Source organism: Actinospica acidithermotolerans (genome assembly GCF_018139625.1).
GTDB lineage: Bacteria > Actinomycetota > Actinomycetes > Streptomycetales > Catenulisporaceae > Actinospica > Actinospica acidithermotolerans.
Window position 1 is genome coordinate 1 of the sequence record NZ_JAGSOH010000066.1, and the last position, 42,517, is coordinate 42,517.

Below are 42,517 nucleotides of genomic sequence, written 5' to 3' on the forward strand. Positions count from 1 at the left end.
ACCCCCGCCGACGCGGCCCCCTCCGCGAACGCCGAGGCGAGCCCGCCCCTGCCGTCGTTCTTGGAAGCCGCACCACTCGTCGTCGCCCGTGGACGCTCCGCCACTGTGAACCTCTTCCCATGCGAGATCTCGCCTCAAGCCCGCCGAGGCTACCGGCGCCGTCCCGAGCGCCACGAATCAGCGCGCGAACAGCGTGTGAAGCAGTAGTAAAGGTTACTAATCTGTACAGCCCCCGTCGACGGCGCAGACGATCCGAACCGCCGCGGAAGACGTCGCGGGCCGATTTCCGAGGACGTATGTCGGGGTCAGAGGATGCGCCAGAGATGGTCGGCGGTGCCGCTGTCGGCGTACTGCACGATCTGCGCCGAGTCGGCCGTGGACATGTTCGCGACGCCGAGCACCAGCCCGCTGTTGCGGTTCTGGATGCGGAGCCACGGGCCGCCGCCTGGCAGCAGGCGCCACAGGTGGTCGGCGGTGCCGTTGTCGTCGAACTGGACGACGGCCGCCGAGTCGAGCGTGGACATGCCCGACACGCCCATGACCTTGCCCGAGTTGAGGTTCCGGACCTTCCACCAGCCGCTTGGATCGCTCTCGAAGGTCCACAGGTGGTCGGCGGTACCGTTGTCGTCGAACTGGACGACGTCGGCCGAGTCGAGCGTGGACATGTTCGCCACGCCGAGCACCAGGCCGCTGTTCCGGTTCATGATGCGGACCGGGCCGTCCGGTATCAGCGTCCAGAGGTGGTCGGCGGTGCCGTTGTCGTCGAACTGGACGACGAGTGCCGAATCAGAGGTCGACATGTTCGCCACGCCGAGGACCTTGGCGCTGTTGGCGTTGCGGATGCGCATCGAGCCGTCGCCGTTGTCGATCAGGGTCCAGACGTGATCGAGTGTGCCGCTGTCGGCGAACTGGACCACGTCGGCCGAGTCCGCCGTGGACATGGCCGATACCCCGAGTACGAGGCCGCTGTTCGCGTTGCGGATGCGGACGTTGCCATCGCCGTTGTCGATGAACTGCCAGAGGTGGTCGGCGGTGCCGTTGTCGTCGAACTGGACCACCTGCGCGCTGTCGTCCCAGGACATGCCGGACACGCCCATGACCAGTCCGCTGTTGACGTTGCGCAGCCGGAACCAGCCCCCTGGGACGCTCCACGCGCCTCCGGACGAGGACGCCGCCGGGAACGCGGTGATCCGCAGCCGCGCCGCGCCCATGGGGATCAGCGTCACGTTCGTCGTCGAGGATGCGGCGAAGGGCCCTGGTTCGAGCGGCGTGACCGTGCTCTGATCGTCCGCGGTCCACGCCGCGAGTTGCGCGGCGGGCGCGGTGATGCTGACCGGTACGGTCTGCTGCGTGAACGGGCTCGCCGGGATCGAGCCGGTTGCGCCGTGGAATTCGAGCGCACCGGCGGGGTTCGACGACGGCAGGTCGAGCGCGTAGTTCCACGGCGTGGTGGCGTGCACCTCGTACTCGGGGAACTCCGTATCGCCCGCGAACTGGACGTAGTTCTCGCCGATCTGCAGCGAGTAGTCCAGTGCTCCGTTGGAGACGGACACCGAGGAGTTGCCGGCCCACGTGGTGACCACCGGCGTCGAGGGCAGCTGGACGGTGACGGTGTCGCCGTTGCTCCAGGTCCGGGTGACGGATGTGTACGCAGGGCCTGCCGGCGCGCTGACGCTCTGCCCGTTCACCTTGATCGACGGGGATGCGCACCAGCCGGGAACGCGCAGGTAGAGCGGGAACGTCGCCGGGGCGGAGAGGGAGACCGTCAGGGTGACGGTATCCGTGAACGGATATCCGGTGTCCTCGGTGATCGTGATCGGCGCGGCGGCAGACCCCACCTTTGCGGTCACGGAGCAGGGTGCGTACATGGCGGCGCACAGCCCGTTGTCCGGGGTGGCGAGCCAGAGTTCCTCGGTGAAGTAGGGCCAGCCTTGACCGTAGTTGTGCGGGCAACAGCGGTACTGGTCCACGCCCGGCATGTACGCCTGCAAGGCGAACGTGTCGCTGAACTGCCCTTGTGTTTTGGGCGTATTCGACAGGTCGACGCTGTTGGCCGAGGTGACGTAGTGGGTTCCCTTGCCCCACGGGTCGAGGGCGGCGGGCAGCATGTTGAAGGCGAGTTGCTCGCACCGGTCCGCCCACACGGGGTCGCCGGTGAGCCGGGTCAGCAGCTCGTGGCTCGCCATCAGCTCGACGATGCCGCACGTCTCGAAGCCCTGCCGGGGATCGGTGTAGCCCGGCCGGCAGTTCTCGTCCCCGGCGAAGCCGCCACCCGGGAACTGCCCGTAGACGCCCATGATCGACGCGTAGTCGGTATACGTGTCCTGAGTCATCGCGGACTGCCCGGAACGCTGCGCGTACACCGCCGGTTCGCGGAAGCCCTGGGCGAGATTGACGTTGTGCGGGGTGGGCAGATCGCCGAGCCAGTTCGCGCCATTGGCGTGCATCGTGTCGGCGAGGGTCAGCAGGAAGGCTTCGCCGGTGCGGTTGTAGAGCCAGAACAGCACGTCGAGGCCGTCGGCGATCCGGTACGAGATCCAGCTGGAGGAGAACACCGAGCCCGGCTGTGCGTTCATATACCGGCAGAACCCGGTCATCGCGGTCAGCAGGCCCTGGTCGCCGGTGTACTCCTGGTGGCTGCGCAGCGCCTGGAGCAACGGCAGGTACGGCCAGAAGTCGGGGCCGCCGCCCAGGGACGTGCGCAGTCCGGTGGGTCCGAGGAAGCCGTCGGAAGCCTGCGTGGCGAGGATGCCCTCGATCCACGACGCCGTGTCCGACAACGTTGTCGCGTCCCGGGTGACGTAGCCGAGGTCGCCGTAGCCGCGGAGCCAGTACGGCACCTCCTCCCAGCCGGCCTGCGCGGGATTGAGCCAGCCGGTGGCGGACTTGTCGAGGAAGTGCGAGACGTCCTGATACTTCCCGCACAGGCCGTCGAGCTGCAGCTGGAGCTGCCCGGCGAGCCAGCCCGAGGGGGTGACGGCGCCCGGCGGCAGCCGCAGAAACGCGGTGGGGGCCAGCGGTGCCGCGTTCGGCGAGTAGAGCCCGCCCGGCGCCGGGGCGACGCGGGCGGAGGCGGCGGACGCCCGCGGGACAGGGCCCGCGAAGAGCGCGGCCGCGGTCAGAGCGCCGCCGCGCAGGAGGGAACGACGGGAGAAGGCCATGGGGCAGCTCCGTTGCACGTGGGTTTCAACGTTGCAGGGCCTTATTGAGACACCAGACTGACACGGCGTCAAGCGTCGCGGGAAGAATATCGATGGATCCTGATGCTCCGGATAGTGGAGCCCTTGGCTTGCCGGCCCGGGTCCGAGCCGGCCCGGGTCCCGTGCCGGCCGAGCGCTTCGGCTCGGCCGGCCGCGTCTTCGCCCTCGGCCGGCCGGCCGCGCGCGAACTGGCCCGGAAGGAAGTTCAGCCGGCGCCCGGGAAAATCAGGAGCCGAAGCCCCCGTTGGACCCGCCGACGCGGTGCGGGGCGCCTTCCGCCGCGAGCCGCAGGTCCTGCTGCAGGTCGTAGAAGGCTGGCTTGGGCTGGAGGTTCACGTCGTAGATCGTCCCGTAGCCCTGGCCGGTGAAGAACCCGGGAATCCACGAGTCGGCGTCGCAGAATCCCCAGCAGGTGAACGAGATGCATTCGGGGACCGCGAGGGCGGCCTTGAGCATCTGCGAGAACTCGTACGGCTGGGCGAAGGTCGCCAGGTGGTCGGTGGGCACCTGGGTGGTCGGGCCGTCGACGAAGGTCCGCACGTCGGCCTCCGTGATGGCGACCTTGAGGCCGAGGTCGGCGTACCGCTGCAGGTCCGCGGCCATCTGGGTCGGGAAGCCGTACTGCGTGTCGAGGTGTCCCTGGTCGCCGACGCCGTGGATCGGCACACCCTGCGCCAGCATCTGGCGAAGCCACGCGTACACGGCGTCGCTCTTGGCGTTCGTGCCGTCCTCGCCCGCGATGTTGTAGTCGTTGAAGAACAGCAGTGCGTGCGGGTCGGCTTCGTGGGCCCAGCGGAAGGCGTCGGCGATGATCTCCGTTCCGCAGTTGGCGATCCAGAAGTTGTTCGGGTCGATTCCGGACGGGTTGGCGTCGAGGAAGAACTCGTTGGCGACGTCCCACTGCCAGATCCGGCCGCGGTAGCGGGTGACTTCGGTGAAGATGTGCTGCTTGAGCAGCGAGGCGAGCTCGCCGGCGCTGATCGTGCCGTTCTGCACCCCGGTGGTGAGCCAGTCCGGCAGCTGGTTGTGCCACAGCAGGGTGTGGCCGCGCACGAGTTGCCCGTTGCGTTCGGCGAAGGCGACCAGGGCGTCGGCGTCCGACCAGTCGAACTGGCCTTGCGTCGGCTCGACCGAACCCCATTTCATGGCGTTGCCCGGGGTGACGACCGAGAACTGGTCGGCGAGCACCGCGGCGTAGGACGGGGTGTCGAGGTCGGTCGGTATCACGGCCGTGCCGAAACGCAGGCCGATGCGCGCCGCGAGGTCGCGGAGCGAGTCGGAGCCGGCCGAGTCCGCGGCCGGGGTCGTGTGCGACTGCGCGGCGGCGGCGTCGGCCGGAGCCGTGAGCACGAGCGGGGCTACGGCTCCGGCGCCCATCGCAAGAAAAGTTCTGCGTCGCATTGCGGTTGCTTCTCTCTCATTGGAACGTGCGATGTGGTTCTGTCCAAGGGCATTGCGGCGTCGCTCGGCGGAGCCCCGCGTGGGGAGGCTCCGCCGAGCTGTATCAGGGCGCGGCCTAGGTGCTACAGGACACCGATGGCCAGGTCCACTGCCCGTTCGGCGAGATCGTGACGCTGAAGTTGTTGCCGTTGCCGTTGGGTTTGGCGACCATGACGTACTGGCTCGGCCAGGTGGCGCTGACGTTCGAGGTGGAGTAGACGACGGCGGGGGCGACGAGGTTCATCGTGACGGTCCACGTGGAGGACCCGGTGACCGCGACGTTCAGGCTGTACCAGTTGCTGCCCTGCGAGCCGGCCGAGAGCGTCGCGGTGCACGAACCGCTACCGCCGCCGCCCCCGGTGCCTCCGCCGGAGCCGCTGCCGGAGTTCACGGTGACGCTGTCGTTGCCGCTACCGCCTCCCCACGACTCGGTGGCGAGTATCTGGTAGTTGAGGGTGCCGAGGTTCATGCCGTGGCTGGCCCAGGCGTTGATGAAGTTCTGCGTGGTGATCGTGCCACTGGAGACGGGCGACGTGCGGATCGCAAGGTACTGCTCGAAGGTCGCCGTGCCCTGGATCGAGGGCTGGTTGACCTGCTGGTGCTCGTAGATGTTGTACGTGCCGCCGTCGCTGGTGACCTGGCCCATGTAGGTGCCGGCCGTGTTCGGCGATCCCGAGTAGTTCTCCTCGATGTAGTACTCGACCAGCGGGCTGGTCGACCAGCCGTAGAGCGAGACCAGCGTCGTGCCGCCGGAGGCGTTGAGGCTGCTCGAGAAGTTCACCGTGTTGTTGCTGCCGGGGTTCCAGCCGACGCCGTCGACGAAGTCGCCGACGCCGCTCCAACTGGTCGAGTAGCTGGTCCCCGAGTTGAGGGTCATGCAGGCCGAGCCGGTGCCGTTGGTCCACATCTGGTAGTAGTTGCCGCCGTTGGTTCCGGTCTGGCTCGAGCAGATGGTGGACGCCGCGCTGGCGCTGCCCGGGAGCGCGACGAGGGCCGCGATCAGGGCGAGGACGAGGGTGAGCGCCAGGCGGAGCCGGCCGGCGCCGGGCGCTTTGAGTGGGAATGGAGCATGCACGCGAGTGAGCCTCCTCATTGAGGGTCGTTGGGCGGCGAGGTGGGTAGTGCCGCTTGCCGCCCAAGCGGGAGTGTCCGAGAGAGGGGCGCGTGCCGTCAATGGATTTCGGAAAAGTTTCGAAGAGTGCTGCCTAGATCTTCCGCGCCTCAGCTCATTACCGCTGGTCGCAGGGTTCGAAAGTTTCGGAGCGCTGCGCTCAGTCGCCCGGTCGGCAGGGCGCGGCGGTGCTGCTGCGCACGATCAATTCCGTCGCCAGCTCGACCCGGGTGGCGGCGGAGACCCGGTCGCGCCCCGCGGCGAGGCCGAGGACGATGCGGGCCGCGGTGGCGGCCATCTCGGTCAGCGGCTGCCGCACGGTCGTCAGCGCCGGCCCGACCCAACGGGCGGCCGGCAGGTCGTCGAAGCCGACGACGCTGAGGTCCTCCGGGATGCGCAGGCCAAGTTCGCGTGCGGCCCGGTAGACCCCGAGCGCCTGCAGGTCGTTGCCCGCGAACACGGCGGTGGGACGGTCCGCGAGCCGCAGCAGCTGCCTGCCGCACTCGCTGCCGGCCTCGTCGTGGAACGGGCCCGAGCGCACCAGCGCGGGATCGAACCGGAGCCCGGCCGTCTCGAGCGCGGCCCGGTAGCCGTCGACGCGCGCGCGGCTGCACAGCATGTGTTCGGGTCCTGCGATCACGCCGATCCTGCGATGGCCGAGTTCGATGAGGTGGCGGGTGGCGGCCAGGCCGCCCTGCCAGTTGGTCGCGCCGACGGCGGGGACGTCGGGGTCGAGGTCGCCGACCGGGTCGATGACCGCGAACGGGATGTCGCGGGCGGCCAGCTGCGCGCGCTGAGCCGGGCCGAGCTTCGAGAGCACGAGCAGGACACCGGCGGACCTGCGGGCGAGCACGCCGTCGAGCCACGACTGGCCCGGGGTGATGCGGCCCGCGGACTGCGAGAGCACCAGGCTCAGCCCTTCCGCGTGGGCGACCTGCTCGGCGCCGCGTATCACCTCCATCGCCCACGCGCTCTCGAGTTCGTGGAAGACCAGGTCGAGCAGGGGCGCCGCATGAAGACCGCGGCGCCGGTACCCGTACTCGAGCAGCAGCGCCTCGACGCGCTCCCGCGTGGCGGCGGCCACGTCCGCCCGGCCGTTGAGCACCTTCGAAACAGTCGGGGCGGAGACCCCGGCCGCACGGGCGATGTCGGTCAGGGTCGCGGGCTCGCGGGCAACGGAGGTCACGGCACGGATCCTAACCCAACCCCGCGAAAGGATTCGAGGGAAGGCCCAAAAGCTTTCGGAGCACGATCTGCCGCCGACGTCTCCAGGTTCGCGGACGGGATGAGTTCCGCAGGGCACGATCGCGCGGCGGCCGACAACCTTTCGGGGCCTCGGTGCCGCTACGGCGCAGAAAGTGGCTGATCGGCTCCACGGCCGTCGCGACGGCTGCCGTCGTCGGCGTGCCTCGAACCGAGCACGCCGACGCCACCGACGCCACCGACGCCACCGACGCCACCGACCAGCAGACTCAGAGCACGAAGTTACGCGCGAGAGACCGAGGTCAGTGGCTGATCCGGCTGAATGACATCTGCCAGTTGGGCACCCAGGTGGTGCCGTCGTCGAAGGAGAAGGCCTGGCACCACTGCGCGGTGTTCTCGTCGGTCACGGTCCAGTCGAACTGGACGAGGATCGCCTTGCCCGCCACGGTGTCGGTGCCGTGGAACCTGCCGTGCTTGCCGTCCCAGCGGCCGGTCACCGGCGGGTCGAGGTGACCGGGCGCCGCGGTGGAGGCCCAGCGGATGCTCCACAGGCCCGTCTCCGGGTCGAACAGCCGCAGCGACATGCCCTCGAAGCTCGAGCCGTCCGGCATCCGCTCGACTCGCAGGTTGTCGACATTGCCGAGGCCGCCGACGACCTGGCGCATCCACTGGATGCCGTCGAATTCGACCCACTCGTCGCACGCGGGATCCGCCATGCGGGCCAGCTTGCGATGGTGGACGTGCCATTCGCCGACCAGGAAGTCGAAGTCGTGCCGGCCGTCGTTGCTGTCGTGCGTCGTTGTCATGGAGCCCATGATGAAGCACGCCACTGACAACGTCTGTAAGTGCAGCTCGGGATCGGGTTCGACGACGGATGCGGGCACCCTCCGCCTAGCGCGCCAGGTCGCGGCGGCGGAATCCGGCGAGGCCGACGGCGAGGAAGCCGAGGGTGAACAGGCTCACCCACACCAGGCCGCTCCAGACCGGGGACGCGGCCGTGACGTGCGGGACGTGCCAGAACGGGCTGATGCCGAGCGCCCAGTCCGGGAGCTTGAACGTCGGGCCGAGCAGGGTGAGGGCGAACGCGGCGATCACGCCGATCCACGCGGCGATCTTGACCTGGGGGCGGGCGCCGACGACGGCCACGGACACCGCGGTGACGGTCCACACCGCCGGCGCGGTCGCGACAGCCTGGAGCAGCACGTCGCCGAAGGACACGCCGATGTCCGCGGTCCCGGCCATCACGGCGATCACGAGGCCGGCCACGAGCAGTCCGAGGGTGGGCCCGGCGAGTGCGATCAGGATGTTCGAGCCGAAGTAGGACGGGCGCCGGACGGCGGTGGCCAGGACGGGCTCGACCCGGTCGTCCATCTCCTCGGCGCGGACCTTGAGCATGGACTGCACCCCGCCGACCGCCGCGATGATCCCGGTGAGCGAGAGGATCGTGACGAGGAACGAGCCGACCAGCGCGCCGGGGGCGGTGGCGCCTCCGGCCAGCACGTTCGCGGCGGCGGGGTTTCCGGCCAGCAGGCTCGTGACCGAGGTGGCGAGGTTCCCGAAGACGCTGCCGAGCAACGCGAACGCGACCGTCCAGGAGATCACCGGCGCGCGGTTGAGCCGCCACGCCAGCGCGGTGGTGCTGCGGACCTTGCCGCGCGCGGGCCCGGGGCGCGGGGCGATGGTGCCCTGGCCGAAGTCCCGGCGCCCCTGCAGCCGCGCGGCCACGACCGAGAGCAGGAGGGCGACGGCGAGGCCGGGCAGCAGCGGCCACCACCTGTTTTCGGTCGCGGGCCTGGTCTGCTCCATCCAGCCGAGCGGGGTGGTCCAGGCGACCCAGGCCGGGAGGTTCATCGTGTCGATGTAGCCGCGCAGCAGGAAGAGCGTGCCGAGAGTGGCCACCGCGATCGTGGAGGCTGTGCGCGCGTCCGAGCCGATCTGCGCCGCGACGGCGGCGACCGCGGCGAACATCAGTCCCGTGACGGTGAAGGTCGCGGCCAGCAGGCACGCGTCCGGCCAGTTGCTGCCGGACAGGCCGGTGGCGACGGCGGCGACCACGCCGAGCACGATCGAGGCCAGCGACGCCATAGCGACCGCGACGACCAGTCGGGCCGAGCGGCCCAGGACGCCGGAGGCGAGCAGTTCGGCCTGCCCGGAGTCCTCCTGCGCGCGGGTGGCGCGGATCACGGCGAAGATAGCCATCAGGGCCGTGATGAACCCGCCGAGCGCCAGGGCGCGCCACGTGTTGAAGCCCTCTGCCGTGGACAGGTCGCGGGCCGGGCCGAAGATCAGGCTCAGGGCGGGGTTCGCGCCGAGGGTCGCCGCGAGCTGCCTGCGGTCCGCCTGCGTCGGGAACGCGTAGGGGTAGACGATGATCGAGGAGATCGAGAGTGCGGTGACGACCGCGATCCACGGCGCGAAGGAGCGGGCCTCCTGCTTGAGGGAGGCGGTCAGCAGCGGGCGTGTGCCCGCGAGGGCCGGGCTCACTTGGCGCCCCCGGCTTCGCCCTCGGTCGTCTCGTAGTGGCTCAGGAACAGGCTCTCGAGCGACGGCGGGGCGACGGTGAGGGAGGCGAACCCGTAGCCGGTCAGTGCGCTGATCGCCTCGGTGATCCGCGCGGAGTCCACGCTCGCGCTCAGCCGGCGCCCGTCGAGGTGGACGTCCTCGAGCACGGGCACTGCGGCGAGCGCCGCCGCGGCCTCGGACTCCCCGCCCGGCAGGTGCTGGACGACGGCGTGGATGCTGGTGCGGGCATGGCCGCGTAGCTGGTCGAGGGTGCCGGACTCCACGATCCTGCCGTCGCGGATGATGCTGATCCGGTCCGCCAGCGCCTCGACCTCGGACAGGATGTGGCTTGAGAGCAGCACCGTGACGCCGCGGGCCTTCACCTCACCGACCACCTCTTGGAACACCGCCTCCATCAGCGGGTCCAGCCCGCTGGTCGGCTCGTCGAGGATCAGCAGCTCGACATCGCTGGCCAGCGCGGCGACGATGGCGACCTTCTGCCGGTTGCCCTTCGAGTACTGCCGCCCGCGCTTGGTCGGGTCGAGCTCGAACCGCTCGACGAGCTCCGCGCGGCGGCGCTCGTCCACCCCGCCGCGCAGCGCGGCGAGCAGGTCGATCGCCTCGCCCCCGGTCATCCCGGGCCACAGCGACACATCGCCCGGGACGTACGCCAGGCGCCGGTGCAGCTCGACGACGTCGCTCCACGGATCCGCGCCGAGCATCCGAACCTTGCCGCCGCTCGCCTTGAGCAGCCCGAGCAGCACCCGGATCGTCGTGGACTTGCCCGCCCCGTTGGGGCCGAGGAAGCCGTGCACCTGGCCCCGCTCGACCCGCAGGTCCAGGCCGCGCAGGGCCTGGAACCCGCCGAAGTTCTTGGTCAGGCCCTCGATCTCGATCACTTCGTTCGCGGCGGCCACCGGCGCCCTCTCTCGTACGGGAAACAGCGGAAGGAAGGATCCGCGCGGCACCCGGGCCGCGCGCGTGGCCGGTGACGCGTTCCGGCCACCGGCGTGTCAGACCACGATCACGGTCTTGCCGGACAGGGCGCCCCGGTCGGCCTCGGCGTGCACGGCGGCGAGTTCGGCCAGCGGGCGGCGCTCGGCGACGTTGACGCTCAGGGTGCCCGCGGCTACCCGCTGGAGGAGTTCGGCCAGTTGTGCGGCGTCGCTGCGCACGGCCATCTGCACGACCTTGATACCTCGGCCTGGATCGGCGGACGGCGGGGTGGTGGCGGTGACGAAGACCCCGCCGTCGACGGCGAGCGCGGCCAGGGCATCGCTCTGCTCGGGGGTGGTCGGGGCGAAGTTGAGCACGAGGTCGAACGGGCCCTTCGCGGCCTCGGCCAGCGGCGTCGCGATGTGGTCGATGACGTGGTCGGCCCCGTAGGCGCGCACCCGCTCGGCGCTGCGTGGGCTGGCGCTCGCGGTGACCTCGGCGCCGGCCTCGTGGGCGAGCTGCACCGCGTACCCGCCGACCGCGCCGCCGGCGCCGTTGACCAGCACCCGCCGGCCCGAGGTGAGGCCGCCGTGCTCGAACACCGCCTGCCAGGCGGTCAGTCCGGTCCCGGGCAGCGCCGCCGCGTCGACCGGATCGACGCCGTCGGGCAGCGCGGCCAGGACCTCGGCCGGGGCCAGCACGTACTCGGCCGACGCACCGGTTGCGGTCAGCGGCAGGAACGCCGCCACGGCCGCGCCCTCGGCCCACCCGGTTACCTCCGGCCCGACCGCCGCGACGGTCCCGGTGACATCCACCCCGGGCACGTGCGGGAGCTCGAGCGGGAGCATCTCCTTGAGGTATCCGGCTCGGAACGCGGCGTCCGCCGGGTTGAACGAGGTCGCAGTCACCTTCACCAGTACCTGTCCGGCACCCGGCTCCGGCGTCGGAACGTCCTCCAGCACCAACTCGCTGCTCGCGCCGTACCGGTGGTAGCGCACCGCCTTCATGGCCTGCTCCGTTCCCGAGGGGAGCGCACGGCGGACACCGCGCGCGAAATATGCTTCCAGTTGGAAACAGTTCCGCACGCTATCATGCTTCGAGTTGGAAACGAAAGGACCGGATGGGCGATGACACTCGACGCACGCCGCACCCAGGCGTACTTCGCCCTCATGGAGGCGAGCGGACTGCTCCAGCAGCTCATGGAAGACCAGCTGCGCCGCGACGGCGGCCTCAGCTACCTCCAGTTCTTCCTGCTCGCCCGCCTCGCCGAGGCGCCGGGCGGCCGGATGCGGATGACCGACCTCGCCGACACCGTCGTGCACAGTCGCAGCGGCCTGACCTACCAGGCCGGCCGCTTGGAGAGCGCCGGGCTGCTGCGGCGCGAACCCTCCCCCGACGACGAGCGCTCCGTCACCGCCGCCATCACCGACCAGGGCCGCGACCTGCTGGCGAAGGTGCTGCCCGGCCACGTCGCGATCGTCGAGCACGGCATGTTCGACGCCCTCGACGACCAGCAGACCGACGCGTTGACCGACGCCCTCGGCGCAGTCCGCGACAAGCTGCGCAACCTCGCCCCCACATCTGCCCAACGCCGCCGCAGCCGCGGCTGAGGGACCGACACCGAGTGCGCGCCGGCGGTAGAAGACAACCGGGTGCGAGCCGCTGGTAACGGCGCGCACGCTCTCGTTCGACGCCCCGGTCGCCGAGCCGCAGCCGCAGCCGCAGCCATGAGCCTGTCGCGCCACGGCTATCGCGCGTCCGGTCGGTCCGCGGCGGCCGCGAGCATGGGATTCGGTGAAGCGGTGGAGCGGTGGAGCGGTGGGGGGCTTCCGGTCCGGACGCGGCGGGCGGAACCCGCCGCGTCCGGAGTCCTTTTCGAGGTTCGGGTCAGTGCACGATGACCGGGATCTCGTCCTGAGGTCCTCCGGCGTCTGATCCGCCGGAGGACGCGTCGGCGTCCGGGGCATGCGCAGAGCGCAGCGGAGCGGCGTTCACAAGTACGGCTGCCGTGATCGACGCCAGCACGAGCAGCCCGGCGGCCGTCCAGAACGCGACCGTGAAGCCGTGCACCATGGCGGACAACTTCAACAATCCGGCGGCTGCCTGCGAGTGCACGGCTGCCGCGTGCGAGGCGGCATAGTTGGCCGTCGCGCTGTTGGCGAGGGTGCTGAGCAGAGCGGTGCCGATCGCGCCGCCGACCTGCTGGGAGGTGCTGACCATGGCCGAGGCGACGCCGGCGTCCTGCGGCTTGACCCCGAGGGTGGCCAGGTTCATCGACGGCATGAACACCAGGCCCATCCCGAAGCCGATCATCAGCAGCGCCGGCAGCACGTGCGTAGCGTACGAGCTGCCGACCTGGATCTGCGTCAGGATCAGCATGGCCGAGGCCGCGATCAGCGCGCCGGGGGCCATCAGGTACCGGGCCCGCACCTTGGGCAGCAGCCGCACCGCGACCTGCGTGGCGCCGAGCATCATGCCGACCACCATCGGCAGGAACGCCAGGCCGCTGGTGACCGGGGTGTACCCCAGTACGACCTGCAGGTAGTACGTCAGGAACAGGAACGCCCCGAACATCCCGACCACCGCGATGCCGAGCGTCAGGTACGCGCCACCACGGTTGCGGTCCGTGACCACTCGCAGCGGGAGTAGCGGAGCACTGGTACGCGACTGGACGAGGACGAACACGCTAAGCAGCACCACGGCCGCGATGATGAAACCGAGCGTGACACCTGAGCCCCAGCCGTCGGTCTCGGCCTTGTTGAACCCGTAGACCAGCGACGCCAGACCCGCGCTCGCCAGGACGATGCCGGGGATGTCGAGCCTGTTGCGGTTGCGCCCGCCCTCAGGCTCCTTGATCTCGAACACGGCGCCGGCCACGGCGATCACAGCGAAGAAGACGTTGATGTACAGGGTCCAGCGCCAGTTCGCGTACTCGGTGAGCACGCCGCCGAGGATGAGGCCGACGGCCGCGCCGGCGCCGGAGATCGCGCCGTAGATGCCGAAGGCCTTGGCCCGCTCCTTCGGCTCGGTGAACATGACCGCGAGCAGCGAGAGAGCCGCCGGGGCGAGCAGCGCGCCGAACGCACCCTGCAGTGCGCGGGCACTGAGCAGCATGCCGGTGTTCAGCGCCGCGCCGCCGAGGGCCGAGGAGGCGGCGAAGCCGACCAGGCCGGTGATGAAGGCGCGCCGACGGCCCCAGCGGTCCGCGATGCGGCCGCCGAACAGCAGCAGGCCGCCGAAGGCCAGCGCGTAGGCCGTCACCACCCACTGCCGGTTCGCGTCGGAGATGCCCAGGTCCCGCTGCGCGGACGGCAGGGCGATGTTCACGACGGTGCCGTCGAGCACGACCATCAGCTGAGCGAGCGCGATGAACGCAAGCGCCCGCCATCGCCTCGGGTCAAGAGTCTGCGCTATCGGTGAAGTGGTCATCACGAAGGCCTTGTCTGTATGGGTTCGGTCGGTGCGGGTTCGGGCGGTGCGGGATCGGGTGGAGCGGGTGCGCGGCGCGGCCCGGGCTGGTGGGCCAGTGGCAGTAGAACGCGGTCGATCACGGTGAGGGCGAAGTCCGCGTCGGGCGCCTGACCGGTCGTCATCATGCGGTGGAAGACCATCGCCGGCAGCACCCCGGCGAGTAGGTCGAAGTCCTGCTGCGGCGGGATCTCCCCGCGCCGGACCGCTCGCTCGAACGCGGTGAGCTGCATCCGCTTGCGCGGCGCGAGGAAGTGCTCGGCGAACGCGTCACGCAGCTCGGCGTCGTGCACCAGCGCGGAGACCAAGCCCGCGGTGACGCCGGTCTGGAACGGATCGTCCCCCGCGCCGAAACCGCACGTCATCGCCACCAAGTCGCCTCGCAGCGAGCCGGTGTCGACTTCGTCCGGGATGGCCTTCATCCGGCTGAGCGCGTCGGCGACCATGGAGGCCTTACCCGTCCACCGCCGGTAGAGGGTGGCCTTGCCCGCGCCGGCCCGGGCCGCGACGGCGTCCATGGTCAGCCGGTCGTAGCCGAGCTCGCTCAGCAACTCGAGGGCGGCCCGGCACAGCTCGTCGTGCCGGGCGGTGGTGCGGATGCGCCCATGAACGGCGTAAGCGCTGGTCACCGCCCCTCCCTTCGTAGCGCGACGAGCAGGTATCGAAACGCGCGCGTATCGATACTACAGCGTAGCGAAACTAGAGCGTCTCGCCTAGCGCGGGCCCAGAGCATGGCGCGCGAATCGAGGGAGATGCTGGTCGATCAGCTCTCTGCGATGCGAGCGCCAGGGCCGAAGAATTGGTCGGCGATCCGCTGGGCGAGTTGCTCGTCCGGGACTGTGCCGGTCAGGACGTAGTGGTGGTGGACCAATGCCGTGGGCAGGACGGCCAGCAGTTCGACATCGGTGTGCGGCCCGAGTTCGCCGCGTTCGACGGCGCGTTCGATGATCGTGCGGAACCCGGCCGTCAGCTCGCCGCCGAGATGCTGGCCGAAAAGTCGCTTGAGTTCGGGATCGGCCAGCACCTCCCCCACCCACACCTGAGCCTGCCGGAAGTCGATCAGTGCGCGCAGGTATGTGGAGATGTCCTGGTGCAGGCTGCCGGTGTCGGGCGGCTCCGGCCGACCGGCGAGGCCGACTTTGGCGACGGCGTCCAGGATCAGCGCGTCCTTGCCGGCCCAGCGTCGATAGAGGCTGGTCTTCGCCACTTCCGCGCGCTGCGCCACGGCTTCGATCGACAAGCGCGCATACCCCTGCTCGCCGAGTACCTCCAGGGCCGCGGCCAGAATCGCCTCGTCCACCTTCGGATCGCGCGGCCGACCGCCTTTCGACGCGGGCGCCGGGCCCTCGCCGCCCGCCGAGGCCGGCATCCGTGCTCCCGTCCATAGGCTTCGATGACGCTGCATGAGCGTGTGATACCCGACCTGTCCCAGTGATGACCTCGCAGGCCGCACGTTCGGGTTGCCGGTCAGCCCGCATACATCGTAGTGCGCGATAAACCGGGCCAAGGCGTCGCGGGTGCAGCGCGGCGCGCCGCCCAATCGGGCGCTCCTGCCACCCCGATCATCCGCGCATCCCTTCCGGCAGGAGGACTGCTTCGGGCTCGCCGCTGCGGATCAGCTCCAGGATCGTGGCGGCCACCTTCTCGGGCGGGTCCGGCTCGAACCCCGGCGTCAACGAGCCGGCACGCAGCGTCTGGTGGAACTCCGTCGCCGTGACGAACGGGTAGATCGTGGAGACGACGATCCCGTCGTCGGCCAGTTCGGTCCGGGCGGCGTTGCTGAGCATGTTCAGCGCCGCCTTGGTGGCCGCGTAACCGGCGACTCCGCGCAGTTTGGGCATGCGGGTGGTACCGCTGCTGACGTTGACGATGCACCCGCCGCCGGCCGCGCGCATCCCGGGGATCACGGCCTGCATCGCGAGCAGCGCCCCGTACACGTTCAGCTCGACGATCGCCGTCAGGTCCTCGATCGTGATCTGCTCGATCGGAACGTGCAGGCCCTGCCCGGCGTTGTTGACCAGAACATCCACCCGCCCGAACCGGTCGAGCGCCGCCTCGACCAGCCGCCGGATCTGCGCCGGATCACGCACGTCGGTCTCCACCGGCAGCACGTCGCCGCCGATCTGCTCGGCCAGGACCTCGAGCCGCTCGCGCCGACGCGCGGCGAGCACCAGCCGCGCTCCCGCCTCGGCGGCGGCGCGGGCGGTGGCCTCCCCGATTCCCGCGGATGCACCGGTGATGAGCACGACCTTGCCGTTGATATCCATGCGCCCTCTCCTACCTCATCCGCTGCCGTGAGCCAAAACCGGCCGCGGCTCGACAGGCTAGTCGCGGCCGCTATCGGCGACCTGCGTAGAGCGCTTGGCTGCTGCCCCAGAGGCTGCTGCGGTTGAGGTGGTCCGGGTGCCGCCGGATCATGGCGTGGTAGAACCCTTCCGGCGTCGGTTCTGTCATCAGCACCTCGTCGACGTCGGCGAGATACCGACGGGTCTGCTCGATTTGCCGCGCCGCGTCATCGTCGAGCTCGCCGTTCTTGTGGCCGGCGACGAGCCTGCCTGCGCCGAGCGCTTCGACCACATCGATGGCCCCGCGCCACGCATCGCGACCCCCGTCGCCGGATTCGACGAGGTATTGATGGACCCCGTTGTAGACGACATCGCCGGCGACGACGAGACCGAGATCGGGCACGTGCAGCACGCTGGTGTCGTCGGTGTCGCTGTGCCCGACCTCGATGATGGGCAGCTCATGTCCCTCGAGACCGAGCCGGTTGCCGATCTCCTCGGTAGCGGTGGCGGTGACCGGGGACGCCGGGATCTGGTCAGGCACGATCCTGTCCCAGAAGCCGGCGCGTGCCTGAACGGCGCGACGCATCTGCTCGATGGTCCCGGCCGTGGCCACCACCCGGGCCCCGGGGAATCGGTCGGCGAGGCTCGCGGCGGTGAACCAGTGGTCACCGTGGGCGTGGGTGGCGAAGATGTAGGTGAGCCTCCTCCCGGCGGCTTCGACCCGGTCCGCCACGCGCTCCGCCTGGGCGGCGGTGAGCGGCGGGTCGATGAGTACCGCCTCGCGCCGACCGTATACGAGCGTCGTGGACACCGGTGCCCAGGTTCGGGCGCCTCCGTCCGGGGTGCGATCCGGCATGGCGAGCGGGATCGCCGGAGACACGAGGACTTCGTAGTCCAGTCCGGTGGCGGTCACTGCGCTGCTCCGAACGATGCGAGGGCGTCTTCGGCCTGGGCCCGGTTCAGCAGGCGTACGTGCCGGCCGGGTTGCGTCGAAGCGGAGGCGGCGGCGGCGACCGCGCCGATCTGTGCGGACGTGATCTGAGACGGGTCTGCGGTCTCGACGAAGCGCGTCGCCACGGGGCCGAGTTCGAGCAGGAACACGCGCTTGGTGCCCTGGAGTTCGGCGGCGAGCACCTGGTGCATCATGAGGAGCGCGGTCTGCTCCATGCTCACCAGGCCGCTACCCGGGATCGGGGCGTGGGCTGACTCGCCGACGACTATGGAGTACGCGCCCTGCTTCGTCATCCGGGGCACGGCCGCGCGCAGCACGGCCATGTGGGCGGTGGCCAGGCCCACGAAGGCGCCCTGCCAGTCGGTCTCGTCGATCTCCCACAGCCGCTTGCCGTGCCACCAGCCGCCGATCGGGGCGAGGACGTCGTCCACGCCGCCGAGCCGGTCGACCATGGTGGCCACCAGGGCCTCGGCACCGGCGAAGCTCGTGTAGTCGTGCTCGAACAGGTGCAGGCGCTCGGTCGCGTCGCTTCCGAGCAGGGCGCGGAACTCCGCCGCCCGCTCGTTGCTGCGCGTGGGCACCACGACCTGGGCGCCGGCTGCGAGGTAAGCACGGACAGCGCCTTCGCCGACTCCTCCGGTGCCGCCGGGGATCAGCACGCGCCGACCGCTCAAATCAGGAGACGGAGTGGCTTCGGACATGGTGCGCTCCTTCAAGGACGACGGACGGGCATCGACCCGCCCGAGGGACTGCGTTGGGAAACCCAACGTTGTGAGGCCCAACGTAACACACTTCGGTTGGGCTGGCCAACGGTATAGTGAGGTGCATGAACGAGGAGGAGGACGACCTGAGGCCGCCGGCGCGTCTGCGCGCGCTCACCAGCTGGCAGGCGAACAAGGTCTCCACGATCGGGGCCCGCATGACCGCCCGGCACATGCCGCTGACGGCGCGCTCCGACTTCGCCGTGCTCGCGGCGCTGGAGGAGTACGGTCCGTTGAGCCAGGCCGATCTCGGCAGGCGGCTGGGCCTGGACCGCAACGACGTCAGCGGCATCGTGACGCGGCTTCAGGAAGGCGGCTACCTCGACCGCCAACCCGATCCCGGTGACCGGCGCCGGAATCTCGTCACCGTGAACCAGGCCGGCCTGCGCTACCTCGAGGAAACCCAGGCCAACGCCGACAAGGCCCAGGCCGAACTGCTCGCGGGCCTGACGACGGACGAACGCCGCCAACTCCACGCGCTCTTGGCCAAGGCCCTGGAGGCTCACCAGCGGGAACCCGCCTGACTCGGGCTCGCAGCGGCTGAGTGACATGCGGATCCGTTCCACCGGGCCCTAAGGCCCTGCCCTCAGCGTCCACGGCCTGGTGCTATGGCCGAAAGGACGCGTCCCCGCGTGGAGAGAAGCGGTGATCAGGGTGAGCGCGAAGCAAGTGATAGTCGTCGGCGGGAACTTCGGTGGTCTGGCCGCGGCCCTGGAGCTCAAGTACGAACTCGCGGACGACGTGGCGGTGACGGTGGTCTCGGCCTCCGCGCGGTTCCTGTTCAACCCGTCCCTGATCTGGCTGCCGTTCGGCAAGCGGCGGGCCGGGGACATCACGTTCCCACTGGAGCCGACCTTCGACGCGCACGGCGTGGAGTTCGTGCACGCCGAAGCCACGGCGATCGACCCGGCCGCCCGGACCGTTACGACGTCCACCGGTGCCGAGTACCGGTACGACTACCTGATCCTCGCCACCGGGTATCGCAACGACTACGAGGCCGTTCCGGGCCTCGGCCCCGACGGCTGCGCCCAGTCGATCACGACACTCGCCGACGCGGAGCGCGCCGGCGCGGCCTGGCGCGACTTCCTCGACGACCCCGGGCCGGTGGTGATCGGGGCCACCCAGGGGGCCAGCTGCTTCGGCGCGGCCTACGAGTTCCTGTTCAACATGTCCCACCAGCTGCGCAAGTCGAAGCTGAACGAACTGACTTCGCTGACCTTCCTGACCGCCGAGCCGTTCGTCGGGCACTTCGGGATCGGCGGCCTGCCGGGCGGCGAGAAGCTGCTGAAGATGTTCCTGAAGAAGGAGGGCATCGCCGTGCGGACGGGCGTCGCGTTCGAGGAGGTCGGGGGCGACTACGTCCGGCTGACCGACGGCTCAAAGGTGAAGTTCGCCTACTCGATGGTCGTGCCGCCCTTCGTCGGCCAGGACGTCGTGCGCGCGGTCCCGAACCTGACCGACGGCAAGGGCTACATCCCGGTCGAGGACACGTACCGGTCGAAGGCCTACCCGGAGATCTACGCCGCGGGCATCGCCGCGCAGGTCCCGGTGCCGTGGCGCACCTCGGTGCCGATCGGCATCCCGAAGACCGGCTTCCCGACCGAATCGATGGCGAAGGTCGCCGCCCGCAATGTCGCCTCGGCGATCAAGGGCGAGGACCCGGTCTCGCACAAGGAGTTCGGCGAGATGGCGGCGGTGTGCATGATGGACGCAGGCAACAACGGCGTGCTCATCCTGGCCGATCACATGCTCCCGCCGCGCAAGGCCGCAGTCATGATCCCCGGCCCGCAGGTGCACGCCATGAAGCTGGCGTTCGAGAAGTACTACCTGTGGAAGTCCCGCCACGGCTACGTGCGACTGCCGTGAGTGCGACACATTGAATGAGTTCGGATCCCTCCCGGTCATCCGCGGTGCACGTTATGACTGGTCGCCTTGCCGGACGGGATCGGGCGCTGCTGCGGTGGACGGTGTATCGCGCCGGATGGGCAGGAGGATCGCGGACGGGTGCGCCGGGCCGTGGTGGACCGACTGGGTCGCGGGGCGCAGCGTGGTGGCGGTAGCGTGAGGTTCGCCCGTGCCGGGATTGCGCGCGTACCGCGGGAACGCGCCGCTGGAGATCTGGACCCTGATGCGATGCCCGCGCTTGAACAGCTGCGCCGTCGGCCAGAGCCGCACGTGAGCGCAGGAGAGCTCGTCGGCGGCGGAAAGACTGATCAGACCGTCGCACACATTGGTGGATCGGCCATCCGGATCGACGTCGCAGAGTCGGACGAAGACGTCGGCATGGGGCAGGCTGGACTGGAACCAGATCTCTGCGTTGACCTCGCCGACGACCTCGACGTCCTCGGCAAGCGCCTCGGTGGTGTAGGTGAGCACATCCGCACGGGCCTCGAGGGCCGCGTTGTCGACGCGGCCGCTGTCTTTCACCATGCGCACGCCTCCGGCGGCGGGAGTGGGGTCCGCCGGGTCGTAGCGGTACGTGTCGGGGGCTGATTCACGCGGCGCTTCGGCGGAGAGCGCGCCGTCAGGCTGCAGGTGGAAGCGCTGTGTCTCGTATCCGCTCGGCGGCCAGGAGCCGAACTCGCGCCAGGACTCCTCACCCATCACGTACAGCCGCACCGGGGCTCGCTCCGGCGGCTGCTCGCTGCGGGCGTGAGGGAGCCCGAACTCGACCGCTTCCCGCACGGCCGTGTCGTTGAAATCGAGGTGCGTCCACGGGCCCACCGTCAGGTGCGCGTGGCGTTCGGCGTCCTGCAGGGTCCGGAAGTCGCGCAGTTGGCCGGGAAGGAAGATGTCGAACCAGCCGCCGATCAAGCTGACCGGCACGGTCACCGCTGCCACCCGATCGCGGTGGTCGACGCCTGACCAGCGAGGGTCGGCGGCGTCGTGCGCGAGGATGTCCTGGATGTAGTCCGAGCGGTGGCCGATGGCCGCGACGTCGGCCTCCCCCAGCGGCAGGGTGCGCAGCGCCCGGCGCGTCTTCCTGGCCTGCCCGGCCTGGCGGAACATCGCGCCACGGCGCTCCTGCGTGCCGACCAGGACTCCCCAGCCGAACGGCGTCTCGAGCGAGAAGGCGTCCTTCTCCAGGAATCCGAGAGTGAGCGCCGACTCGGTCGCCTGCGGGATCATCGCCTTGACCTGGGGCGGCAGCCGGTCGGCGACCGCCCACTGCACGTATCCCAGGTAGCTCGGGCCGTACAGCACGATCGAATCGCCGAACCACGGCTGCCTCACCAGCCACTCCAGGGTCGCAAGCCCGTCCTCGCGCTCCTGACGAAGCGGGTCGAAGGTGCCGCCGGAGCCGAAGCCGCCGCGCACGCTCTGGATCAGCACCTGGTACCCGCGCTCGGCCAGCGGCCGGGCCATGAACATGCCGAACGGACCAGACCGGCCGTACGGCGTGCGCAGCAGCGCGGTCGGCAGCCCCTCCCCGCCGGCTCGCGGAGCCCACCGGTCCGCCAGCAGTTCGACCCCGTCGGCCATCGGGACCCGCAGATCCCGCTCGACGACGAGGTCCCGCGTCCTCGGCGGGTCGAGCTTCAGGCGGCGCTCGATGAGACGGCTGCCGAGGTTCAACGGACTTCTCCTTCGCTCGGAAATGCACTGGCGGGACGGTTCGAGCCGCTCGGTGGAGGCCGGGCGGCCGAGTTGGCGGCGACGAGGGAACGAGCGTGCCCTCTGAGCGCTCTGCCGAGCACTGATGAGCACTGCCGGGCTCAGGGCACGATGACAGGTTAGAGGCCGGCTCGCCCGTTCGGGTGGCCCGGGTGGCGATGAGCCCGGCGGACCGGCACGGTGTGTGGACCGGGCTCGTGTGGGGCGGGATTGTGAGAGGGAGTCGTGCGCGTGGGATCGGCTGACCTGAGGACGCTGGGCCGTGAGGCGTACGTCTACCTCTATCCGCTGGTCATGATGGAAGTGACCCGCGAGCAAGCTGCCGCGCCACGGCCCGGGGTGAAGCCCGGCTACGGCCCGGCGAACCAGTTCCACCATTTGCGCGCCTTCCCCGCGGCGGACTTCCGGGCAGTGGTGCGGCCGAACTTCGACACGCTGTACTCGAACGCCTGGCTGGACCTGACCGCGGGGCCGGTGCTGCTGCACGTGACCGCCACCGCGGACCGCTACTTCATGCTGCCGCTGATGGACATGTGGACCGACGTGTTCGCCACCATCGGAACGCGCACCACCGGCAACGGCGACCAGGACTTCCTCGTCGTCGGCCCCGGGCATCCGGGTGACCGGCCCGCCGCCGTGCCGAGCACGGCGAGGCTGCTGCGCGCGCCGACCCCGCACGTGTGGATCATCGGGCGGACCCAGACCAACGGCCCGGCCGACTACGACGCGGTCCACTCGGTTCAGGACGGCTACGCCCTGACCGAGCTCGTGCCGGTCGAGCACGCGCCGGACCCGACCGTCGACGTCGCCACCGACGCGCTGCGCATCGTCAACGGCCTCAGCGCACCGGACTTCTTCACCAGGGCAGCCCGCGCGCTGGCCGTCAATCCGCCGCATGCCGCGGACTTCTCGATCCTCGCGCGCATAGCCCGCCTGGGGCTCGTGCCCGGCCGAGCCTTCGACCCGGGCCGACTCGACGCCGCGCAGCTGGCTGAGATCCAGGACGGAGTCGACGCGGCCCGTTCCGCGATCATGGGATCGCTCACCGGCTTCGGCACGCCCGCCAACGGATGGCGCACCTCGACCGACACCATGGGCACCTACGGCAACAACTACTTCAAGCGGGCGGCCGTGGCCGCCGGCGGGCTGGGGGCCAACCCTCCCGAGGACGCGATCTACCCGATCCTGGCCCTGGACGCCGACGGCGAACCGCTCACCGGCGAGTGCGACTACGTCCTGCGCTTCGACGCCGGGCAGCTGCCTCCGGCCGAGGCCTTCTGGTCGGTCACCATGTACGACGCCGAGGGCTTCCAGGCCGCCAACGAACTCAACCGCTTCGCCCTCGGCGACCGCGACCCGCTGACCTACGACTCGGACGGCTCACTCGAGATCTACCTCTCCCACACCAACCCCGGCCCGCGGCGCCAGGCCAACTGGCTCCCCGCCCCGCTCGGGCCGCTGGGCGTGACCATGCGTCTGTACTCGCCCCGGCCCGAAGCCCTCGACGGACGCTGGAACCCCCCGCCGGTCCGCAAAGCCCGACCCTGACCGCACGCGCGGCGAGATGGTGCCGCAGCCACTCCCCCGGGGCCCGGAAGTAGCGGCACGACGAGACGCCGACCACCTGCGGCAGCGGACGGAAACTCCGGGTGAGAGGTTGCCAGGCGTCGCCGTGGTCTCATGAGTTTGTAAGAACCATGCGAAACCTTAGGGTGCTGATCGGGCTGTTGCCGCTCCCGGGGACGGTAGCGACGATGATCGGGCCGACCTCGACGTACCCGAATGCGAGCAACGGTGCCCGCGCGAATCAGGCCGGCGGAGCGGAGTATGCGTGTCCGTCAAGAATGCATCCGAACCGGAATACCCTCAGGGCAGCGGAGTGCGGCGGCGCTCGCTGCTGATCGGCGGGGCCACCGCGGCGATGACGGCCTCCACGCTGGTGAACGCGGTGACGGCGCGGGCGAGTTCGGCAGCTTCGGCACAGGGGGCGGGCGTCCTGAAGGCGGGGGCAGGCAAGGCCGCGATCGCCATCCCGTCCTCATTGCTGCCGCTGGACGGCTTCACCGCCGTGCACGACGACCTGTACGTGCGGGTTCTGCTTTTGGAGTCGGGATCGCAGCGGGCCGCGATGGTCGTGCTGGACCTGACCTCCATCAGCGAAGAGGCGATCACCGATATCCGCACCGCGGTCACCGCGGCCACGGGAATCACCGCGCAGGACATCGTCGTGACGGTGACGCACACCTTCTCCGCCCCCCACGTGCAGTCCGCCAGCGCTTCGACGCAGGAGGCCACCTGGATCGGGAACATCACGGCGGCCGCCGCCAGCGCGGTCGCGGACGCGGCGAAGACGCTGCGGCCGGCCCGCGTCGGCTACGGCACCGGTACGGCGGACGTGAACGTCAACCGCAACGTGCTGACCGCCGAGGGATGGTGGCTGGGCACCGGCGAGGCGGGCCCCTCGGACAAGAGCGTGGGCGTGGCGCGCTTCGACGACCAGGACGGCAACCCGATCGCCATCCTCATCAACTACAACGTGCAGTCCTCCGTCATGATGGACTCGGTCATGGCGAACGGGGATCTGCCGATCAGCGCCGACCTCGCCGGGGCCGCGGTGGCGCACGTGGAGGCGCAGTACAGCAACGACGTCGTCGGGTTCTTCCTGGTCGGGGCCTGTGGAGACCAGCAGCCGGCCTTCAAGTCGTACCGGTACACGATCGACAAGGACAAGAACTGGTCGATGGTCGACGCGAAGGACGCCGGCTGGCTGCTGCTCACCGTGCAGGGCGAGCGGCTGGGCACCGAGGTGGTGCGGGTGAGCGAGACCATCACGCCGTCTGACGACTCGACACTGCGCTTGGTCACCGACACCGTCACCGTCACCACCGTGGCCACGGCCCAGGGCCAGAACGCCGCGCCCACCACCACGCACACGTTCACGCCGAACGGGACCGCCCAGGCCCCGGCATGGGTTCTGCGGATCGGCGACGGCGTGCTCGCGGGCGCGGAACCGGAACTGTCCACGGAAACCGCACTGGCAATCAAGAAGAGCTCGCCGTTCGAGCACACCTTCGTGATGTCGATGCTCGAGGGCGGGGCGAAGAACATGGCCGACAAGTGGAACTACGAGCACATCACCTACGAGGCGCTGGATTCCTCGTACGCCGAGGGTGCGGCCGAGAAGCTCGCCTCGCGTCTCGGCCGGGACATCGAGTCCGTCCGCAAGTAAGCCGATTCCCTACCCACGAGGAGTCCGCAATGGTAAACAGGCGTACCTTCATCGCCGGATCCGTGGCGGCCGGGGCCGCGGGCGTCATCGGCCTGCCGACCACCAGCCAGGCCGCACAGACCGGGGCCGGGCCGACGGGCACCGGAGCGCCGCAAGTCCAGAGCGTCACCGCCATCACGAAGGTCTACGGCGAGGGCCAGAAGCTCATCGCGGTGGCCGTCGAGTACGACAGCGACATCGCCGACTCATCCTTGTCGACCTCGACCTTCGCGGTCACCGGGCGCACCGTCACGAACATCTACGCCGCCCGTACCGCGGCTCTCGCCCCGCGAGGCGAGAACGGCCGGTACGTCATCGTCGAACTCTCCCCCGAGGACGCCGCGGCGCTGCTCTGGGTGCCGGTCGACAGCGGAGGCGGCGGGATCGGCTCGGGCGGCCCGACGGTCGGCGATACCACGCCGGGACACGCCATCCTGGCGGCCAGTGCCAGTTTGACCCAGACCGGGCCTCTCGCCACGACCCACGGCCAGAGCTCCCCCGCGAACACCACGACGCTGACCACCGACGCCGTGATCAATCTGATCGTCGACGACTTCCGGCAGTTCGCCTTCGCCGACCCCGCGACCGGGCAGACGCTGAACTACAACCTGTTCACGCCGAAGAACTACGACCCGCGGCGGCGCTACCCGCTGGTGCTGTTCATGCACGACGCGGGCGTGATCAACGTCGCCACGATCGGGCCGCTGGTGCAAGGGCTCGGTGCCGTGTGCTGGGCCGGCGCGGAGGACCAGGCGCGGCACGAGTGCTTCGTGCTGGCGCCCGAGTACGGCGCGATCGTGATCGACGACAACTACGAGCCATCAACGCTCTTCGACGCCACGGTCAACCTCGTCCGGTCGATCACCGAGCGGTACAGCGTGGACCGCGACCGGCTCTACGCCACCGGCCAGTCGATGGGGGCGATGATGGCGCTGGGCATGAACATCGAACACCCCGACCTGTTCGCGGCCTCGTTCATCGTCGCCGGCCAGTGGCCCTCCGGCCAGGCCGCGCCGCTGGCCGGGGAGAAGCTCTGGATCCTGGTATCGCAGGACGACACCAAGGCCTACCCGGGTGAGAACGCCATCGTCGAGGTCATCCAGGACGCCGGCACCCCGGTGAGCACCGGAACCTGGGATGCCACGTCCACCGCCGCGCAGTTCGCCGCGGATGTGCGCAGCATGCAGGCCCGGCACACCCCGGTGAACTACGCCACCTTCGCGCCCGGCACGGTCGGCACCGCCACCGGCGGCGGAAACGCGCACACGGGCACCTGGCAGATCGCCTACGAGATCCCCGGGATCCGCGACTGGATCATGCGCCAGTCCCGATAGCCGATCGGGACGGCCTGCCCGTTCCGTTTCGCCGGCCGGGCCCGGTCGCGCGAGTTCTCATGCCAGAGCCGCCGCCCGGGCCCGGTGGAGTATCCGGATCAGCGGAAGATGCCGGTGTGGCCGAGTGAGTAGCGGCCGGGCTGCGGGTAGACGCACAGTCCGTGCGGTCCCTGGCCCACCGGGATGCGGGCGATCAGGTGGCCGTCGGTGGTGGAGATGGCGTAGACCTCGGCGTTGTAGCGCCCCGAGAGCCACAGCACCTTGCCGTCCGCGGAGATCCCGCCCATGTCCGGGCTCCCGCCGCCGGGAATGCGCCACTTCACGCGGACGGCGTTCGTGGCGAAGTCCAGGACGCTGATCGAGCCCTCGCCGCGGTTGCTGATGTACAGGTCCTTTGAATCGCGGCTGACGTACAGGCCGTGCGCCCCGGCCCCGGTGGGGATGAACCCGGTGACCTTGAACCGGTCGCCGTCGAGCGTCCACACTCCGTTGGCGGTCATGTCCGCGACGTACCAGACGCTGCCGTCCGGGGAGATCTTCACGTCCTGCGGCATCGCGCCGTGGCCCAGATCCACCACCCCGAGCAGGGTGCGCTTGGCGGTGTCGACCTTCAGCAGCTGGCCGCTGAACTCGCACGAGGCGATGAAGTAGCTGCCGTCCGGGGAGAAGTCGACGTGGTTGACGCCCGCGCACGGCACATCGAGCGTGTCCTGGACCGCCATGGTGTGCGGGTCCCGGAAGACGATCTGCCGGTCGGCCTCGGCCATCACCATCGCGGAGCGGCCGTCCGGGGTGAAGTAGAGGTTGTACGGGTCGTGCACCGCCACCGGCGTGCCGAACCGGCCGGTGGCCGGGTCGATCGGGGTCAGCGAGTTGCCCTGGTCGTTGTTCACCCACAGCATCTTCAGGTCCCAGCCGGGCACGACGTGCTGCGGCTGCTCGCCCACCTCGACGGTGCGCACGACCTTGTAGGTGGCCGGGTCGATCACGCTGACGGTGTTCGACTCGGTGTTCGGGACGTACACGAAGCTCGGGTCGTTCTTCACCACCGGCGACAGCTCGTTCGGCCGGTCCGCGGCGTACAGGTCCTTCGGGTCGTACTCCGGCATGCCGGACAACGCACCGACCCGCATCCGAACACCGCCCGCACCCGCATCGGCGCCCGCACCCTGCGACGGTTTCGCCGCGGCGGCGGAGGCGGTCGGACGCGGCGCACCGCCGGCGCAGGAGGCGCACGCCACGGCCAGGGCCGCGACCGCGCCGGCACCGAGAAGGGATCGACGACGTGTGCTGGTCTTCACCGCGCGGCTCCGATCTGCGTTCGAGGGCGCCACCACCGGACGGTCCGGCCGGCGACACCACTCGCGGCGAGAGATTCGCCGAATGGATTGCACAGGGCACGCCGTTCCGCCGCCGACCGCCGACAGCCCGGCAGGGCAGCGAGCGCCCCCGGCCGAGACGGGGGAAATCCGGGCAGATCGCGCATGTCCACAGGCCGAGCCTAGGCGACGGCGAGCCGGCCCGGCCGCGCCTCCCATCCGACCGGGTGAGCCTCTCACCCGTACGCAGCAAGTCGGACCGTTCACGTCGATTGCACTACGCAAGGATGGAAGGCCGAGCCTCGGCCGCACCGGCGCAGGCGGCGAACACAGGAATCGTCCGCGCGGGGCTCGCCGCGCGGCACCGCACAAGTCGTAGGCATGACGACGCCGGCCCGGGCCCACCGGGGGCCCGGGCCGGCTGTTCGCGCTCCTGCTATATGACGGCGGTGTAACCCGTGGGCGCGCCCGCGCGGGAGGCCGTGGCAGGACGGCTGGTGCGGGGGCGGCGGTTGCGGCCGCGTCCGGCGGAATCGTTGCGGCGGGGACGCTCCGCCACCGGGTCGGCCACCACCACTGCCGTGCCTGTCGGTACCCGGGCACCGGTGATGCGCGCGAGTTCCTCGTCCGTGGAGTGCACGGAGACCGAATTGGGGGCAAGTGCGGCGGCAGACATCATCCGGCTCATCTCACGGCGCTGGCCGGGCAAGACCAGGGTGACGACCGTACCGGACTCGCCGGCCCTGGCGGTGCGCCCGCCGCGGTGCAGGTAGTCCTTGTGGTCGGCCGGCGGGTCGATGTTGACGACCAGGTCCAGCCCGTCGATGTGGATCCCGCGGGCCGCGACATTGGTCGCGATCAGCGCCGTCACCTGGCCCTGACGGAACTGCTCCAGGGTGCGCGTGCGCTGCGGCTGCGACTTGCCGCCGTGCAGCGCGGCCGCCTTCACGCCGTTCGCAAGCAGGTCGCGCACCAGCCGGTCGGCGCCGTGCTTGGTCTCGGTGAACATGATCACTCCGCCCTGGCGGGAGGCGATGTGCGCGATGACGTCGTTCTTATCGTGGTTCTGCACGTGCAGCAGGTGGTGCTCCATCGTGCTGACGGTCGCGGCCGTGGGGTCCACCGAGTGCACCACCGGGTCGTTGAGGAACTGCCGTACCAGCTGGTCGACGTTGCGGTCCAACGTGGCGGAGAAGAGCATCGTCTGCCCGCCGTCGGCGACCTGCTTGAGCAGCGCGGTGACCTGCGGGAGGAAGCCCATGTCGGCCATCTGGTCGGCCTCGTCGATCACGGTCACGGCCACGGCGTCCAACCGGCACTCGCCGCGCTGGATCAGGTCTCTGAGCCGGCCGGGCGTGGCGATGACGACCTCCGCGCCGCGGCCGAGCGCCATCGCCTGACGGCCGATCGACATCCCGCCCACCACCGTCGCCAGCCGCAGCTGCACCGCCTGGGCGTACGGCGTGAGCGCCTCGGTGACCTGCTGCGCGAGCTCCCGGGTGGGAACGAGCACCAGCGCCAGCGGCCGGCGCGGCTGCGCGCGCCGGCCCGCGGTGCGCCCCAGCAGCGCGAGGCCGAACGCGAGAGTCTTGCCGGAGCCGGTGCGGCCGCGGCCGAGCACGTCCCGGCCGGCCAGGGTGTTCGGCAGCGTCGCAGCCTGGATCGGGAAGGGCGAGGTCACGCCCTGCCGGGTCAGCATCGCCAGCAGGGCCTTAGGCATGTCCAGTTCGGCGAACGACTCCGCCGCCGGCAGGGCGGGGGCCACGGTGACCGGCAGAGCGAACTCGGTCCGCCCCGCAGACCCCTGACGGGCGCTCGCCCCGGACGTGCGCTGACCGCCGCCGGAACGCGAGCCGTAGGCCGAACCGCCCGAGCGGGCACCGCGGCCGGCGCCGGAGCGCGCACCCGCGGCGGAACGGTCGTTGGGATGCTGATATGACGAACGACTGGAGCGATTCATGCGATGAGCCTTCCTGGGGGGCGGCACGTCACGAGGAAGGCTCCGCGGCCACAGGGCGGCGCGAAGCTCGCACGAACGAGCCAGAAGTGGGTGAAGGAGCCGGTACGGACGAAATCCGCCCGGCGGCACGGCATCTTGCGGTCGGTGCTCGTCGGTGGCCATCGGTGCCAATCGGAGCTCACCGGTGCTTACCGTGAGGGCGGCGGCAATCCCTGACCGTGGGCTTGATGCCTGACCGTGGGCGTGATGCCTGACCGTGGGCGTGATGGGGGAAGCGGCCGCCTGACGCAATGGGCGAAATAGGCGCGACGGAGGCTATGGACACTGTGGTGCGATTACGCAATGCTCTGCGGTCATACCGCAACGTTCTGCGTATCGCGCGGCGCGGGTCCGCCGGCGGCGCGACACGAGACTTTTCGGCGTACATGCCGAGGGGCCCGCACCGTGCGTTGACGCGGTGCGGGCCCCTCCTGCGTGGCAGGTGCCTGCGGCAGGTGAAATTAGAGCGGACGAATGTTCTCGGCCTGCGGGCCCTTCTGGCCCTGCGCGACGTCGAACTCGACCTTCTGGCCCTCGAGCAGCTCACGGAAGCCGTTGGCGTTGATGTTCGAGTAGTGGGCGAAGACGTCCGGGCCGCCGCCGTCCTGCTCGATGAAGCCGAAGCCCTTTTCCGCGTTGAACCACTTCACAGTGCCACTTGTCATAAAAAAATCTCCTTCAGGGGCTGACCGGCACCCGCCATGCGCGGGGCCGCGTCGCCGCGATGATGACCCACCCGGAGAGGACCGGGAAACAAAAATGCGCCTGCATCACAACCTGCAGGCGCACACAAAAGTTCATGGGAACCACAACTGCAACTGCGTTGAGCATAGCAGGTCTCCGGCCGTTTGGGCGAAGCACGCGCGCGCTGCACGCAATTCCGCTGCTCCAGCGGCTGCGGAATCCGCGGCGGGACGGGGGCCTGCCCCGGCGGTAGACCACACATCGCGCCTCAGTGGAGTAGTATGGACGGTACCGGCAGTCACCATTCGCAAGGCGCCTCTCCGGTGCCCGTGCGCCGGTCGATCGGCAACCGCGCCTGAGGGGCCCGGATCGGCGGACCGCCTCCATCTCGAAGCTCCCGGCTTATCAAAGAGCCGATATCAAGCGGCTTTTTCACAGTCGCTCGTCCCCGGCGGTCCTCCGCGCATCCCGGCCCGCCGCCAACAAGAAACCGCCGCCACCCCGTAACTCATCTCGCCGCACCAGCGAGGCAGGTGGCAGCAGGGCCACGCATCCCGGAGCCCTCGATCCCGGCGAACTCGGCCGCGGCGCAGCGCAAACGGATGCGCGGCGACCCAACTTGTCAGGGCACCCGCAGAAGCGGATCCGGCACATGGCCACACATATACGTAAACGAAGAGGATGATGACTTTGACTGAACAGCTTCGCTGCACGCCGAGTACCGACTCGGACCGACGCGCCGTGCTACGGGTGCGCGGGGAGGTCGACATCGCCACCGCCGATCAATTCCGCGAGGCGGCGCTCGCCCTCGTGCGGCAGGGGAACCAGGCGGTGTTCGACGTCGAAGGCGCGATGCTCCTCGACGCCAGCGGCCTACGCGTGCTGGGCGCCGTCGCCCGCGAGGCACGGCGGCTCGGACATCCGGTTCCCGTGCTGCGCGGAGTCCGGCCCCTGCTCGCCAAGTCGTTGAAGGCCACTGGTCTGCTCGACTCCTTCATCCAGGAGCCTGCCGCTCCCACCGCCCGCGTCCGCGCCTCGGGACGCGGCCACCGCATCGCACCGCGCGGCGTCCGCGCCACCGCCCCGGCGGCCTGATCGGAAGAGATCAGCGGCGCGCCGAAGCTCGGTGCACCGCTGATCGCACGTACTGGAACGAGCCGCTGATCGCACGTACTGACGAGCCGGTGATCGCACGTACTGGGACGAGCCGGCCTGATGCCGAACCCCGGGCTATCCGTCGACGTCGCTGCCCGTGCGGGTAGTCGCCCCTGGCGTCGGCGTCGGCGTCGGCGTCGGCGTCGGCGTCATGGGAAGCGGCGGCTGACCTTCGACCGCCGTCAGGTCCTCGACGAGCGCGATCGTCCACCGCTTGACGTGCACGGGGTCACGCCAGTCGCCGGAGCGCTTCTTGGCCATGGCGGCTGCGGGGAATCCGGCGGCGTCCGGTGCCAGGCGGCCGCCGAAGGTCACCTGCCCGCGGGCTCCGATCCGGGCCGCGGCTCGCGCCACCTGCCGCACCGGGGGCTTCTCGCCGGCCAGTGCCGAATCGTCCAGCGGCCCGCTGGCCACCAGCCAGACCGGGAGCCGCCGCAGCTCGTCCGCGTGACGACGGACGAGGCGCCGCGCGTCGCGGTGCCAGCTGCCCGCATAGAGCGAACCGGCGATGATGACCGCGTCGAGATCGTCGAGCCCGCGCACCTGACGCGCCGGCCTGACGAGCGCGTGATGTCCCAGAGTGGTCAGTTCCCTGCCGATCATCTCGGCCAACCCGGCCGTGCCGCCGCGCTTCGAACCGTAAGCCACCAGAATGCGCATGATTGCCTCCGCTCCCACTCCAGGCCGGTCTGCTACCTCCATCGACGCGCGCAGGCCGCCATGGCACCAGGGGCGAACGTCCCCTCACGAAGAGCAGGCCTACGCCCTGCCGCGACCAGGACCTTCCTCCCCACCGGCGTGCTCCAGGGCAGCGCGGCTCGGCCGGACGTATCAGGGCTGTATATGAGGACCGCCAGCTCCCTGTCTGTTCCGCGGGTCAGGGTGTCCGCCCGTCCGGGCCGAGACCCAGGAACGGATCGCGCAGAACGCCGGTGCCGACGCTGCCGCGCAGCACCGGGCGCCCCTCGTTCACCGACAGGAAGCTGTAGCCGCCGTCCCGGCTCACGGCCAGGTGCAGCGACTCGTCCCGCTCGGTGAAATACGACATCACGTAGGTCGGCATCGGTCAGGCGTCCTGCCCGCTAGCGCCCACGGCGTCGTCCGACGTGCCGCGCGACGAGGCGAGCAGCCGGTCGAGGATGGCGTCGACATCGGCCGGGGCCGCCGTCGTTCGGCCGAGCCGTGACCGCGCGCGAGCGGGAGGCCCCCCAGCCCGAACCGGGCGCTAGCGAGAGCGACGCAGGCGGCGAACCGCCGCCTGCGACGTGGTTCGGCAGCCCCGCATCAGGTGGTGCCGGGACCGGATTCGTCGTCGACGATCTCCGCGTCCTCGACGTTGTCGTGTGCCGTGCCGGCTTCAGTGCCGGCTTCAGTACCGGCTTCAGTGCCGGCGCCGTCGGCCGCGCTGCCGGGGCCGCCGGCTGCCTGGGCTTGGGCGTACATGGCGGTGCCGAGCTTCTGGCTGGTGGTCGCGAGCTTCTCGGTGGCGTCCTTGATGGCCTCGATGTCGGTGCCGCCGAGCGCGGCCTTCGCGTCCGTCAGCGCCGTCTCGACCTCGGACTTGATGTCGCCGGGGACCTTGTCGTCGTTGTCCCGCAGGAACTTCTCGGTCTGGTAGACCAGCGCCTCGGCCTGGTTGCGGGTATCCGCGTCCTCACGGCGGCGGTGGTCCTCCTCCGCGTACTGCTCGGCCTCGCGCTGCATCCGGTCGATCTCGTCCTTCGAGAGCGCCGAGCCGCCGGTGATGACCATGGACTGGACCTTCTGGGTGCCCAGGTCCTTCGCCGTGACGTGCACGATGCCGTTGGCGTCGATGTCGAAGGTGACCTCGATCTGCGGGACGCCGCGCGGGGCCGGCGGCAGGCCGGTCAGCTCGAACATGCCCAGGCGCTTGTTGTACGCCGCGATCTCGCGCTCGCCCTGGTAGACCTGGATCTGCACGGAGGGCTGGTTGTCCTCGGCGGTCGTGAAGATCTCCGAGCGCTTGGTCGGGATCGTCGTGTTCCGCTCGATCAGCTTGGTCATGATGCCGCCCTTGGTCTCGATGCCGAGGGACAGCGGGGTGACGTCGAGCAGCAGGACGTCCTTGACCTCGCCCTTGAGCACGCCCGCCTGCAGCGAGGCGCCGACCGCGACGACCTCGTCCGGGTTCACGCCCTTGTTCGGCTCCTTGCCGCCGGTCAGCTCGCGGACCAGGTCCACCACGGCCGGCATGCGGGTCGAACCGCCGACGAGCACCACGTGGTCGATCGCGTCGACGCTGACCGCCGCGTCCCGCAGCACAGCCTCGAACGGCTTGCGGCACCGTTCGAGCAGGTCCACCGTCAACCGCTGGAACTCGGTCCGGGTCAGCTTCTCGTCGAGGTGCAGCGGGCCCTCGTCGGAAGCGGTGATGTACGGCAGGTTGATACTCGTCTCGGAGGCCGAGGACAGTTCCATCTTCGCGCGCTCGGAGGCCTCGCGCAGGCGCTGGACCGCCATCGGGTCCCGCATCAGGTCGATGCCGTGCTCCCCCTTGAAGCGCTCCGCGAGCTGTTCGAGGACGCGCTGGTCCCAATCGTCGCCGCCGAGATGGTTGTCCCCGCTGGTGGCCTTCACCTCGACGATGCCGTCGCCCACCTCGAGCAGCGAGACGTCGAAGGTGCCGCCGCCGAGGTCGAAGACCAGGATGGTCTGCTCCCGGCCGCCCTTGTCGAGCCCGTAGGCCAGCGCGGCGGCCGTCGGTTCGTTAATGATGCGCAGCACGTTGAGGCCGGCGATCTGCCCGGCCTCCTTGGTGGCCTGCCGCTGAGCGTCCTCGAAGTACGCCGGGACCGTGATCACCGCCTCGGTCACCGGCGTTCCCAGATACGCCTCCGCGTCCCGCTTGAGCTTGCCCAGCACGCGCGCGCTGATCTCCTGCGGGGTGTAGCGCTTGCCGTCGATCTCCTTGACCCAGTCCGAGCCCATCTCCCGCTTGATCGAGCGGATGGTCCGCTGCAGGTTCGTGATCGCCTGGTTCTTGGCCGGCTGGCCCACGATCAGCTCCCCGCCGCGGCTGAACGCCACCACCGAGGGCGTGGTGCGAGAACCCTCCGCGTTCGCGATCACCGTCGGCTCCCCGCCCTCCAGCACGGCCACCACCGAGTTCGTGGTGCCGAGATCGATCCCCACAGCGCGGCTCATCGCCAATCCTCCTCACCCGGCGACCACAGGGTGCGGGCAGAGATCCGGGCACGCCGTGATGCGCCTTCGATCCTCATCGGCACGGTTTGTTCGGTTCGCCGCCCCCGCAGGCGCCGCGGCGGGCCCTACCGGGGCGGAGTGATCTCCGGGCGGGCTTCCAGAACCGTCTTGACGGTCGCTTCGACCTGTGCCCACGTACGCTCCAGCGAGTCCTGGACCGCTTTGAACTCGTTATGCGCATCGAGCAACTGCGCTGCGGCCGCGGGATCGCGGGCGACATGCATCTGCCGGTCGAAACCCGGCAGCATCGACTCCGCCTCCTGCGCCAGCCTTGCCATCTCGAGGAACGTGCGCGCGATCACACCGGCCTCGGCGAGGCCGCCACCTGAAGAACCGCTCATACGTCCACGCTACGCGAATCGTGCGATAAGAGACATACCGGTGCGGCACGCGGGTGACAGCGACAAACGCACGATCGCGACGTTCGCGCGGAGCAGCGCGAGAGGTCACCCGAAAGGACCGGGCATGGTCGCGGTGGCCGCCGTGCGGACACAGAGTGGGGGAAAGGCCGGGCACCCCACTCAAGGAGCGCAGGATGACGACCAGACCCGCGGCGCAGCCTGGAGAAAGCGTGCCCGAGCCGGGCGAGCCGAGAGACGAGGTGGAGGGCGAGCCGACAGGGTCGACGACCCGCGTCGCAGCGATCGCGGTGGTCTTCGTACTACTGCTCTCCTTGGGCGTACGGGCGTTCGTCTACCTGAACAGGTCCCGCTCAGGACGCGACGAGGACACATCGCACTCCGCGCCGTGCTCCCGGATCCGGATCGCGGCCGCACCGCACTCCACCGTGCACGTCGTCTCGGCGCCCTGCGTCGGTCACTCCGAGGTGCGTAGTCCGACGCGCCTGGCCACGAAGACCACCTCAGGACGTCAAGCCCCGCTGCCGCGCACCACCACTACGCACCTGGCCCGGCCGCGCCGGGACTCTGCTCGGCGCTCGTGATCAGCCCGTAGTGGCCGTCGTATCGGTGGTACAGAACGCTGCCTCGTCGGGTTTCGGAGTCGACGAAGAACACGAAGGGCCACCCCGTGGCCTCGAGACGGTTTTCGGCGTCGGGCAGGCTCAGGTTCGGCGCCGCCACCGGGCTGACGGTCAGCGGCACCGCGAGCGGTCCCGGTTCCGGCGTGGCCCCGGGCGTGGTCCGAGCCAGCCGGTAGCCGGTCGGCCCGGCGCGGTAGATCACGCAGTCCGCGCCGGTCGCCTCATCGGTGAACAGGTGGAAGTCGTAGTCCATCGACTCCATCTCGAACGCCGCCTCGTCCGCCGATTCCACCCGCTGCGCGAACGACTTGCGGCGGATGATCTGCCGATCCTCCACCGACCTCGGATAGTGGTCCGGGCGGTGGGTCGGTTCGCTGCCGTGGCGCCACTCCCGCGGCGCCGGCTTGGGCATACCGCCGCGACGTGCCTCCCAGTGCTCGTTGACGCGCGCGAGGCGCACCCGCAGCCGGTCGACGAGCAGGTCCACCGCCTCGCGCATGGTGCTCGCGGCGATCTGCGCACGCACCGCGCGGCCGGCCACGTCGAGATTCCCCTGCGCGATCGACCCTCGGCGCACGGCCGGGTTGCGCAACTCGGTGAGTTTCACCCGCGCGAACGCGATCGGCTCACGGACGTAGTGGGCGAGCGCGGCGACCTTCCTGCGGGCGTAGGCGGCGTCATCCGCCGAGACCGACCCGTGCAGTACGGTCTGGACGGGCGCCGCGTCGGTGCTCCGCTCGTCGGCGGTGCGGATGCGGTGTCGGGAAGTCGTGTTCATAGCCAGTCCTAGCGGCGCGTCCGATCTGGACCCGAGGTTCTCCCCCGCCCCGCGGCTGCAGTACCTCGCTCGAGGGCGGATTCCGTCTGGTCTCCAGCGTGGAACGATCAGCCGATCAAGGAAAGGGACCTTCGCCCCGACTTCCGGGCTGCCGCACCACCGGGGTGGGGCGGCAGCCGTGTCACGCACTTCGCGCATGGTTCGCGCGAAGGTGTTCGGGATTGACCACTACCAGGCTGTGTCGACGAGCCAGCTGGTGTCGTTGGGCCAGAGGGAGCTGGCATCCCAGGCGTTGGAACCGCCGTCGCTCGCGATGTAGGCGGTGTAGTTGTAGTGCCGCAGGTACTTGCTCGGGTAGGCCAGGGCTTCGAACGAGACACCGGTACCGCTGTTGCCGGGCTGTGGGCAGAACGTCGCGTCCGAGGCGAACAGGGATGTGCCGTCGTTCGGCTGCAGGTAGATCTCGAATCCGGAGTGTCGCAGGTACTGGCCGGAGTCGTTGGCGGATTCGAAGGATATGCACGAGGTGTCGGCAAGGCCGGTGGTCACGATCCAGTCGGCGTCCGCCTTGGTGGTCGCCGAACTGCTGGAGGAGACTGCGGCGATGACCACCTTGGTGTCGCTGTCGTCGTGCTTGAGGTAGTCGCCGGTGCAGCACGCCGTCGTGGCCTGCAGCGAGACGGTCGAGCCGACCGCCGGGCCGACCGAGGCCGGAGAAGCGTATCCGGCGGCGACGATGTTGGCCTGGACGGCGGCGTCGGTCGCATTCGACGGGTAGCCGGAGGTCATGACGCCCTCGTAGAAGGTGCCCGCGGAGCTCTTGCTGTTGTCACCGCCGATGCCCAGGATGATGGCGCCCTCCTTGTGCATCGGGTTGTAGCCCGACGGGCGCGCCCCGCTGTAGAACGTGGACAGGGAGCCGGACTGGGCATTGCCGCCTTCGATGGCCCACTGGTTCGCGGTGCCCTTGACCATCGCGGTGGTGTACCGGTAGTTGATCGTGGGATCGCCGCTGTTGTATCCCGCGTTCACGCCGCTGAACAGACCGTTCTCCAAGTCGGCCATGATCCACGGGCCGGTGCCGGCGCCGTAGCCCCAGTCCTTCTCGTTGCCGAAGTTGATCGCTTCCATGTGACCGGCGCCGGTGTCGGTGTTGCTGGTCTCCGCGTTGCCGTAGTCGAAGCAGCAGCCTGAATCGAAGTGGGTGCCGTCGAAGATCGCGTATTCGCCCTCGGCGCTGTCGCCGGTCGCGATGCCGCTGGTGCTGTCGTCGCGGTAGCCGGTGCCGGGGGCGATGTACACCCCGTACGCCTCCTGGCCGTTGAGCGTGGTGCGCGCGGCGGTGGCGACCGCGAGGTTGTCCGGGCCGCCGGCCGCTCCACCCGCGGGCGCCTGGGTCAGGTTGTTGCCGTGCCCGGACTGATCGTAGATGACGGTGATGTAGCAGGTGGTCTGCGCGCAGAAGGAATCCTGCGCGGCGGCGTCGGCCACCCCGCCCGCAGCGAGCGGGCTGATGGTCAAGGTAGTGCTGTCCGAGACGCGCTCCACCTGGTACAGCGGGCCATCGTAAGCCGCGTATAGCGCCCGAGTGGTGGAGTGCGCCGCCACGCACGGCGTGCCGCCGGCGGCGTAGATGTCGCAGGGGCCCTGAGCCGCGGCTTGGGAAACGCCGCCGGCGAGAAGCACGCCGCCGAGCGCGAGCGTGACGCTCGCCCCCGAGCTCAGCAACGTCCTTCGACGAGTCCGAGATGATGCCCGATCAGTCAAGGTGAACTCCTTTGTTCATCAATGGGCCGAGAGCCACGCCGGCGCGGGGTGGCCGGGATCTCCTGCGCACCACCGACCGCCACTTTCGCCATTCTCCGGATATGAACATCAGACAGCAGACGTGCAGAGCCGGAGACGATGATGATCGAATGTTAGCGCTAACATTTCGACGGGCAGTCAGTGGAGGATCGGATAGTGGGCGTGGTGTGTTCGCGCGGATGGAGCGTATCCGCGCCGGGAAGTCGCGTCAAGGTCTCAGAGATCTGCTGTGAGCGTTAACAGCAATGGGGGCGATTCGGCACATCGGAGGCTTCGCCCTCGGGGTGGCGGAATCCGATGCCCCGCTTTGGGCGAGGCCGAATGAGCAGGTCAGTCGGGCCGGTAGATGGCGACCCAGGCGATGTAGATGTCGGCGGTGTCCGCGCTGTGGGTGACGCGGTCCGGGACGGTCTCGCTCTGCAGCACCCAGTGCATCGGGGTGTCCGGGATGCGCGCGTCAGCCTTGCCGGTCACCGTGCCGTCGAGGATGAAGGTGCAGCCGGTCGCGGTCCATTCGACGATGCTGGTGTGCCAGCCTGACGAGATCGGGACGGCGGTGTCGAACTCGTTCTGGTCGTTGTCGGCCGTGGCGCCCCGGCGGTGCATGAACGCGGTGATGTCGCCGTTGAGCTGGCCTTCCGGGAAGTCGATCTCGCCGTCGCCGGGGAATTTCTCGCTGTCGGGCCACAGCAGCCAGGCGAGCTTGAAGCTGGCGGTGGGGGCCTTGACCATCCAGCGGACGGCATAGCGGCCGTAGGTCTGGCCACCTTCGGGGCCGGCCGGGGCGGGGATCTTCGGAACGGGCGCGGCGACCATGGTCCGCCCGTTCGAGGTGAACATGTGGATGTGCATCTCGCCGTTCGCGATGCTCATCGTCTCGGAGGGCATGTAGGTGCCCTGGCCGCTGGTGTCCTTCCAGCCGTCCGGGTAGGCCCACCATTTCGCGGCGACCGTCGCGGGCAGCCCGGTGCACGTGCGGGTGGCGCCGTTGTCGCAGCCGGAGAAGCCGCCGACCGGCACGTCGGTCGGGAAGTCGTCGGCGAAGATCTGGTGCCAGCCGGGGATGTCCCCCGGCGGCATCGGCACGGCGGCCGCGCTCGCGGTGCGCGCACCGGCGGGTACGGCGACGGAGCCCGACGAGGTGTTCGGGGCCGCCGCGCCGGTTGCCGTGCGGGTGGCGGTGCTCGGCTGAGTGCGGCCGGTGCCGGTGGCCGCTGCTGCGCCGCTTCCTCCGCAGCCTGCGAGGGTGCCGGCGAAGGTGAGGACGGCGCCGGCCGCTGCGGCGGCGGCGATCGGGCGGGCGCGCGGCCGTCTGATTCTCCGACGGCGCGCTCCCCTGGCCCAGTCGGCGGACGACCGCATTGTCACTCCTCGTGTTCGTATGCCTACGATACGCCGAACACGTCGCTGATGGGAGCGGCTCCGGCGCTTTCGGCGGCGGGCGGCAGGCGGTAGAAGCCCTCGATGGTGCGCAGCAGGCTGTAGTGGGTGATCTGCTCGTCGTAGGTGCCGGGGCGGACGTGGGCGCCGACGATGATCGTGGGGATCTGGTTGGCGCTGGAGTTGTCGTCCTCGTCCCAGGTGACGACGAGTTCGCTGTCGTGAGTCTTCGCCCACTGCGCGTAGCCGTTGATGTTGGCCTTGAGCCAGGCGTCGCCTTGGGCGATGGTGCCGTCGTGCATGTCGTTGTTGAGGTTCGGCACGACGAACGCGACGGTGGGCAGTTTCGCGTAGTCGCTGGGGAACGCGGCGAAGGTGCGGTTGTCGGCGCTGGGGACGTTGGTGAAGTTGACCCACGGGTTGTGCTTGCGGGCGTACTCCCCCGCCGAGCAGCCGGTGTAGCCGTCGCTGGGCATGGATTCGGAGTAGCCGGTGAAGGTGAGTCCGGCAGCGGCGAGTTCCGAGGCGAGATTGGGGCCGGTGTAGGTGTGCGGGCAGCTGTCGTCATCGAGGCCTGTGGTGGAGCCGGAGAACAGGGCGAGGTAGTTGGGCTCGCTCGGGTGGGTCACGGCGTAGGAGCGGCTGAAGGAGGCGCCTTGGGCTGCGAGAGCGTTGATGTAGGGGGCGTCGGGGTTGCCGATGATGTCGGAGTAGGAGTGGTTCTCCATCATGACCACGACGACGTGGCCGGGGCGCGGGAGCGCCACGTCGGCGACGGTGGTTCGGGCGGTGGTTCGGGCGGTGGCCGCCGGCGTGCCGGTGCCCGGTGTGCCTGCGGCTTGGGTGGTCGAGGTGCAGGAGGCAGTGGCCAGGGCGAGGCCCGCGGCGAGGGCGGCGGCCTCGATGACGCGGGATGCGGTCGGCGTTCTCATGGTGCTCTTCCGGGGTCAGCGGTGTCGGGCGGCGGGCGCGCGTGGCGGGACGTGCAGGAGGCCGGGTTTGCCGGGCCGTTCCGCGCGCGCGGTGGTCTTGAGGGGGCGGCGTGGGACGGGCCAGAGTGCGGCGACGCTGGTGATGGCGGCAAGCACGATGGTGGTGCGGGTGAGTGTGTAGGTGTGGGTGATGAAGAAGGCTTCGCTGACGAGGGCGCCGACGGCGAGGCTGAGGGTGACGGCCAGGACGCCGGCTTCGAGGCGGTCCATGGGCCGGCCTCGGCGGGTGAGGGCGGCGTTGCCGAGTCGGACGAGGGCGGCGCCGGGACAGACGAGCATGAAGGCGACGGCGATCAGGGCGCGCAGGGGTGAGCCTTCGGGCAGGGCGGTGGCGGCGAGGGCGATCCAGCCGGAGGCGGCGAGGGTGAGGCGCTGCGGGGTCATGAGGGGATGCCTTCCGGTCTCGGCGGGGTCTGCGGCTCGGGCTGCTCGGTGAGAGTGACGACGATGGCGTCGGCGTCGCGGTAGACGACGGTGAATTCGGGCGAGGTGGTGACGTTCTCGAACTGGTCGAGGGTGGCCTGCGGGAGCAGGCCGGCGGTCTGGATCTCGGCGATCTGGGAGCGGGTGAGGATGAAGTAGGCGGGGCTGCCGTGGACGGTGAGCTCGTCCCTGAGGGCGTCGAGGGGGTGGCGTTCGACGAGGACGCGTTGCGGGCCGGAGATCTGGTCGAGCCAGGAGATCTGCTCGTAGTACTCGTAGTAGAGGTTGCCGCCGGGGTAGTCGCCGGTCGCGGCGACGATGATCGAGCCGTGCGGGGCGGTGCTGTACGTGTAGTCGATGGCGGTGATCTCCCCTGGCGGGAAGTAGTTCTCGGATTCCTTGCCGTAGTAGGGGACGGCGAACGCGGCGAGCAGCAGGAGCAGGAACGCCGGGAAGACCAGGGCGTGGACGCGGGCGGTCCAGGGCCTGGCGGAGCTCGGGAGCAGGAGTCTGCGGTTGAGGTAGACGGCTCCCGGGAGTGCGAAGAGGTAGACGCGGAAGATGACTTCGCCGCCGTAGTTGTTGGCGGCGAGCATCGGCAGGGGTGCGAGGGTGAGCATCCAGGCGCTGCTGCGGCGCAGGTTCTTGTGGATGAGGACGGCCGCGATGGCGAGCAGGGCGACGGCGAGGGCAGCGGCGGTGTCGACGTACGCGATGACCTGCTGCTGGTTGCTGGCGGTGGCGGCCGCGCCGAGGGGCGCGGTGGCGTTGGAGTCGAGGTTGCCGAAGGACCCGACGATGGAGCTGAGGTTGTTGCGGATGTAGGGCGCGGCGACGGTGCCGTCCCAGGCGAGGGTGAGGGCGACGGCGGCGGCGAGGGTCCAGAGCAGGACGGGGTTTCGATAGCGGGTGACGGCGAGCACGGCGAGCGCCAGGACCAGCATGAGCGGGGTGAGCTGGTGGGATGAGTCGATGGCCGCGACGAGGGGGGCCAGGAGCAGGATCCAGACGGCGTTGCCGGCGCGGGGTGCTCGCGGCTGGTCGGGGGTGAGGTCGCGGTGGGCGGCGGCGCGGTTGAGGACGACCCCGATGATGGCGAGGAAGAGGGTGAGGGCGAAGGCCTGGGGGGCGAAGTAGTCCTGTCCGGTCCAGGCGCAGCTGTAGAAGAGCCAGATGGTGCCCCACAGGACGCGGCGGTCGCGGGTCATGGTGCGCAGGATGAGCACGAGCGGCGCGATCATCAGGAGGTTGTTGATCGGTGGTCCCCAGGCGGCGTAGCCGAGTGCGGATCTGAGGCCGGCGAGGCGGACGATCTGGGCGTTGAGGGTGAAGAAGCCGGGCCATTGGTTGTAGGCGCTGAGCTGGCTGTTGCTGGGGTCGGTGGCGTTGTGGCGCAGCAGGTAGTCGATGACGGCGATGTGCTTCCAGGCCCAGGCGTAGCGCAGGGTGCCGTAGAGGAGTGTGGGGGTGGCGTGGAGCATCGCGATGAGGGCGATGACGTGGGCGAGGAGCCAGGAGGTGCGGATGCCGGGTTGGGCGAGGGCGGCGGCGAAGCCGAGGGTGAGCAGGACGAGGGCTATCCAGAACAGGGCGGGGAGGATGGCGAGCAGGCCGTAGGCGCCCATGGCGTGCAGGTCGACGCGGGTGAGGGCGGCGAGCCAGAGGATGAGGGCGGCGGGCCCGGCGGCGTAGGCGGGGA

36 protein-coding genes are annotated in these 42,517 nt (G+C 70.0%); 8 read left to right on the top strand and 28 right to left on the bottom strand.

The window, feature by feature from the left end:
* Positions 1-305: 305 nt before the first annotated feature.
* The 8 genes from KDK95_RS20890 to KDK95_RS20925 all read right to left on the bottom strand — a co-directional run bounded on the left by KDK95_RS20890 (position 306) and on the right by KDK95_RS20925 (position 11,399).
* Positions 306-3,161, bottom strand: a complete 2,856-nt coding sequence (locus KDK95_RS20890; RefSeq protein WP_212519917.1) for an RICIN domain-containing protein — start codon at positions 3,159-3,161, stop codon at positions 306-308.
* A gap of 264 nt (positions 3,162-3,425) precedes the next feature.
* Complete coding sequence (locus tag KDK95_RS20895) at positions 3,426-4,601, bottom strand: endo-1,4-beta-xylanase (RefSeq protein WP_249161632.1); 1,176 nt, start codon at positions 4,599-4,601, stop codon at positions 3,426-3,428.
* 115 nt (positions 4,602-4,716) lie between these two features.
* On the bottom strand, positions 4,717-5,715 hold the full coding sequence (locus tag KDK95_RS20900; RefSeq protein ID WP_307844518.1) for a glycoside hydrolase family 11 protein: 999 nt from the start codon (positions 5,713-5,715) through the stop codon (positions 4,717-4,719).
* Positions 5,716-5,911: 196 nt separating this feature from the next.
* The gene (locus KDK95_RS20905) at positions 5,912-6,937 is read right to left on the bottom strand and encodes a LacI family DNA-binding transcriptional regulator (RefSeq protein WP_307844519.1); all 1,026 of its coding nucleotides are present in this window, start codon (positions 6,935-6,937) and stop codon (positions 5,912-5,914) included.
* A gap of 319 nt (positions 6,938-7,256) precedes the next feature.
* Entirely contained in the window at positions 7,257-7,760 is a 504-nt protein-coding gene (locus tag KDK95_RS20910) for a hypothetical protein (RefSeq protein WP_212519919.1), read from the bottom strand.
* A gap of 85 nt (positions 7,761-7,845) precedes the next feature.
* Positions 7,846-9,438, bottom strand: coding sequence for an ABC transporter permease (locus KDK95_RS20915; RefSeq protein ID WP_212519920.1), 1,593 nt, complete (start codon positions 9,436-9,438; stop codon positions 7,846-7,848).
* Positions 9,435-10,373, bottom strand: coding sequence for an ABC transporter ATP-binding protein (locus KDK95_RS20920; RefSeq protein WP_212519921.1), 939 nt, complete (start codon positions 10,371-10,373; stop codon positions 9,435-9,437). Before KDK95_RS20920 ends, KDK95_RS20915 begins: the two co-directional genes overlap by 4 nt.
* A gap of 96 nt (positions 10,374-10,469) precedes the next feature.
* Positions 10,470-11,399 (bottom strand): NADP-dependent oxidoreductase, encoded by a 930-nt coding sequence (locus KDK95_RS20925; protein WP_212519922.1) that lies wholly within the window; start codon positions 11,397-11,399, stop codon positions 10,470-10,472.
* Positions 11,400-11,519: 120 nt separating this feature from the next.
* On the opposite strand from KDK95_RS20925, the gene KDK95_RS20930 reads away from it, so the two are divergent.
* Positions 11,520-12,002 (top strand): MarR family winged helix-turn-helix transcriptional regulator, encoded by a 483-nt coding sequence (locus tag KDK95_RS20930; RefSeq protein WP_212519923.1) that lies wholly within the window; start codon positions 11,520-11,522, stop codon positions 12,000-12,002.
* Between the two features lie 277 nt (positions 12,003-12,279).
* On the opposite strand, the gene KDK95_RS20935 is transcribed toward KDK95_RS20930, so the two are convergent.
* The 6 genes from KDK95_RS20935 to KDK95_RS20960 form a co-directional block, all read right to left on the bottom strand.
* Positions 12,280-13,821 carry an MFS transporter gene (locus KDK95_RS20935; protein ID WP_212519924.1) on the bottom strand — a complete coding sequence of 514 codons (1,542 nt, stop codon included), beginning with the start codon at positions 13,819-13,821 and terminating at the stop codon, positions 12,280-12,282.
* On the bottom strand, positions 13,821-14,489 hold the full coding sequence (locus KDK95_RS20940) for a TetR/AcrR family transcriptional regulator (RefSeq protein WP_212519925.1): 669 nt from the start codon (positions 14,487-14,489) through the stop codon (positions 13,821-13,823). Before KDK95_RS20940 ends, KDK95_RS20935 begins: the two co-directional genes overlap by 1 nt.
* Positions 14,490-14,623: 134 nt before the next feature.
* A complete protein-coding gene (locus tag KDK95_RS20945) occupies positions 14,624-15,400 on the bottom strand; it encodes a TetR/AcrR family transcriptional regulator (protein WP_212519926.1) in 777 nt (258 codons plus the stop codon).
* 22 nt (positions 15,401-15,422) lie between these two features.
* Positions 15,423-16,127 carry an SDR family oxidoreductase gene (locus tag KDK95_RS20950; RefSeq protein ID WP_212519927.1) on the bottom strand — a complete coding sequence of 235 codons (705 nt, stop codon included), beginning with the start codon at positions 16,125-16,127 and terminating at the stop codon, positions 15,423-15,425.
* A 70-nt stretch (positions 16,128-16,197) separates the two neighbouring features.
* Positions 16,198-17,058 (bottom strand): MBL fold metallo-hydrolase, encoded by an 861-nt coding sequence (locus tag KDK95_RS20955; RefSeq protein ID WP_212519928.1) that lies wholly within the window; start codon positions 17,056-17,058, stop codon positions 16,198-16,200.
* The gene (locus KDK95_RS20960) at positions 17,055-17,798 is read right to left on the bottom strand and encodes an SDR family NAD(P)-dependent oxidoreductase (RefSeq protein ID WP_212519929.1); all 744 of its coding nucleotides are present in this window, start codon (positions 17,796-17,798) and stop codon (positions 17,055-17,057) included. Before KDK95_RS20960 ends, KDK95_RS20955 begins: the two co-directional genes overlap by 4 nt.
* A gap of 125 nt (positions 17,799-17,923) precedes the next feature.
* On the opposite strand from KDK95_RS20960, the gene KDK95_RS20965 reads away from it, so the two are divergent.
* Both KDK95_RS20965 and KDK95_RS20970 read left to right on the top strand, forming a co-directional pair.
* Positions 17,924-18,382, top strand: a complete 459-nt coding sequence (locus KDK95_RS20965) for a MarR family winged helix-turn-helix transcriptional regulator (RefSeq protein ID WP_212519930.1) — start codon at positions 17,924-17,926, stop codon at positions 18,380-18,382.
* 130 nt (positions 18,383-18,512) lie between these two features.
* Positions 18,513-19,724: an NAD(P)/FAD-dependent oxidoreductase gene (locus KDK95_RS20970; protein ID WP_212519931.1), complete on the top strand. Its 1,212-nt coding sequence runs from the start codon at positions 18,513-18,515 to the stop codon at positions 19,722-19,724.
* 51 nt (positions 19,725-19,775) lie between these two features.
* Here KDK95_RS20970 and KDK95_RS20975 read toward each other — a convergent pair whose 3' ends face one another.
* Positions 19,776-21,434 carry a CocE/NonD family hydrolase gene (locus KDK95_RS20975; RefSeq protein WP_212519932.1) on the bottom strand — a complete coding sequence of 553 codons (1,659 nt, stop codon included), beginning with the start codon at positions 21,432-21,434 and terminating at the stop codon, positions 19,776-19,778.
* A gap of 264 nt (positions 21,435-21,698) precedes the next feature.
* Between KDK95_RS20975 and KDK95_RS20980 the strand changes: the two genes are divergently transcribed.
* The 3 genes from KDK95_RS20980 to KDK95_RS20990 all read left to right on the top strand — a co-directional run bounded on the left by KDK95_RS20980 (position 21,699) and on the right by KDK95_RS20990 (position 26,075).
* Complete coding sequence (locus tag KDK95_RS20980) at positions 21,699-23,021, top strand: DUF1254 domain-containing protein (protein WP_372463360.1); 1,323 nt, start codon at positions 21,699-21,701, stop codon at positions 23,019-23,021.
* Between the two features lie 283 nt (positions 23,022-23,304).
* Entirely contained in the window at positions 23,305-24,702 is a 1,398-nt protein-coding gene (locus tag KDK95_RS20985; RefSeq protein WP_212519934.1) for a hypothetical protein, read from the top strand.
* A 29-nt stretch (positions 24,703-24,731) separates the two neighbouring features.
* Positions 24,732-26,075: an alpha/beta hydrolase-fold protein gene (locus KDK95_RS20990; protein WP_212519935.1), complete on the top strand. Its 1,344-nt coding sequence runs from the start codon at positions 24,732-24,734 to the stop codon at positions 26,073-26,075.
* Positions 26,076-26,173: 98 nt separating this feature from the next.
* On the opposite strand, the gene KDK95_RS20995 is transcribed toward KDK95_RS20990, so the two are convergent.
* The 3 genes from KDK95_RS20995 to KDK95_RS21005 all read right to left on the bottom strand — a co-directional run bounded on the left by KDK95_RS20995 (position 26,174) and on the right by KDK95_RS21005 (position 30,058).
* The gene (locus KDK95_RS20995) at positions 26,174-27,376 is read right to left on the bottom strand and encodes a YVTN family beta-propeller repeat protein (protein WP_372463361.1); all 1,203 of its coding nucleotides are present in this window, start codon (positions 27,374-27,376) and stop codon (positions 26,174-26,176) included.
* A 454-nt stretch (positions 27,377-27,830) separates the two neighbouring features.
* Positions 27,831-29,354 carry a DEAD/DEAH box helicase gene (locus KDK95_RS21000; protein WP_212519937.1) on the bottom strand — a complete coding sequence of 508 codons (1,524 nt, stop codon included), beginning with the start codon at positions 29,352-29,354 and terminating at the stop codon, positions 27,831-27,833.
* A 500-nt stretch (positions 29,355-29,854) separates the two neighbouring features.
* Entirely contained in the window at positions 29,855-30,058 is a 204-nt protein-coding gene (locus tag KDK95_RS21005; RefSeq protein WP_212519938.1) for a cold-shock protein, read from the bottom strand.
* A gap of 709 nt (positions 30,059-30,767) precedes the next feature.
* Here KDK95_RS21005 and KDK95_RS21010 point away from each other — a divergent pair.
* Positions 30,768-31,172, top strand: coding sequence for an STAS domain-containing protein (locus KDK95_RS21010; RefSeq protein ID WP_212519939.1), 405 nt, complete (start codon positions 30,768-30,770; stop codon positions 31,170-31,172).
* Positions 31,173-31,307: 135 nt separating this feature from the next.
* Here KDK95_RS21010 and KDK95_RS21015 read toward each other — a convergent pair whose 3' ends face one another.
* The 4 genes from KDK95_RS21015 to KDK95_RS21030 all read right to left on the bottom strand — a co-directional run bounded on the left by KDK95_RS21015 (position 31,308) and on the right by KDK95_RS21030 (position 34,798).
* Entirely contained in the window at positions 31,308-31,892 is a 585-nt protein-coding gene (locus KDK95_RS21015) for a flavodoxin domain-containing protein (protein WP_212519940.1), read from the bottom strand.
* 217 nt (positions 31,893-32,109) lie between these two features.
* Positions 32,110-32,295, bottom strand: a complete 186-nt coding sequence (locus KDK95_RS21020; protein ID WP_212519941.1) for a hypothetical protein — start codon at positions 32,293-32,295, stop codon at positions 32,110-32,112.
* Between the two features lie 221 nt (positions 32,296-32,516).
* The gene (gene dnaK, locus KDK95_RS21025; RefSeq protein ID WP_212519942.1) at positions 32,517-34,397 is read right to left on the bottom strand and encodes a molecular chaperone DnaK; all 1,881 of its coding nucleotides are present in this window, start codon (positions 34,395-34,397) and stop codon (positions 32,517-32,519) included.
* A gap of 125 nt (positions 34,398-34,522) precedes the next feature.
* Positions 34,523-34,798 (bottom strand): hypothetical protein, encoded by a 276-nt coding sequence (locus tag KDK95_RS21030; protein ID WP_212519943.1) that lies wholly within the window; start codon positions 34,796-34,798, stop codon positions 34,523-34,525.
* A 194-nt stretch (positions 34,799-34,992) separates the two neighbouring features.
* On the opposite strand from KDK95_RS21030, the gene KDK95_RS21035 reads away from it, so the two are divergent.
* The gene (locus tag KDK95_RS21035) at positions 34,993-35,400 is read left to right on the top strand and encodes a hypothetical protein (protein ID WP_212519944.1); all 408 of its coding nucleotides are present in this window, start codon (positions 34,993-34,995) and stop codon (positions 35,398-35,400) included.
* On the opposite strand, the gene KDK95_RS21040 is transcribed toward KDK95_RS21035, so the two are convergent.
* From KDK95_RS21040 to KDK95_RS21065, 6 genes are all read right to left on the bottom strand, one after another.
* The gene (locus KDK95_RS21040) at positions 35,354-36,217 is read right to left on the bottom strand and encodes a ribosome hibernation promotion factor (protein WP_212519945.1); all 864 of its coding nucleotides are present in this window, start codon (positions 36,215-36,217) and stop codon (positions 35,354-35,356) included. The two genes, KDK95_RS21035 and KDK95_RS21040, sit on opposite strands and share 47 nt — an antisense overlap.
* A gap of 228 nt (positions 36,218-36,445) precedes the next feature.
* Positions 36,446-37,945 carry an alpha-L-arabinofuranosidase B gene (locus tag KDK95_RS37055; protein WP_282971522.1) on the bottom strand — a complete coding sequence of 500 codons (1,500 nt, stop codon included), beginning with the start codon at positions 37,943-37,945 and terminating at the stop codon, positions 36,446-36,448.
* A gap of 408 nt (positions 37,946-38,353) precedes the next feature.
* Positions 38,354-39,385 carry a glycoside hydrolase family 16 protein gene (locus KDK95_RS21050; protein WP_212519947.1) on the bottom strand — a complete coding sequence of 344 codons (1,032 nt, stop codon included), beginning with the start codon at positions 39,383-39,385 and terminating at the stop codon, positions 38,354-38,356.
* 23 nt (positions 39,386-39,408) lie between these two features.
* Positions 39,409-40,335: an alkaline phosphatase family protein gene (locus KDK95_RS21055; protein ID WP_212519948.1), complete on the bottom strand. Its 927-nt coding sequence runs from the start codon at positions 40,333-40,335 to the stop codon at positions 39,409-39,411.
* A gap of 15 nt (positions 40,336-40,350) precedes the next feature.
* Positions 40,351-40,779, bottom strand: a complete 429-nt coding sequence (locus tag KDK95_RS21060) for a hypothetical protein (protein WP_212519949.1) — start codon at positions 40,777-40,779, stop codon at positions 40,351-40,353.
* Positions 40,776-42,517, bottom strand: a 1,742-nt coding sequence (locus KDK95_RS21065) for a hypothetical protein (RefSeq protein ID WP_212519950.1), incomplete at its 5' end; no start/stop codon positions are given. The genes KDK95_RS21060 and KDK95_RS21065, both read right to left, overlap by 4 nt.

Bases quoted from the DNA above. Each gene is read 5' to 3' on its own strand.
- KDK95_RS20925 (WP_212519922.1), bottom strand. From the start codon at position 11,399: ATGAAGGCGGTGCGCTACCACCGGTACGGCGCGAGCAGCGAGTTGGTG.
- KDK95_RS20910 (WP_212519919.1), bottom strand. From the start codon at position 7,760: ATGACAACGACGCACGACAGCAACGACGGCCGGCACGACTTCGACTTC.
- KDK95_RS21020 (WP_212519941.1), bottom strand. From the start codon at position 32,295: ATGCCGACCTACGTGATGTCGTATTTCACCGAGCGGGACGAGTCGCTG.
- KDK95_RS21050 (WP_212519947.1), bottom strand. From the start codon at position 39,385: ATGCGGTCGTCCGCCGACTGGGCCAGGGGAGCGCGCCGTCGGAGAATC.
- KDK95_RS20965 (WP_212519930.1), top strand. From the start codon at position 17,924: ATGAACGAGGAGGAGGACGACCTGAGGCCGCCGGCGCGTCTGCGCGCG.
- KDK95_RS20895 (WP_249161632.1), bottom strand. From the start codon at position 4,601: ATGCGACGCAGAACTTTTCTTGCGATGGGCGCCGGAGCCGTAGCCCCG.
- KDK95_RS21030 (WP_212519943.1), bottom strand. From the start codon at position 34,798: ATGAGCGGTTCTTCAGGTGGCGGCCTCGCCGAGGCCGGTGTGATCGCG.
- KDK95_RS21005 (WP_212519938.1), bottom strand. From the start codon at position 30,058: ATGACAAGTGGCACTGTGAAGTGGTTCAACGCGGAAAAGGGCTTCGGC.
- KDK95_RS20990 (WP_212519935.1), top strand. From the start codon at position 24,732: ATGGTAAACAGGCGTACCTTCATCGCCGGATCCGTGGCGGCCGGGGCC.
- KDK95_RS21000 (WP_212519937.1), bottom strand. From the start codon at position 29,354: ATGAATCGCTCCAGTCGTTCGTCATATCAGCATCCCAACGACCGTTCC.
- KDK95_RS20935 (WP_212519924.1), bottom strand. From the start codon at position 13,821: ATGACCACTTCACCGATAGCGCAGACTCTTGACCCGAGGCGATGGCGG.
- KDK95_RS21040 (WP_212519945.1), bottom strand. From the start codon at position 36,217: ATGAACACGACTTCCCGACACCGCATCCGCACCGCCGACGAGCGGAGC.
- KDK95_RS20890 (WP_212519917.1), bottom strand. From the start codon at position 3,161: ATGGCCTTCTCCCGTCGTTCCCTCCTGCGCGGCGGCGCTCTGACCGCG.
- dnaK (WP_212519942.1), bottom strand. From the start codon at position 34,397: ATGAGCCGCGCTGTGGGGATCGATCTCGGCACCACGAACTCGGTGGTG.
- KDK95_RS21035 (WP_212519944.1), top strand. From the start codon at position 34,993: ATGACGACCAGACCCGCGGCGCAGCCTGGAGAAAGCGTGCCCGAGCCG.
- KDK95_RS21015 (WP_212519940.1), bottom strand. From the start codon at position 31,892: ATGCGCATTCTGGTGGCTTACGGTTCGAAGCGCGGCGGCACGGCCGGG.
- KDK95_RS20950 (WP_212519927.1), bottom strand. From the start codon at position 16,127: ATGGATATCAACGGCAAGGTCGTGCTCATCACCGGTGCATCCGCGGGA.
- KDK95_RS20960 (WP_212519929.1), bottom strand. From the start codon at position 17,798: ATGTCCGAAGCCACTCCGTCTCCTGATTTGAGCGGTCGGCGCGTGCTG.
- KDK95_RS21060 (WP_212519949.1), bottom strand. From the start codon at position 40,779: ATGACCCCGCAGCGCCTCACCCTCGCCGCCTCCGGCTGGATCGCCCTC.
- KDK95_RS21055 (WP_212519948.1), bottom strand. From the start codon at position 40,335: ATGAGAACGCCGACCGCATCCCGCGTCATCGAGGCCGCCGCCCTCGCC.
- KDK95_RS20930 (WP_212519923.1), top strand. From the start codon at position 11,520: ATGACACTCGACGCACGCCGCACCCAGGCGTACTTCGCCCTCATGGAG.